Source organism: Paenibacillus sp. sg306046 (genome assembly GCF_059821225.1).
Genome location: NZ_JCAMRT010000004.1, coordinates 57,672 through 113,508, shown reverse-complemented (window position 1 = coordinate 113,508; position 55,837 = coordinate 57,672). Strand labels below are relative to the sequence as shown.

The following is a 55,837-nucleotide window of genomic DNA, read 5'->3' as shown; positions in this document are numbered from 1 at the left end:
CCTCGCCGCCCGCAATGCCGCTAGGATACGGGTATTCATCATACAGCCAGGCGTGCAGGCCGTATTCCGCTGCGGCCTCTACGGCCACACGCACCTTGGCAAACCAGCTGTCGGACAAGTAAGGAACCTTCAGCCCTTGGCGGGCGCATATAAAAAAACCACCGACGCCCTGCTCGGCCATTTCACGAAGTTGCAGACGAATTTGTTCGTCCTCCATCTCACCATTCCAAAACCAGAACGGATGCACGCGGTAAGCGGCTCCGGGTTGCTTGAAAGCTTGCAGCTCAAACAAGGCAGTTCCTCCTCATCATATCGGGTATGATCTTATTGAACCCCGAATAACCGGATCGGGCAATGCTACTTTTTTGTAAGGCCGGTTTGCAGCCGTTGCTTTCTTTTGCGGACTTGGACATTTTTGCACAGCGCGGCGGAATACCTCCTTTTCATACGATTTCATACGATGCAACCCGCCCTCTTGCCAATCCGGCAGACGGCGTTTACAATAAAACCAACGAACAGGCGAATGAGGAAGCACCTTGAGCCATGAACATTTCATGGGGAAGGTGTTTTTTATGTTATATGGAAAGGCCATCAGCGCTTGCCTGCATGGCGTGGAAGGCCGGTTGATCGAAGTTGAGGTGGATTTAAGCAATGGGCTGCCCCAGGTCAACATCGTTGGACTGCCGGACAATGCGGTCAAGGAATCCATCGAACGGGTGCGGGCCGCGATTAAAAATTGCGGGTTCACCTTCCCGCTGCAGCGAATTACGATTAATATGGCGCCTGCCGATATTCGCAAGGAAGGCTCGGCGTTTGACCTGGCTATTGCGCTTGGCATCTTGGCGACCAGCGGGCAGCTGGAGCCAGGGTCATTGGACGGCACGCTGGTCATCGGGGAGCTGTCGCTCGACGGCTCCATCCGTCCGGTGCCGGGTGTATTGTCCATGATGGAAGCGGCGAGGACAGGCAGCTTGACACGGGTCATCGTGCCTGCCGACAATGCCGAGGAAGCCGGCTGGATGAGCGGGTGCGCGGTGCAGCCGGCCCGGCATTTGGCGGAGTGGAGCCGGAGCGCTTCATTTGCTGCGGGCAGCGCGGCCTCTGGCGGAGTCGCTGGTGATGGAGTAACGGGGGGTGCAGGCAGCGTAGAGGATTACGCGGATGTACGCGGGCAGCAGCATGTGAAGCGGGCGCTGATGATCAGCGCGGCCGGGATGCATAACCTGATGCTTGTGGGGCCGCCGGGTACGGGCAAAACGATGCTGGCGAAGCGGCTGCCCACCATTATGCCGCCGATGGACGAGCAGGAGGCGCTGGAAGTAACCAAAATTTACAGCGTATCCGGCAAGCTGCCCGACCGCCGCCAGCTCGTGCGCAACCGACCGTTCCGCATGCCGCATCATACGATTTCAGCGGCCGGACTTGTCGGCGGCGGCGGCATTCCGAAGCCGGGCGAAATCAGCCTCGCTCACCGGGGCGTGCTGTTTCTCGACGAGCTGCCCGAATTTTCACGCGCTGCGCTGGAGGTGCTTCGCCAGCCGATGGAGGATCACTCGGTCACGATTAGCCGGGCCAAAGCCGTGTACCGCTTTCCCGCTCACTTTTTGCTGGTCGGTTCGATGAATCCATGTCCTTGCGGCTTGTTCGGGGACGCCGCCGACTACACGTCGTCAGGCTGCATCTGCTCGCCGCTTAAAGTGAGGCAGTACCGTTCCCGGATTTCCGGTCCGCTGCTGGATCGGATGGATTTGCATGTCGAGGTGCCCCGTGTGCCTTACGCCCAGCTCGCGCTCCCCGACAGCCCGCTTTCCTCGGACGCGATGAGAGAAACGGTCGAGCGCACGCACCGGATTCAGCTAAAGCGTTACCGCCAGAACGGCGTGCTGTTTAACGGCGAGTTGACCGGCAGACTGCTGCGCACGTACTGTCAGCTTGACGCGACCGCCTCCAGCCTGCTGGAGCAAGCCTTTCATGCGCTGGGCATGAGCGTTCGTTCCCATGACCGTATTTTAAAAATCGCCCGGACGATCGCCGATCTGGAGGACTGCGCGGACATCGCCAGCTCGCATGTTGCAGAAGCGCTGCAATACCGCTGCCTTGACAAAAAAACTTCCATCGAGGCCTTTCGAGGATGAGCGACCACGCTCATCGGCATACATTCATTCTTACGGGTTCTTGCGAGGATAAAAGCTTTCAGCTCACACCAAAAAATCCGCAGCGCGCCCTAGCCAAGCACGTTGCGGATATGGGTTAGCCCGGTTACTTCGCCGCCCGGATGCATACGCACGGACACGACATCAAACCGAATTTGCAGCGCATGCTTGCCTTTGAGATGAACGTACACCTTGGCCGTCTCCAGCATCTTGTGCTGCTTGCGCGCATTAACGGATTCCTCGGGTGTGCCAAATGCCGCGCCATGGCTGCGCGTACGCACCTCGACAAAAACAAGCACCCCGTTCTCCTCCGCAACCAGATCAATTTCCCCTGTCCGGCATCTCCAGTTGCGGTCGATGATGAGAAGTCCTTGCTGCTGCAAATAACCGGCTGCTTCCGCTTCACCTTGCTCACCGAGCCGCTTGCGTCCCGCCAATCGCTCCTTCAAGTCGGCTCACGCCTCCATTCCTTCGCTCTGGAGTCGGAACGGTAAATATACGAAAGCACCTCGGCCACCAGCTTGTACAGCTCCGGAGGTATTTCCTGATCAATATCCAGCTTGGACAACACCTCAACCAGGGAAGGGTCCTCTTGGATCGGCACGCCGCTTTCCTTTGCGCGCTCCATAATTTTATCGGCGATGCGGCCCGAGCCTTTCGCAATAATTTTCGGCGCGGCCGAAGCCTCCGGGGCGTACTTGAGCGCAACGGCTTTTTTTAGCGTTGACGGCTGTTCGCTCATAAGCGAATATCCACCCCTTTATACGGCTTCTGTGCATACCCGCCCGCATTGACGCCAAGCAATTGCTCCTTGCTCCCGCCTTGCCCCGCAGGCTCGTTCAGCTCACTCAGCTTATCCGGATAAGGACTGACCTTCATCGAAATAAATTGATAGCCAATCGACGCAAGTCCCCCGGCAATCTCCTCCCGGTACGCCTCCAGCAGCGCCTGGGTGTGCGGCAAATCGTTGTGCACATGCAGGCTGACAATCCGGTTCACGACCTGCACATCCACCAATGTATGTCCGAGCGCCTTCATCTGCAAATCAAACACAAGGCGGCAATTGCTCGCGTCAAGCGCGCCGTTTTTCCCTTTGCGGGATTGAATATGAATCGCGGCTGTCTGCGTGCCGTCCGCCTGCACAATCGGGACAAACATCGTCAGATGCGAAAACATGGCCGTCCGGTCATTCGTTAATAACAGCTGCTGCCCCGTAATTTGATGAACGGCCTGCTGGGCGACCTGCTTGATCTCATCTGGCGCATCGGCGGACTGGGCGAGCTGCAGCAGCACGCTTTTTAACGAATCGGCCGTTTTGTCCGGCATACCGGCCGGTTTCCCGTCCTCTGCTCCAAGTAATCTGACCGCTTGCTGCTCATGCTCAATGCCAAGCGTCTTCATCAACCGCCCCAGCATATGCTCCTGTGGCTCGGCCGGTGCGGCGCCGGCTTGCGCCTGCGGCGCTGGCGCTCCTGCGCCTGCCGCCGCGCTGTTCGCCTGCGGCGCTGGCGCTCCTGCGCCTGCCGCCGCACTGCCTGCCTGCGGTGCTGGCGCTCCCGCGCCTGCTGCCGCATTGCCTGCCTGCGGCGCTGGCGCCCCTGCGCCTGCCGCCGCACTGCCTGCCTGCGGCGCTGGCGCTCCTGCGCCTGCCGCCGCACTGCCTGCCTGCGGCGCTGGCGCTCCTGCGCCTGCCGCCGCACTTTTCGCCTGCGGCACTGGCGCTCCTGCGCCTGCCGCCGCACTGCCTGCCTGCAGCGCTGGCGCTCCTGCGCCTGCCGCCGCACTTTTCGCCTGCGGCACTGGCGCTCCTGCGCCTGCCGCCGCACTGCCTGCCTACGGCGCTGGCGCTCCTGCGCCTGCCGCCGCACTGCCTGCCTGCGGCGCTGGCGCTCCTGCGCCTGCCGCCGCACTGTTCGCCTGCGGCGCTGGCGCTCCTGCGCCTGCCGCCGCACTGCCTGCCTGCGGCGCTGGCGCTCCTGCGCCTGCTGCCGCATTGCCTGCATGCGGCGCTGGCGCTCCTGCGCCTGCCGCCGCACTGCCTGCCTGCGGCGCTGGCGCTCCTGCGCTTGCCGCCGCACTGTTCGCCTGCGGCGCTGGCGCTCCTGCGCTTGCCGCCGCACTGTTCGCCTGCGGCGCTGGCGCTCCTGCGCCTGCCGCCGCACTGCCCGTCAGCTGACTGCCCTCGTTGCGAACTTGCAGCAGCAAAGCCTTCGCCGTGTCCAGCAGCGCACGCGTTTGCGGCGTCAGCTCCTTGCCGCCTGCTTTCTCGGCTTGGTCAAGCACCGCTGACAGCTGCTCCAGCGTATCATGAAGAGGCGGGCCTTGCACCGCCTGACGCAGCGAAAGCACCGTTTCGGTCGTCAGCGGCAGCCCTTTTTGAAAGGCAAGCACGGCAGTCGGCAGCCATTCCGCTTGCGGCAGCGGTTTGCTCAGACCCGACATCGCGGTCTGCAGCTCGACAAAAGCTTTCACATTCTCCTTCGTCAACGCCACTCCGTTCTGATGCAGCTGCTGCACCAGCTGACGATTTTCCGGCGTGTCCTCCAACCCTAACGTTTTGATCACTTCGCCGAGCGATGTATCCGCAATCTGAACCTGCGAGGCTTGCAGCGGCTTCAAGACCACTTGGCCGTTAGCCGATTCGGGCTGCACCTGCAGCATCGTCAGCTCCCCCTGCTTCAACGGCGTTTCCAGTTGGGCGCGAACCTGCACACCGCCTATATTCACAATCGCCTCCTGATTCGGAAGCTGCTGCTGCACGACGCCTTTTACAACTTGTCCGACCTTCAGCTCCAGCTTTTTCGGCTCCTGAATATGCGCATCCCCGACCAGCCCGCGGATGATTCCTCCAATATTCAACGTGGCTTCCTCCTTTTGCCCGCGTGACGCATCTGCCTCGGGTCCGTTTCCTGTGCAGGAAAGCCGACGCGGGCGGACAACTCGCTGCCATCCTCCCGTGCCGGCTTTCTGCAAATTATAGCATGTACAGGCAGAGCTTTTCGTAAGATAAAATTTGTAATCTTCAGTCCAATAGTAGCGGGAGCCATTCAAGTCAGCAGCTTGTCCGCCCTCAGTAGACATCTGTCTTTTAAAAGGTGGACATTACCCCACTTTCTCTCCCACCGTCCACTTATCCAGATCTTGATCCTCACGAGCCTCAACCAACTAAATCTGGGTTTAGGCTCGCTCACGTGTCTCCAACGACATCCTATTTACATGTCCACCCTACGAAAGACAATGGCTTACAAAAGTCCTCTCCCCATGGACACTACCCGCCCCGCCGAAACGGAAGCCTTTGCTGCTGTTCGCCTTTTTCCGCTTCATACTCATGCTATAGGCTGAACGAGCTGCATTAGTTATATCGGCATCTCCAGCCCTTATTTTCACCGATTCAGATTCCGATTCTGATTCTGTTCACGTTCCTCCACAATAGCCTGCACTTCAATTTCCACCAGCAGCTCCGGATCAATCAACGCTTTCACCTCAACCATCGTAGCGACCGGCCGGATGTGTTGGAAAAACTGTCCGTGCGCCTTGCCGATGTCTTCCCATTGACTGATATCAGTGACGAACATCCGGGTTCTGACGACATCCGCCATGCTGGCTCCCACCTGAACCAACGCCGCTTCAATCTGCTCTAAAATATGTATCGTCTGCGTATAAGCGCTGCCCTTTCCGACAACTTCGCCATCCTTCATGGCTGTTGTGCCGGCCACCTCTACGACATTTCCGATGCGAATAGCCCGACTGTAGCCGACAATCGGCTCCCATGGCGAACCTGTTGAAACTTTAATCCGTTCTGACATCGCCTTCAGCTCCTTTTCGGTCGTTAGAACAGCACCTGCTGCTCCAGCTCCGCCACAATATTGCGTAAAAATAAACGCCGATGCAGCGGCGTCGGCCCAAGCTCGACGATCCGCTCCCGGTGGACGCGGGTTGCATATCCCTTATGTGCCGCGATCTCATAACCAGGATATAACCGTTCCCAATCTAGACACATTCGGTCACGCGTCACCTTCGCGATAATGGAAGCGGCAGCAATCGACTGGCTCAGCGCATCCCCTTGAATAATTGCCAGCTGCTCCACGTCCGAGTCGATTTTCTCTGCATCGACCAGCAGCATGTCCGGACGGACGGACAGCGTGTCCACGGCCTGCTTCATCGCCATGCGCGCCGCCTGCTTGATGTTAATCTGCTCGATCGTCGCTACATCAGCAATGCCGACACTAACCGCCAGCGCCTGCTCCGTAATGTGATCGTACAGCGCCTCCCGTTTTTTCACGCTCAGCTGCTTCGAATCATGGACGCCTTCCAGCACAAGCCCCGGCGGCAGGATGACGGCGGCGGCAACCACATCCCCGAACAAACAGCCCCGGCCAACCTCATCGACACCGGCGATCCTGCTTTTCCCCTGCTCCCAATAGCTGCGTTCATAGCTTAAATTATCACGCATTGACATTCGCTCCCGGTTTTAGCCTTTCTTCCATTATAGCGCACAGCCGCCTGAACTGACCACTCCTCTCCCGGCAGATTCAGGCGTTCTTTACCTCTTTCCTTTGCATAGTCACAGGGGCAGGCACACATACTAGGGAAATCTGTCCAGCCTATCACAAGGATCGGAGGTACATTCCTGTGAACGTGGATAATCCGCAGGCAACCGAACAATGGAACGAGCTGATTCAACTGCTCGGCTCGCCAGCCGACCTCGTCCATAACGAGATGCACAGCAACGGCTTCTCCGTACAGCTGCTTTATTTCAGCTCGATCTGTGATGAACAGAAAATTCATGATCTGCTGTTTGCCCATTTTTTCCAGGCTGCGGACTCCGGGCAATTTACCGACTATTTACGGGCTATGGCTGGCCCTGTATTTCCGCAGATGCAAGGCACAGTGGCCCAGCAAGTGCTGAATGGAGCCGTTGCGGTTCAGTTCGGAGCCTTGTATGTTATCGACTGCCGGAAGCCTAACTACGCCGAGCCGTTGGAAGCAAGCATCGAAAAGGTGATCCAGGGGCCGCAGCATGCATTCAGCGAAAATTTGCTGACCAATATCAGTCTGCTGCGCAATCGGTACCCGCAAGCCTCCTTGAGCATCGAGCTGCACCAGATCGGGCGGCTCACCCAAACGCCGATTACACTCGTATACGACCGTGAGCAAACCCCGCCGGAAACGCTGCGGCAAACCCGGCAAGCGCTCAGTTCGGTGCAGATTGACTCCTTGCAAGGGCTTGGGCAGCTGCAAACCCATATGACACGCGCCAAGCGCTCCTTGTTTCCAACCGTGATGATTACCGAACGACCTGATCGGGCGGCTTACAATCTGGCCCAGGGCAAAATCGCCCTGCTGGACCAGGGCTCTCCGTTTGCACTGCTTGTGCCTGCTGTTTTTTATGATTTTATGTCCTCGATGGAGGACTTGTACCATTCGTATTGGATCAGCCGGTTTTTACTGGGACTCCGGTATATCGGATTGATGATCAGCTTGACGCTCCCGGCTCTGTATGTCGGAGTGACCGCCTTTAATCCCGAGCTATTCCGTGTTCAGCTTGCTTTGTCGATCGCAGGCAGCCGTGTCAGCGTGCCGTATCCCGCTTTTCTGGAAGTGCTGTTTATGCTGCTGATGATGGAGCTGTTAACCGAAGCCAGCGTACGGCTGCCCAAAACGATCGGGTCCACCGCTACGACGGTAGGCGGGCTGATTTTGGGGCAAGCTGCGACCGAAGCCGGACTTGTTTCAAATATTATGATCATCATCGTAGCGGCAGTGGCGATTTCCAACTTTGTTATTCCGGTTAACGGAATGAGCTTCGCCATGCGTGTCGTCAAATACATCATATTGGGACTGACGATTTTTTTCGGCTTGATCGGACTGATGTTAGGCATGCTGGGGCTGCTCGCCTATCTCGTTCATCTGGATAGCTTCGGCCAGCCTTACTTTCGCGTGTTTTCCAAACCGCCCAAAGCGCGTTAAGAGGGGAGGGACCGCCGCATGAGCGTGTTTTACAGCTTGTTTTTTATCAACATGCTTGTACAGGTCATCGTATTTGTTCCGACAATGCTGATTGACGAACGCTTTGAGGGCGCTATGATGGCCATAGGGATCGGGATCGGAATCGGAACCGCGCTGCTTGTTTTATTTGTGCGGTCCATGAACGCTTTCCCTGGACAGACGCTGCCCGACCTGCTCTCACGGGCTCCCCGCTGGGTTCAGCTGCCGCTGCTTTTGCTCCCAAGCCTGACTTGGTTTACCGCCGGGTTGATTTCCTTGCTGGCGATCAACAATCTGACAATCCGCTTCATCAATACCAGCTTTCAAGGAACGGCCATGATGCTTGTGCTGGCTATCTTTATCGTGTGGGTGATGCTGTTTCTGGAGACGGCGCAAATTTTGGCGCTGGCTGTTTTTGTGCTGGTACTTAACGTGCCATTGATCAGCCTTATCTTCTACCAGGCGATCCGTAATGAATATTTAATGTGGTCATCCGTCCTGGAGGTTGGCACCTACTGGGCCGTATGGCCGTCGTACAAGGCGATTGCCGCTGCGACATTTATTTTTACAGGGTATTCCAACCTCGTTATCTTTAATAAACTGATCAAGAAACCGATTCCTTTAAAAAAGCTGTGGCCTGTTCCGCTGCTCGCTCTGCTTAATCTGCTGACCTCGGTGATGATTCCAATCGGGCTGCACGGAGCGGACGGCGTTCAGGACTACACGTTCCCTTGGATTGTGACGGCCGATTCCCTGCAAATCCAATATGGTCCGGTCGAACGGCTGATTTCAATTTTTTTGTTGCTGTATGTGACCATTTCGATGGTCAGCATTATGATTCATTGGCATGTCGCACACCAGCTGTTTATGGCCGTATGTAAGGACATGATCCGCAAGCCGCGCAGCAAAGCCTTCTTCAAGTACGGCACGCTGCTTGCTTTTGTAGCGGTCAGCTATGTGGCGGAAGACCTGACCCGGGAACGGGATATCTTTCACCTCGCCGAGGGCTGGATGATGCTGCGGCTCCCGGCCGAGATTTCTCTAGTGATGACCCTTGTCTTCATGGCCCGAAGAAGGAGGAGAAGAACGTGATGCGTGCCCGTGCGCTGCCCGGCGTGATGTTGCTCTGCTGCCTGCTTTTGCTTGCAGCCGGCTGCGGCTACAAAGATATCGACAAGCGTTTTTTTGTCGTCGCCATCGGGCTGGACAAAGCCGAGACGCCCGGCAACCGGATTCGGGTGCTGCTCAAGCTGGCTGTGCCCTCGGCCAATTCACGTGTCGGCAACTCGTCCTTCACGATCGTGCAGGAGGAAGGCGATTCGATCGCCGAGGCTGTCCGGCTCATGAAATCGCATGTGGACAAGGAGCTGGATTTCAGCCATGCTAAGCTGATCGTGATCGGAGATGCGATGTCGACCTCCAACGTGCGTGAATGGATTGACTGGTTCATCCGGCGGCGGGACATTCAGATGATCGCCTGGATGGGCGTCGGCAAGCCCGATGCCGCAGCGATTCTGAATACAAGCCCGGCATCGGAGCGGCTGCCCGCCAATTCTCTATTCGTCACCTTCGGTGAAACAGGCACTGAAACGTCCTATATCGTCTCCGAGCATTTATTCGACTTTCGCAAACGGCTGTATGAACGCGGACTTGATCCGATTTTGCCGATTATTCAGCGCTCTCCTGATAAAAAGCTGTTTTATATTAATCAAGCCGCTGTATTTAATAAAAACAAACGACAGTTGGAGCTTTCTCCGGAAAATACGCTGCTGTTCAACATGATGTCCAACCGCGCGGAGCGCTCTCAGGTTCAGGTCCTTACCCGCAAAAACCGGTTTTATGTCGATATCGACGTCGCACGCACGCACTATGAGTTCAGCCAAACGAGCTCCGTCAAGCCGCGTATTGGCGTCAAAATGAAGCTGGAGGGCGCGATTGAGGAAGCCGAAACTCCGGTAAACCTTGAGCAGCTTGATGTGTACAAGCAGGAAACCGCGGCAGCTGTGCAAAAGAAGGCGCTCCATCTGCTTAAGCTGCTGCAGCAAGCCGAGCTTGACCCGCTTGGACTGGGACTGATGTACCGGGCTCGCAGCTTTAACCGGGAGGATTGGAGCGAGTGGCAGGCTCTCTACGCGACAGCCGAATTTGACATCCACGTCGATGTGACGATCCAGGGAACCGGCAACCTGCGTTAAAACACAAAAAAGCCGTCAAAGGACGGCTCTCTTCTCAGGGAGAACCGTTCCTTGAAGGCTTTTACAGGTGGTTTAACGCGTTGCATCCGGCGCTTGCCCGATAGCTGCTTCCTCCGGCTGCTCGATGCTGATTCGCCCGAGCTTGCCTGCGCGCAGCTCTCGCAAGATGGCCAACGATGCCTTGTCCAGATCGACGCGGCCTCCGCTGACCAGCGCCCCCCGCTTGCGTCCGATCTCTTCCATCAGCGCGACAACTTGCTCCGTATCCGCCGGATCTCTCGGCAGCTCCTGAATGCCAAAACGCTCAACCAGCGCCTGCGGGTAATGGCCGACCAAATACCGCATGGCAAACAAAGCAATTTCGGCGGTATTTAAAATTTCTTCCTTAATGGCTCCCGTAGCCGCCAGCCGGAAGCCGACCGTCTGATCCTCAAACTTAGGCCACAAAATACCCGGTGTATCCAGCAGCTCCATTTCACTGCCGATTTTGATCCACTGCTGTCCTTTCGTTACCCCCGGCTTGTCGCCGGTTGCGGCTATTTTACGGCCAGCCATTTTGTTAATTAGCGTGGACTTGCCGACATTCGGAATGCCGACGATCAGCCCGCGCAGCGAGCGCGGCTTCATGCCTTTGCGCACCTGAGCTTCGATTTTGGCTGTCAGCAGCTGCTTGCTGCGCTGAATGATCTCACGCGTCGGGTTGCCCCCGGCAGCGTCAATAGGCAGCGCCTGCAAGCCGCGATCCGCAAAATAAGCGATCCAGCGCTTTGTCGCCTCCGGATCGGCAAGATCGCTTTTGTTCAGCAGCACGAGCCGGGGCTTCTGCTGCAAAATCTCGTCAATCATCGGATTGCGGCTCGACAACGGAATACGTGCGTCCAGCAGCTCAATCGCCAAATCAATCAGCTTCAGCTTGTCTTGAATTTGCCTGCGGGCCCTTGTCATATGGCCCGGAAACCATTGAATGGTCATGTGAAGGGGTCACCTCGCCTCTATAGACTTTCAGCCTGAATCCACGGCAAATCAGTGGATCAGGCTGATTTTATCGAGCGGCCAATAAATGACGTCCGCCCTTCCTACAATTTTTCCAAACGGTACAAAGCCTACGCGGCTGTCCCGGCTATCCATACTGTTCGAGCGATTATCGCCCATCGCAAACAAATTGCCCTCCGGCACCGTCTGCTCGGCAAAATTGCTCATCCGGTTGTAAGGAACGCCTTTTTTCGCGGCCTCCTCCAGCACCGATTGCAAATAGGTTTCATTTATTTGCGTGCCATTGACGAATACTTTATCGCCTTCGACCCGCACTTTATCACCCGGCAGCGCAATCACGCGTTTAATGTAATCCCGCCCGTCCGGGGCATGGAACACCACAACGTCGCCGGCCTTCGGCGGTGCAAACTTATATAAAAACTTGTTGACGATCATTTTTTCACCGGTATAAAAATTCGGCTCCATGGACGGCCCCTCCACGACAAACGGGGAAGCAACCAGCCAGCGGACCAGGACCACAAGCACGGCGGCAATCAGCAGCGCCTTCGCCCATTCCCAAACCTCATTTTTAACCTTATTGGCTTGTTTTACGGATTGCTGCTGCTCTTGCTCCTGCTCCATCAGCTTCCTACCCTTCCGCCAAGGTTACTAGAAGAAAACGAACAGGGGCTTGTTAACCAAGCCCCCGGTGTTCATCTTATCGGATTTCTTGAATTCTTGCTGCTTTACCGCGAAGACCGCGCAGATAGTAGAGCTTCGCGCGACGAACTTTACCGCGGCGAGCTACTTCAATCTTGTCGATTTTCGGAGTATTCAGCGGGAATGTTCTCTCAACGCCAACACCGTAAGAAATTTTTCTTACTGTGAACGTTTCGCTGATTCCACCGCCGCGACGTTTAATTACAACGCCTTCAAACAGCTGAATACGCTCGCGCGTTCCCTCGATAACCTTAACGTACACCTTCAGCGTGTCGCCAGGACGAAAGCTAGGAATATCGCTGCGAAGCTGTTCCTTCGTAATTTCTTGAATCAAACTCATGAATGTTTCCTCCTTCCACACAGGTGTTCATGCCGTTCTCGGATGACTGATACATGGCGTATACGCGCAGAGGACCACCGTATTCGTGGCAATTGCCACAACAGGATTCATCATAGCATATCTCGCATCGAAATACAACTTGTAATTTTGGGCCCCTGCCCCTAATTTGGCTGCTCGCGCTTGAACTCATCCAGCCACTTGCGGTCCTGCTTGGTCAGCTCCATATGCTCCAGCAGGTCCGGGCGCTTCGTCCATGTCCGGTACAGCGATTGCCGCCGCCGCCATTGATCAATATGCGCATGATTGCCGGAAATGAGCACCTCAGGCACGTCCCACTCACGGAATTTCGCCGGGCGCGTGTAATGCGGATACTCCAGCAGCCCCGTGCTGAAGGAATCCGTTACCGCCGACGTTTCATTGCCCAGCACGCCCGGCAGCAGCCGGACAACGCTGTCGATCACAACCATCGCCGGCAGCTCGCCGCCCGTCAGCACATAATCGCCAATCGACAGCTCGTCCGTGACCAGATGCTCGCGAATACGCTCATCGTAGCCCTCATAGTGGCCGCAAATAAAGACTAGATGCTGCTCGCGGGACAACTCCTCCGCTTTGCGCTGGGAAAACGGCTCGCCCTGCGGACACATCAGAATTACCCGCGGCTTAGGCTGCTGCGCAGATTGCGACGCCTCTCCGACCGCGGCAGCTTCGACCGTCGCCTCCACCGCCGCGAAAATCGGCTCCGCCTTCAGCACCATGCCTCCGCCTCCGCCATACGGGTAGTCATCCACCGTATTATGCTTGTTGTTCGCATAGTCGCGAAAGTTGACGGTGTTCAGCTCCACGAGCCCTTTATCACGCGCCTTGCCCAAAATACTCGCCTGGAACACGCCGTCAAACATCGCCGGGAATAACGTAAGCACATCAACTTTCATAGATCTAGCAGGCCTTCCATCAGCCTGACGGTGACCTTCTTCTCCGGGATGCTGACCCCCAGCACCACTTCGTCGATATACGGAAGGAGCAGCTCCTTGCCCTTCGGACGCTTCACGACCCAGACATCGTTAGCGCCAGGCGACAAAATTTCCTTGATCTCGCCCAGCTCCTCGCCTTCCTCCGTCCATACCGTACAGCCGATAATTTCATGGTAATAAAATTCATCCGGCTCCAGCTCGGACAAATATTGCTCCTCCACCTTGAGCAGCCAGCCCTTGTATTTCTCCACTTCATTAATGTTTCCGAAGCCCTGGAACCGGATAATAAACATCTGTTTATGCTCACGCGCCGATTCGATGGTCACCGGAAGCTTCGTCCCCGACACCGGATCAACAAATACCAGCTTGCTGTTTTTGGCGAAGCGCTCCTCCGGGAAATCCGTCTCGGAGACGATTTTCAGCTCGCCCCGAATGCCATGGGTATTGACGATTTTGCCGACCGTATACAGCTTGTCGCTCATTTTGCCTGCATGCCCCCTTTGACAAATAGAAAAGAGTTAGGAAGCATCTCCTAACCCTCATCTTTTCCATTATGATACGATCTCAACCGAAACCCGTTTCGATTCTTTCACTGCAGCCGACGTGACGACCGTGCGAAGCGCTTTGGCAATCCGTCCCTGCTTGCCGATCACCTTGCCCACGTCGGACGGGTGAACGGACAGCTCGAACGTCAGGCTGCGGTCATCCTCCACAATCTTCACGCGTACTTCTTCTGGATGATCAACGAGCGCCCTGGCAATTACAGATACAAGATCTTTCACCTGAGTTGGACCCTCCTCAATCTCACAGCTTACTTCTGCAGTTTGGATTCGTGGAATTTCTTCAGAATGCCAGCTTTGCTGAACAGACTGCGAACCGTATCGGAAGCTTGCGCGCCAGTTTGCAGCCATTTCAGAGCTTTCTCTTCATCAATCGCTACAATGGCTGGTTGCGCAACCGGATTGTAAGTACCGATTTCTTCGATGAAGCGGCCATCACGCGGGGAACGGGAGTCCGAAACCACAACGCGGTAGAAAGGAGCTTTGTGAGCGCCCATACGCTTAAGACGAATGCGAGTTGCCATGTTAAAAATTCACCTCCCTAGTAAGATAAACAGCCTAATTGCCTAGCCTGATCTAGAATGGAAACTTCATGCCGCGGCCCATCTTTTTGAGCTGCTTCATCTGTTTGGAACCCTTCGGCCCCATCATGCCGGAAAATTGCTTCATCATCTTGCGCATATCGTCGAACTGCTTGATGAAACGGTTCACGTCCTGCACCGAGTTGCCGCTGCCGGCAGCCAGACGCTTGCGGCGGCTTGGCGTCAGCAGATCGGGATTTTGCCGCTCTTCCTTAGTCATCGACTTCACAATCGCCGCCACACGCGACATTTGCTTGTCGTCTACCTTGACATCCTTCATGCCCTTGATCTTGCCTGCGCCGGGCAGCATATCGAGAATCTGGTCCAACGGCCCAAGCTTCTTCACCTGCTCCATCTGATCAAGGAAGTCATCGAACGTGAACTCCGCCTGGCGCAGCTTGCGTTCCATTTCCTTCGCCTTATCGGCATCAATCCCGGCCTGCGCCTTCTCAATCAGCGTCAGCATGTCGCCCATGCCGAGAATCCGCGATGCCATCCGCTCCGGATGGAACGGCTCCAGCGCATCCATCTTCTCGCCCATCGCCGCAAACTTGATCGGGCAGCCGGTAACGGCCTTGACCGACAACGCAGCGCCGCCGCGCGTATCGCCGTCGAGCTTCGTCAGCACGACGCCCGTCAGCTCCAGCTGCTTGTGGAAGCTTTCCGCAACATTTACCGCATCCTGACCGGTCATCGCATCTACGACGAGCAAAATTTCATCCGGTGAAACTGCCGCAACGATCTGCTTCAGCTCTTCCATCAGGTTTTCGTCAATATGTAAGCGGCCCGCCGTGTCAATGATCAAGTAATCATGATGCTGATCCTTCGCCTGCTGCAGCGCCTGCTTGGCAATTTCGACCGGGCTGACCTTGTCGCCCAAGGAAAATACCGGAATTTTGAGCTGCTCGCCAAGCACCTGCAGCTGCTTGATCGCAGCCGGCCGGTAAATATCGGCGGCAGCCAGCAGCGGACGATGATTTTGCTGCTGCAGCATCTTCGCCAGCTTTCCGGTCGTCGTCGTTTTACCTGCGCCCTGCAAGCCGGCCATCATAATGACCGTCGGCGGCTTGTTCGCTTTTGCCAGCTTGCTGTTCGTGCCGCCCATCAACGCGGTCAGCTCTTTATTTACAATATCGACCACGATCATGCCTGGCGTAAAGCTTTGCAGCACTTCCTGGCCGATCGCGCGTTCCTTGACCTTTGCTACAAATTCCTTGACGACCTTGAAGTTAACATCCGCTTCGAGCAAGGCCAGACGCACCTCGCGAAGCGCCTCATTCACATCGTCTTCCGTCAGCTTCCCTTTGCCTCTCAGCTTGCTGAACACGCTCTGAAGCCGGCTCGATAATCCTTCGAATGCCATCCGTCGTCACCACCTTCAAGGGAATGTTTTTATTCAATAGCCTGCAGCCCGTCCGACAGCTTGAGCAGCGCTTCGCGTTGCCCGTCCGGCAGCCGGGAGGCCAGCTCGCTCAGGTCGAGCAGCAGCCGCTGCCGCTGTTCATGCTTCTCAAACAGCCTGAGCTTGGCTTCGTATTCCTCAAGCACCGCCTCGGCCCGCTTGATATGCTCGTACACCGCCTGGCGGCTAATATGAAATTCCGCTGCAATTTCACCCAGCGAATAATCGTCATGAAAGTAATGCTTCATAAATACTTGCTGCTTCTCCGTCAACAGCCGCTCGTAGAAGTCAAACAGCAGGTTAATCCGGGTCGTTTTGTGGAGGACGCTCTCTTCAGCCAATCGCGTGGCCCCCTTTGTTAAGGTTATTCCCTTGACACCTAAGCAACATGACCTATCATACTGAAAGACAGACCCGTTGTCAAGTATTTCTCCTTGTCAACAGTCCATCGGTTATCAGCCCCGCCAGCCGCGGCTCCTCCACCCCTCACTCGCGCGATCCCCGGTTACTCCTAGCCTGCTAGCCTGCGCTCAGTCCTGCTCCTGCCTGTCGGCATCCGCGACCCATTTGTTGAACAGCGCATGCACGAATTGGTCCGAGTCAAACTTCTGCAGGTCGTCCATCTTCTCGCCCAGCCCGACAAATTTGACCGGCAGCTTCAGCTCCTGACGGATCGCAACAACGATGCCGCCCTTGGCCGTGCCGTCGAGCTTGGTCAGCACCAGCCCGGTCAAGCCGGACTTCTCGTCGAACAGCTTCGCCTGCATCAGCGCATTTTGACCGGTTGTCGCGTCAAGCACCAGCAGCACCTCATGCGGAGCCTCCGGCACTTCCCGGCGAATGACGCGGAAAATTTTGTTCAGCTCCTCCATCAGATTGACCTTGTTCTGCAGCCGGCCGGCCGTGTCGCACAGCAGCACATCGGCTCCGCGCGCCTTGGCCGCCTGCAGGGCGTCAAACATGACGGCCGCCGGATCGGAGCCGGCCTGCTGCTTGATCACGTCAACCCCGACGCGGCGTCCCCATTCCTCCAGCTGCTCAATGGCACCGGCTCGGAACGTATCGCCTGCCGCCATCAGCACCTTTTTTCCCTCCGACTTGAGCTGGTGCGCCAGCTTGCCGATCGTCGTCGTCTTGCCGACGCCGTTCACGCCGACGAACAAAATGACCGTCAAGCCGCTATCCGCCATATGCAGACCCGTCTGTTCGTCGCCCTTGAGCAGCGCAATAATTTTCTCCGATAAAATCGGCTGCAGCTCGCTCGGGCTTTCGATTTTGCGCTTGCGCACCTCGGCCCGCAGCTCCTCGATCAGCTTGAGTACGGTGTTAACGCCAACATCGGCCCCGATCAAAATTTCTTCAAGCTCCTCGTAAAATTCCTCATCAATTTTTTTCCGCCGGGAAAATAAATCGTCTACGCGTTCGATAAACACGTCTCTTGTTTTCGCAAGCCCTTCCTTGAACTTGCTCGTCACCGCTTCCGCTTTAGAAGCGATACTTTCCTTCAGCCGTTTGAAAAAACTCACTCGGTATCCTCCGCTTTCTGCTTGAAATTCACTTGACCTTCCATTCCGCTATCCTGCTTCCATCACAGCCTCATCCTCAGCCAGACGGACCGACACCAACTTGGAGACGCCGCCTTCCTCCATCGTTACGCCGTACAGCACATCGGCTTCCTCCATCGTGCCTTTACGATGCGTCACCACGATAAATTGCGTCTCCCCGGCGAATTCACGCAAATATTCGGCAAACCGCGTCACATTCGCCTCATCCAGCGCCGCCTCGACCTCATCCAGCACGCAAAACGGCACCGGCTTGACGCGAAGAATTGAAAACAGCAGCGCAATCGCCGTCAACGCCCGCTCGCCGCCCGACAGCAGCTGCAAATTTTGCAGCTTTTTGCCCGGTGGCTGCGCGACGATCTCAATTCCCGTGTCCAGCAGGCTGTCCGGCTCCGACAAAATGAGATCCGCCCGGCCGCCGCCGAACAGCTTGCCGAATACGACGGCGAAGTGCGAACGGATCGCGTCAAACGTCGTGCGGAACCGTTTCGACATCTCCTCGTCCATATCGCGGATCACCCCATACAGCGCCGACTTCGCCTCAACAAGATCGTTTTTCTGCTCTGACAAAAACTGAAAACGCTCATTGACCCGCTGGTATTCCTCGATCGCACCTACGTTGACATCGCCGAGAATCGAAATTTCCCGCTTCAGATCACGGACCAGATTTTGCGTGCCCAGCACGTCGTCCGGCACCGGATAACGGTCCTTCGCCCGCTCGTAGGTCAGCTCATAATCCTCCAGCAGCTTCCGCAGCAGGTTTTCCAGCTCGACATCGAGCCGGTTCACCTTCACCTCGGTTTGCCTTAGCTGCTCCTCCAGGCTGCGCAGCTGGTTGCGCTGGTCGCGGGTTTTATTTTCCTCCGCCTCCAGCTTGGCCTGCCAAGCCGCGCGCTCCGCACGCTTCACATCCAGCTCTTCAGCCGCCTGCTGCTTTTTCGCCTTCAGCTCATTCAGCTGCTCCAGCTGGCGGATCGTCTCCTGATCATGATGCTCCATATCGTATTCCAGCTGGCGCAGCGCGCCCCGGCTGCTTTCCAGCTCCCGCCGGCTCGCCGCCAGCTCGCCGACCAGCCGCCGCTCCATCTCCTGCAGCGACTGCTTCACCTGCGATTGCGAGGCGACCTGCACCTTCAGGTCGGTCAGCTGCGACTGCAGCTCCTCCTTGGCGGACTCGCTCGCCTTGCGGCGCAGCTCGGCTTCGCGGATCGCCTGCTGCAAGGCCGCTTCCTCGCCCGCCAGCCGCTCCAGCGCGGCCAGCGCAGCAGTTCGGCGACGCTGCAGGTCGCCGCGCTCGGCGCTCATCGACTCATCGTCCGCGCCGTACAGCGCGAGCTGCTCCGCGACCTGGCGCGATTCATGCGCCAGCGGCTCCAGCGAGGCGCGAATTTGCTGCTCCTCGATGCGCCGGGCTTCGCCCAGCTCACGCAGCTCGTCAAGCTGCCTGCCCGCGTCGCCAATCTCGCGGCGCATCGTGTCCGCCTGCGTCCGGCATGCGGCGAGCTGCTGCTGCGAGACGGCGATTTCCTTCTCCATCTCCTCGATCTGCCGTTGACGGCTGAGCAGGCTCGTCGTTTTCCGCTGCTGGCTGCCCCCGGTCATCGAGCCGCCCGGATTGACGACATCGCCCTCCAGCGTGACGACGCGGTAGCGGTACTGGATGCGGGCGGCGATTTTATTCGCCACCTCCAGCGACTCGGCGATGACGACATTACCGAGCAGACTGCCGATAATTTGCCGATAACGGTCGTCAAACTGTACCAGATCGACGGCGATGCCGACGAACCCGTCCATGCTTTCGATGCCCCGCTGCTCGCTTTCGGGAATCGAACGCGCGCGGATGACATCCAGCGGCAGAAACGTCGCACGGCCGAGCTGACGGCGCTTGAGGAAGCCGATCGCTTCGCGCCCGTGCGACTCGCTCTGGACGACGACATGCTGCAGCGCGCCGCCAAGCGCCGTTTCCACCGCCGTTTCCACATGCGCGGGCACCTTGACCAGCTCGGCCACCGCGCCGTGAATGCCGCGCAAATCGGCGCGATCCTTCGCCTTCAGCACCTCCTTGACGCCATGCATGAAGCCGTCGTAGTCATTCGCCATTTCATGCATCGTATCCCGCCGGGAAACAAGCGCATCCAGCTTTTGTTCCCATTTGCGGACAGCCGCCTGCGCCTCCTCAGACAACGTCTGCTTGTCGCGGACGCCCTGGCTCAGCTCCGTGTAGCGATCACGCGCCTCCTGGATACCGATAACCGCCTTCTCAAGCCGTTTCTCCAGCGCCGCCTTGCGGGCCGCAATGCTTTCCTGCTGGTCGCGCCACTTGCGGTTTTCGTCGCTCAGCCGATCCAGCCTGCGGCCCAGCGCTTCCAATTGCTGCTCCGCATACCGGGCTTCGTTGCGCGCATTGGCAGTCTGATTCAGCACCTCCAGCAGCTCGCCCTTGAGGTTGTCCTCCTCGGCGCTGCTGATGCCGCCCGTCACGCCAAGCAGCCGGTCTTCCTCCGCCTGCAGCTGATCTTGCACGACAGCAAGACCTTCCGCAACCACGTTCAGCTTGGCCCGCGCCTCCTCCAGCTCGCTCTGCTTGTCCGCCTTGCGCGCCTCCAGCTGATGCTGGCTGCTTTCAAGCTGTGCGCGATTGGCCGCGTAATTACGCTTGCGTTCCTTCAGCACCTCGCCTTGGCCTTCGCATTTCTCGAATTCCTCACTGATCTGCAGCAGCCTGGCCTGCAGCCCTTCGAGCGCTTCCTCCTTGCGGCGCAGCTCCAGCCGGTCTGACTCCAGCTGAGCGTCATGAGCGCTGACAAATTCGGACAGCTCCTCCTGAGACGCATGAAGCCGGTCCAGCTGCTTGTTCGTTTCCTGCCAGGTCGCATGCAGCTGCTCGATCTGGTACACGTACATCGCGATTTCGCTGGACTTCAGCTCTTCCTTCAATTGCTTGAAGCGGATCGCCTTCTCCGCCTGCATACGCAGCGGATCAAGCTGGTCCTCCAGCTCGGAAACGAGATCGTAAATGCGCAGCAGGTTTTGCTCGGTGTCCTGCAGCTTTTTCTCCGTTTCCTTCTTGCGGGATTTATATTTCACGATACCCGAAGCTTCCTCGAAAATGCCCCGGCGCTCCTCGGATTTCGTACTCAAAATTTCCTCAATCCGGCCTTGCCCGATAATCGAGTAAGCTTCCTTCCCGATACCGGTATCCATAAACAGCTCGGTAATATCTTTCAGCCGGCAGGACTGCTTATTGATCAAATATTCGCTTTCACCGCTGCGATGCACCCGTCTTGTGACGGTAACCTCCTGGTACTCCAGCGGCAGCGACTGGCTCGCATTGTCCAGCGTCAGGGAAACCTCTCCATAGTTGACTGCCTTTCGCGCGTCACTTCCGGCGAAAATAACATCCTGCATATTGCCGCCGCGCAAGCTGCGTGCGCTCTGCTCCCCCAGCACCCAGCGGATGCCGTCGGAGATGTTGCTTTTCCCGCTGCCGTTCGGACCGACAACCGCCGTAATGCCTTGAACAAACTCCAGCTCGGTACGGTCGGCGAACGACTTGAAACCCGACAGCTCTATGCGCTTCAAAAACAAGTTGACTCACCTCTTACCGCTATTGTATCATATCCGCCTGTCCGCGAGTTCACAAAGAAGCGGCGGCCAATGGCCACCGCCTGCTGCGTTTGCTTCACTTGATCCGTCCATGCCGGTTGCTTCCTCCGCGCGCATGCTCAATCAGATCGCGTCAGCGCCTGATTTAAGACTTCGCGGTCCGTACCTTGAGCGTTTCCAAAGCACGCGCTGCCGCATGCTGCTCCGCCTCTTTTTTCGAGCGCCCCGCCCCTTGGCCAAGCCGCTGCTCGTACAAGTACACCTCGGCGATAAACTCGCGCTCATGCGCCGGGCCGCGCTCATCTACAATTTTATACTCCAGCGGCCCCATATTATGCTGCTGCGTATGCTCCTGCAGCAGCGTCTTGAAGTCAGCGGTCAGCAGCCGTCCCTGCTTCGGCAGCAGCGGGAACATATGCTTGCCGAGAAACGTCCGGACGACCTCCAGCCCCTGATCCAGATACAAGGCGCCGATAAACGATTCAAATACGTCAGCCAACAACGCCGGTCGTGTCCGGCCGCCGGTCAGCTCCTCGCCTTTGCCTAGCAGCACGTACAAGCCGAATTGGAGCTGCTCGGCAAAACCGACAAGCGACGGTTCGCATACGATGGAGGCTCTCAGCTTGGTAAGCTCGCCTTCCGAGCGATCCGGGTATTGATTGTACAAAAACTCGGACACCGTCAGCTCCAGGACAGCATCGCCTAGAAATTCCAGCCGCTCGTTGTCCTTGTGATGGCCCATCCGGTGCTCATTGACATAAGAGGAATGGGTAAACGCTTGTCTGAGCAGCTCCGGATTACGGAACGGCAGCGACAAGTCGGCTTGCAGTTGCTTGAGATTGCGATGCATGACAATCACCTTCATCTGGACGCATACATTCAGGGGAGACAGCGCTCCCCCGAACCGTTGCGTAGGGTAGTCTGGGCTTGCAGGCGGCTCGCCGCCTGCACTAAGCCTCGTATTTCTTCAAAATAATCGTCGCATTATGTCCGCCGAAGCCGAACGAGTTCGACATCGCCACGTTCAAATTCGCTTCACGCGGCGTATTCGGCACATAATCGAGATCGCATTCCGGGTCCTGGTTTACCAGGTTGATCGTTGGCGGGATGATCCCGTTTTTTAGCGCCAGCGCACAAATCAGCGCCTCCACGCCGCCGGCGGCGCCGAGCAAATGGCCGGTCATCGACTTCGTCGAGCTGACTGCCAGCTTGTACGCATGCTCGCCGAACGCCTTCTTGATCGCCGTCGTCTCGGAGCGGTCGCCGACTGGGGTCGAGGTGCCATGCGCATTGATATAATCAATCGCCTCGAACGGAATACCGGCATCCTTGACCGCCTTCACCATACAGCGCGCTGCGCCGTCCGGGTCCGGGTCTGTCATATGATGCGCGTCGCCGCTCATGCCGTAGCCGATAATTTCGCCGTAAATGCGGGCTCCGCGCTGCTGCGCGTGCTCCAGCGACTCGATGATCAAAATGCCTGCGCCTTCGCCCATCACAAAGCCGTCGCGATCCGTATCAAACGGCCGGCTCGCCTGCTCCGGCTCGTCGTTGCGCGTAGACATCGCACGCAGCGCGCAAAAGCCGGCTACGCCCGTCGGGCTGATCGTGGCCTCCGCGCCGCCGCAGATCATCACATCCGCGTCGCCGCGCAAAATCGTTTTGTAAGCGTCGCCGATCGAATGCGTCCCGGTCGCGCACGCCGTGACCGCCGTGCTGTTTGGCCCCTTCGCTCCGGTAATCATCGAAATCTGGCCGGCGCCCATATTGGCGATCATCATCGGGATGAAAAACGGACTGACGCGCTTGGGGCCTTTCTCCAGCAAAATCTTGTGCTGCTCCTCCCAGGTTGACAGTCCGCCGATGCCGGAGCCGACATAGACGCCGACACGTTCGGGGTCCGTTTGCTCCCGGATATCCAGGTTCGCATCCTTGAGCGCGTTAAGCGTAGCTGCGACGGCGAACTGGACGAACCGGTCCATCCGGCGCGCTTCCTTCTTGTCCACAAAATTTTCGATGACGAAGTCCTTCACCTCAGCGGCAATCCGCGTCGGGTACTCGCTAACGTCAAAGGATTCAATCAGACTGACGCCTGACTTGCCTGCAAGCAAATTCGACCAGAACGTTTCCACTTCTTGGCCGATGGCGGACATCACGCCAAGACCGGTAATTACAACTCTTTGCTTCACTTGATACCCACCTCTATACGTTACGGCTTGCGCAGCCTTGTCTCGGCGCTGGGCGCCGCCCGCTGCTTCCGCCAGAATATACTGCTCAACTTGACCGGACATGGAGATAAGTCCCGTCACATAACAGCATAACGGGACTTATACGGCTTACGTATGAGATTTTTTTATGTACTCAACTACTTGACCTACAGTAGCGATTTTCTCTGCGTCTTCATCAGAGATTTCCATATCAAACTCATCTTCAAGTTCCATAACCAATTCGACAACATCGAGAGAATCGGCTCCCAAATCATCTTTAAACGATGCTTCCAGGGTCACTTCCGCCTCATCGACGCCAAGACGGTCTACTACGATCCGCTTTACGCGATCTACAACGTCGGACATCCGGTTCACCTCCTCTAGGGTATTATACTGAACTTATAGACAAAATGCCAGAGCAAGGTTGCCGGGCGAAAAAAAAGTTGTCCGCAGCGCTCAGGGCGGGTTCCGAACAAGCTCCGGACACGCTCTCAGACTGCTTCCATGCGGGGCCTTGCGCCCAAGAGACCCCCGCTAATTTGCCCGGCGCGCCCGCTACATATACATCCCGCCGTCGATATGAATCGTCTGGCCGGTCATGTAGGCGGCGTCCTCGCTTGCAAGGAACCGTACCGCCTTGGCAATATCGCCGGGCTGTCCGAGCCGCGCCAGCGGAATTTGCTTGAGCAGCCCGTCGCGCAATTCCTCCGACAGCTTGTCGGTCATATCCGTCTCGATAAAGCCCGGCGCAACGCAATTGACCGTAATGCCGCGCGAAGCCAGCTCCTTGGCCGCTGCCTTGGTCATGCCGATGACGCCGGCCTTCGCCGCCACGTAGTTGACCTGCCCCGGATTGCCGAGCGCTCCGACGACCGACGAGATGTTGATGATCCGCCCCGAGCGCTGCTTCATCATCGGACGGGTGGCCGCCTTCACGCAGTTGAACACACCCTTGAGATTGGTCTCGATCACCTGGTCAAACTCGTCTTCCTTCATCCGCATAATCAGGTTATCGCGGGTAATGCCTGCATTGTTGACCAAAATGTCAATACGGCCAAACGCTTCCAGCACCTGCTTGAACATATCCTCGACTTCCTGCACCGAGCCAACATTGGCCTGCACCTTGAAGGAACGGCGTCCTTCCGCCTCAACGAGACTGACCGTTTCCGCCGCGGCGGCCTCGCTGCCTGCATAGTTCACAACGACGTCGGCTCCCGCCTCGGCCAGCGCAACCGCAATCGCCCGGCCGATGCCGCGCGACGCGCCCGTCACAAGCGCTACTTTCCCCGTAAGCATCGTGTTTATAGTCCTCCTTCAGCGGGCTGAGCCCGCTAGTTTTCGTTCGTTTCGGTAAGACGGCTTACGCGCTCGGGAGCTGGAACTGCTCCAGCGCCTCCAGACTGTTGATGGAATACACCTTGACGCCGCGGTCGATTTTCTTAATCAGACCGGCCAGTACGGCGCCGCTGCCGAACTCGATAAACGTATCGACGCCTTCAGCGATCAGCCACGCGACGCTATCCTCCCACAGCACGGACGCGTGTACCTGCTCCACGAGCTGGCTGCGGATGTCCTCCGGCTCCTGCACAGGCCGAGCGCTCACATTCGCCACAACCGGCACGCCGGCGCGGCTCATCGCGACCTCCTGCAGCACGGCCGCCAGCCGCTCGGAAGCAGGGCGCATCAGCGAGGAGTGAAACGGTCCGCTAACCTCCAGCGGGATGACTCGTTTCGCGCCGGCGGCCTCCTTGCCCTGCCGGACGATCGCCTGCACACCCTCCACGCTGCCGGAGACGACAATTTGCCCCGGACAGTTCAGGTTAGCCAGCTCGACCGGATGGCCGCCCGCGCTGATCGCCGCGCACAGCGCCCGCAAAGGCTCGCGGTCCGCCCCAAGCACCGCCGCCATCGCGCCTTGACCGCTCGGCACCGCCGCTTCCATAAATTCGCCCCGCGCCCGGACCGTCCGGACCGCGTCGGCAAAGCTGAGCACGCCAGCCGCTACCAGCGCGCTGTATTCGCCCAGGCTGTGCCCGGCGACATAATCCGGCTGCAAGCCGTGCTTCGCCTGAAACCGCTCCAAATAAGCGATGCTCGTCGTCAGCAGCGCAGGCTGCGTGTTCGCGGTCGCCTTCAGCTCCTCCTCCGGCCCCTCCAAAATAATGCGGCTGAGCGCAAAGCCAAGCGCTTCGTCCGCCTCGTCATAACGGCGCTTGGCCGCCGGGTCCGCTTCTACCAGCTCGCGGCCCATGCCGACGGCCTGAGCGCCTTGTCCCGGAAATACAAATGCCAATTTCCCCATCTTCCCTGTCAACCTCCTGCAAGCTGTAACTGCCCGTGCTGTGTTTTCTGCGGCCCTTGCCGCGTTTACCAGACGAGCGCCGAAGCGCCCCACGTCAAGCCGCCGCCGAAGCCGACGAGAACCACCTTGTCGCCTGCCTGGACGCGCCCTTGCTCAACGGCCTCGGCCAGCGCCACGGGAATGGATGCGGCAGACATATTTCCGTATTTATCCAAGTTAATCATGCATTTATCGGCCGACAAATCCAGCCGCTGCAGCGAGGACTGAATGATCCGGATGTTGGCCTGATGCGGCACAAGCAGATCGATTTCGCCTTTCTCCATGCCGGCCTTGCGCAGCGCTTCCTCCGCCGCGTTGCCCATGATCCGGACCGCAAATTTGAACACTTCCGAGCCCGCCATGTAAATGTAATGGCCTTTGCCCGAAAGCGATTCCGGCGTTGCCGGACAACGCGAGCCCCCGGCCGCCACCTGCAGCAGCGGACCGCCCGATCCGTCGGCGCCCAGCTCAAACGACTTGAAGCCGCGGCCCTCTTCCACCTGGCCTAACACAACCGCGCCAGCGCCATCTCCGAACAGGATGCAGGTATTGCGATCGGTATAATCCGTAATTCGCGACAAGCATTCCGCGCCGACAACCAGCACATGCTTGTACACGCCCGTTGCGATAAAGTTCGAGCCTGTCGCCATGCCGTAAATAAAGCCGGAGCAGGCTGCGGACAAATCAAAGGCCGCCGCTTTTTTCGCGCCCAGCTTATGCTGCAAAATACACGACACAGACGGGAACGCCATATCCGGCGTGATGGTGGCTACGATGATCAAATCGAGCTCCTCCGGGCTGACGCCGGCCGCCTCCAGCGCGCGCAGCGAAGCTTCATAAGCAAGATCGGACGTCGCTTGCTCGGCCGCCGCCAGACGCCGTTCGCGAATCCCGGTCCGGGTCACGATCCATTCGTCATTGGTCTCGACCATGCCTTCCAGTTCTTGATTCGTGAGCACCCGCTCAGGCACGTATTTACCGGTGCCGATAATGCCTACAGGCAGTAAGTTCATAGTCAGGACCTCTCGTTTCCATTGCTGATTTCTGCGCGAATGCTGCCGATCAAATCGCTTTGCACGGCGACGCGCGCTTGCCGCACGGCATTTTTGACAGCCCATGCGCTGGACGAGCCGTGGCTCTTGAGCACCAGCCCGTCCACCCCGAGAAGCGGCGCGGCGCCATGCTCGTTGTAATCCATTTTCTTGCGGAACTGGCCCAGCCCCTTCTTCACGACGGCAGCGGCCAGCTTCGTATACCAGGTGCGGGTAAACTCCGTCTTCAGCGCGGAGAAGATAACCGACGCCGCTCCCTCCAGCGACTTGAGCATAATATTACCCGCGAAGCCGTCGCAGACAATAACATCGCACGGCTTTTTGAGCACATCGCGCGATTCCACGTTGCCGACGAAGCGGATCGGAGCCTGCTCCAGCAGCGGGTACGCGGCTTTCGTCAGCTCATTGCCCTTCATCGCTTCGGTGCCGACATTCAGCAAGCCGACCTTCGGCTCGGGAATGCCATGCACCTTCGCCCGGTACGTGCTGCCCATAATCGCATACTGGACGAGCTGCTCGGGCGTGGCGTCCATATTGGCGCCCAAATCAAGCGCAAGCACGCCGGAGCCGTCCATCGACGGCAGCATCGGAGCCAGCGCAGGACGTTCGATGCCCTTCATCCGGCCGACGATCAGCAAGCCGGTCGTCATCAGCGCACCTGTGTTGCCTGCCGAAATCATCGCGTCAACGGCGCGTTCCTTCACCAGCCGTCCGGCGACCACCATAGACGCGTCTTTTTTGCGGCGGACGGCCTTGACCGGCTCGTCCTCCGCCTCGATCACTTCCGACGTGTGGACCACCTCCACATTCGACGGCTTCTTGCCTTGCAGCAGCGGTTCAATCCGGGCGCTGTCCCCCACGAGCACAACCGTCGTGTCAGGCCACTCGGCTGCAGCAAGCAGCGCACCTTCCACGGTGGCCTGCGGCGCGTGGTCTCCCCCCATCGCGTCAATCGCGATCCGCATGCAGGTCCCCTCCTTCGGAGCGGTCTTTGCTCGCATGATAAATGATAAAATTGCCCTGAAACACCATCTCGTCGCCAACGTACGTAAAAACCTCCACCTTCGCCTTGCCTTTGGAAATGGAGCGGACGTACGCCTTCGCGATGCATTTCTCCGCCAGCCGGACCGACCGGACAAACCGGATGTCCGCCGCCGCCGTCAGCGCAACCGCGTCATTGATCAGCGCGACCGCCAGCGAATTCGCTTGGGCGAAAATATGATGGCCGCGGGCAATTTTCGTGCGGGAAAATACATGCTCCTCCCGGATTTCAAACATGGAGATACCGCTTTTGTCCAGCTGCAGATCAATGACATCCCCGATCACCTCGTGAAGCGCAAGCGAGCGAACCTGATCATAGGACTGCTCGGCCATCAGCTTCATCCGCTCGCGCAGCTCCGGGATGCCCAGCTCCAGCCGGTCCAGACGTATGGTCTGTATACTGACCCGGAAATGCCGGGTCAGCTCCTCATCCGTAATAAACGGATTGTCTTCAATTGCTTTGGCCAGCTGCTGCTGGCGCTGACGTTTGGGAAGGCGTTCGATCGCGAGCACCACCTTTTCAATTCAAGCCTCTGGCTGTCTGTTCGTCCATTCGCATAAATGAATCCACATTCGTCAATCTATGAACTTACACTATATCTTATGACCAAGTCATAACGAAAAGTATACTGGATTCCGGAGGAAAAGGGAAGCGGAGCGCAGGCAAAAAAAATAGCACTCAAGCCGTCAGGCGAGCACTATCTCTTCCATGCTGTATGCAATTACTGGTTGATGATCTCTCTGTTTTTGTACGTGCCGCAAGATTTGCACACGCGGTGAGCCAATTTCAATTCGCCGCAATGGCTGCATTTCACCATACCCGGTACTTCCAACTTAAAGTGAGTCCGACGCTTGTCACGGCGTGTTTTGGACGTTCTTCTTTGAGGTACTGCCATATTTCCCACCTCCTTCAACGAATTCATGCATGCGTACGGCGCCCCGTCTTATTCCTGCTTGAACAAATCGGCCAGACCAGCGAGACGCGGGTCGATCTTGTCCGTTTTGCAGCCGCAGTCCCGCTCGTTGCGGTCGACGCCGCACGACGGGCACAAGCCTTTGCAATCTGCTTTGCACAGTGGAATGTACGGAAGCGAGAACATCACGCTCTCGGCCAAAAACGGCGCAAGCTCAATGCGGTCTCCCGTCACGTAAAGAACGTCGTCTTCTTCCTCGTCCTCATCGTCGGAGTCTTCGGCCGCAAGCGCTTCGCCCTTCGCGAACGTTTCATGAAAAGGAATTTCCACATGCTCCTGAATTCCCGCCAGACAGCGCGAACAGGAAAGCTCCACGTCAATGTCAAGGTTGCCGTAGACGACAGCCATCCCTTCTACATCGCGCGCTTCAAGCTTTACGCGAAGCGGGCCGTAGCCGGTCAGACTTCCATCCGTAGGCAGGATGCCGCTCAGGTCTTCTTGACCCTCCAGCTGCAGCATGCCTTTGTTTGACAATTCTTTCCAATGGATAAACATGATTATCACCCCAAACAAACAAAAATTATTATATCGAGTAGTGTTACCTTTTGTCAACATTTTCACTTCATGATATAGTGATGAATCATAGAACGTTCAGTCTTAATTGTCAAGATTTCGGAGGAATGCGCCATGCGGACCGTCGGTCTCATCGTTGAATACAACCCGCTGCACAATGGACATGTGTATCATTTCGAGCAATCCCGGCTCGCCGCCTCGGCCGAGGCCGTCGTCTGTGTGATGAGCGGCCATTTCCTGCAGCGCGGCGAGCCTGCGCTCGTCGGCAAATGGGCGCGGGCCGAAATGGCGCTGGCGATGGGCGCAGACCTTGTGCTGGAGCTGCCTGTCGCCTACGCGGCCCAGCCTGCCGAATGGTTCGCCTACGGCGCCGTCGCCACGCTGGAGGCGACCGGCGTCGTGGACAGCCTTTGCTTCGGCAGCGAAAGCGGCGGACTGGCGCTGCTCACTGCCGCCGCCGATCTGCTGCACCGCGAGCCGCCGGCCTTCCAGGCCGCACTCGCGGAGGAGCTGGCCTGCGGCCGGCCGTATCCGGCGGCATACAGCGCAGCCGTCGCGCGGCTGCTGCCGGAGGCCGATCCGGCGGAGCTCGCCAAGCCGAACAATACGCTCGGCTTGCATTACTTGATCGCGCTGCGACGCCTGCACAGCCGGATCCGGCCGCTGACGATTCAGCGCACGAAGGCCGACTACAGCCAGGCCGACGTCACCGACGCGCGAATCGCCAGCGCGACCGCGCTGCGCAAGCTGCTGCTGGAGCATGGCTCGCTGGACAGCATCCGTCCGTATGTACCGGACGCAACCGCCCGCATCCTGGAGCGGGAATGGCGCGCCGGCCGCGCGCCCGTCCACTGGGAGCAGCTCGCCCAGCCCCTGCTCCAGCGGCTGCTTACGCAATCGCCGGAGCAGCTCGCTGCGCTGGCCGAGGTGAGCGAAGGGCTGGAGCACCGGATCAGAGCCGCATTGACCGGCTGTACGCAGGCAGGCGTACCCGTTGTCGAGACGCTGCTCGCCGGGCTGAAAACTCGGCGTTACACGCGCACCAAGCTGCAGCGGATGCTGCTGCGCATTTTGCTCAGCCATACGAAGGAGGAGCTGAGCGCCCCCCGGCTGGCCGAAGGCGTTTCCTATATCCGTGTGCTGGGCTTCAGCCCGCGCGGCCGCGAGCTGCTGAAGCAGATGAAAACGAAGGCGAAGACGCCTGTCGTTACCAACGTAACGGCGTCGCCTCCGCCTTACCTGGAGCTGGATATTCGCGCGACCGCCGTCCACGCGCTCGCCTACCGCGAGTCGTCGTCCCGCGACTGGCTGCGCGACTACTACGAGCCGCCTGTACGCGCGGAAGAGGCGCCTTTGTCAGCTCCGCCGAATACAGATCCCGGCCGCGACTACGAGCCGCCGGAACGCGCTGAAGCGGCGCAGCCTGAGCAGCCGGCCGGTCAGGTTGCTTTCGGCGACAGCTCCGTCAAGTAACGGAGCGCGTCCTCCAGCGTGCTGACCGGCACGATTTTCATCTTCGTGCCCAGCTGCCTGGCGCGTTCAACGGCCACCGAATAGTTCGGAATGGTCGCTCCGTTCGCTGCGGTAACATCCTGCGGAGCAAAGAAAATTTCAGCGCCCGCCCGGTCAGCCGCCACCACCTTATGCATAATGCCGCCAATGACGCCGACCTTGCCCTCCGGATCAATTTCCCCGGTGCCTGCGATCCGGTGTCCCTTCGTCAAATCCTCCGGGCTGAGCCGGTTTATAATTTCCAGCGAAAACATCAGCCCGGCGGAAGGACCGCCAATCTCGCCGGCCTGAATAGCCACTTGCTGCTCCGGCCGGTCGGCCTGCACGCTATGTACTTCGGCCGGTACGATGCCCAGCCCGGCGCGCCGCGCCGAAGCCTCGACCTTCTCCTGATCCGGCAGCTCCGCCAGCGCAACGTCCCGAGTTCTGATCACGTCGCCGCGCTTGAAGCCAACCTTGGCCGTATCGCCTGCCTTCTTCCCCTGCAGCGCGGCCCGCATCTCATCAAACGTCCGGATCGGCTTGCCCTCCAGCTCCACAATAAAATCCCCTGCCTGCAGCACGTCCACTGCCGGAAAGTTCGGGTATACTTGCTGGACGACAACGCCGTCCTGGCGGATATGGTATGGAATCTTCAATTGATTGTAGGCCGCCTGAATCGCATCCGCCTGTGAGGTATGCATAATAATTTCCTGGCGCTGGGAATATTCGGCGCGCGTCTCGTTGTTACGCAGCAGCTCGCTTTTCAGCCGCAGCTCCTCGTACGGCGACAGAAACGACATCAGCAGGGCAGCGATATTGACCTCGCTTAACCGCACGGTTGTCAGCATAAATTGTCCCTTGTCCTCGCCAATCTCCTGCTTGACCTGCACCATCGGCGCGAGCACATCGGCTGTGCCCGGCTTGAAAATGTAATAAGGCAGCGGCACCATATAAATGACAAATACGAGCACAATGGCCGCAAACACCGAAAAAACAATCCGTGACGCTTTTTTCAGATGACTTGTATCCTCCAAGATTCTCCCACCCCGATCTGCACAACTGTGTTGTCTATCGTACGCGCATCTGGTCTATTCCATGCAGGGAACGCGTACACTTGTACCAATCTGACAAGCCGGAGGGATTCGGATGCCCCGCCTATCCACCCTGATGTCCCCCAGGCTGACCACGTTCCTGCTCGGCGCCGGCGCGCTTGCGCTCGTGGTCAGTATTATTGCTTTTCCCAATCAGGCGTTCCAATCGTCGCTGCAAGGGCTGCATCTGTGGTGGAAGCTGGTGTTTCCCGCCCTGCTGCCGTTTCTGATTTTAACCGAGCTGCTCCGCGGCCTCGGCCTGCTGCACGGCCTCGGCGTCCTGCTGGAGCCGCTGTTCCGGGCGCTGCTGCGCGTCCCCGGCATCGGGGGCTTCGTGCTGGCGGTCGGCTTCACCGCCGGCATGCCCGCCGGAGCTGCGGCCGTCGGCACGCTGCGTCAGCAAAACCAGCTGACGCAGGACGAAGGCGAGCGGCTGTTGGCAGCCTCTCACCTGCTGAGCCCGGTTATGTTCATTAGCGTCATAGGCGCGGGCTTTCTACACAGCGCTGCGGCCGGTCTGACGCTTGCCGTTATTCATTATGCGTCCGCGCTGCTGCTGGCGGTGCTCCATCGGCTGCAGCGGCGGCCGACCGGCAGCACGGCTGGCGGCGCTTCATCGGCTCCATCGGTTCCGCGAGCTTTATCGACCCCATCGGCTGCCGGATCACCGTCCGCCCTCCTGCGGTCCGGCGCTCGGCAGCGCAAACGCGAAGGGATCGCGCAGCGCTTTTTTTCCGCGCTGGAACACGCCCGCCGCCTGGACGGGCGCACCTTCGGCAAGCTGCTGGGCGATGCCGTATCCGCAGGCGTGCAGCAGCTGTTTGTGATCGGCGGATGCATGATGATGTTTTCCGTGCTGCTGCAGGCCGTCGAGCTGACGGGCTTCGTGAAAGCAGCCGCTGCCGTTCTGCTTGCGCTCGGCCCCGGCTGGCTGCCGCAGCAGCTCGGCTCGTTCCTGGACGCCGCCGTCGCCGGCGTGCTGGAGCCGCATCTGGGCGCCTTTGCACTCGCCCAGCAGCTGAACAGCGCCGGCTATGCGGGCGTGCTCCCTTGGGGCTATGCGGCGCTCAGCGCGCTGCTCGCCTGGGGCGGCTTGTCCACGCACGCGCAGGTTCGCAGCCTGACGGCCGCAACCGACCTTCGGTTTTCACGGTTCGTGCTGGCCCGGCTGCAGCACGGCGCCCTCGCGTGGCTGGGCACGCTGCTCGCCTGGCATCCGCTGTTCGCGTATTTGGGCGGCCATGCGGCCGCCGTCACCGCCTGGGCCCCGGCCTGGACGCGCAGCAGCGGCTGGCTCGACGAGCAGCATCAATGGTGGCCGTTCATCAGTCCGATGATGCTGCAGTTCGGCAGCACGCTGCTTGTCATGCTTGTTTTATCCGTGTTCGCCGCATTCCTGTTTTACCGGGGCCGGGAGCGCAGATTGCCGAAGTAATCGCCCTCGCCTACAGCTTGCGTTCCTCGCCGCATTTCTCGCGCAGCGCCCGCTCCACAACCGGAGGCACGAGATCGACTACCGGCCCGTGGAAGCGGGCGATTTCTTTGACAATGCTGGAGCTGAGATACGAATATTGCGGCGCGGACGTCATAAAGAACGTCTCGATCTCGTCGCACAGCTTGCGGTTGGTTGAAGCCATCTGCAGCTCATATTCGAAATCCGAGACGGCCCGCAGCCCCCGAATAATGAGATGGGCGTCCTTTTGCTTCATATATTGAATAAGCAAATCCTGAAAGCTGTCGATTTCCACATTCGGCACGTCTGCCGTCGCCTGCCTTAGCAGCTCCGTCCGCTCCTCGACCGAAAACAGCGGCTTTTTGCTGGAATTGTTCAGCACCGCTACGATTAGCTTGTCGCAGACAGCGGCGGCACGGTGAATAATGTCCAGATGCCCGTTGGTTACCGGATCAAAGCTGCCCGGGTACACCGCTACCGTATAACGCCGTTCCAGTTGCTTCGTCGTTGTCATCATCGCTAGTATCCTCCTTGCTATAGTCAGCCGCCCATACGGAATACGGTAATCGCCGTCGCTCCATATTCGGACCGCCGCACCGGCTCCAGCGCTCCGACCGGCTCGTCGTAGCGGTCGCCGGCATCATGCTCCGCGATAACCCGCGCGCCTTCCGTCAACAGCCCTTCGGCGCACAGCCCCTCCAGCAGCTCCTCAATAATTTTTAACTTATAAGGCGGGTCTATAAACACCAGATCAAATTGCAGCTCGCGCTTCGCCAGCGCCTTCAACGCCCGCCGCGCGTCCGTGCGGTACACCTCCGCCTGCCCGGCCAAGCCGGTTGCCTGCAGGTTCAGCCGAATCGTGTCGATTGCCTGCTTGTCCTGATCGGTCAGCACCGCCCGCTCCATCCCGCGGCTGAGCGCCTCAATGCTGAGTCCCCCTGTGCCTGCAAACAGGTCAAGCGCCAGCCCTCCGTCGAAATACGGGCCGATCATGCTGAATATCGCTTCCTTCACTTTATCTGTCGTCGGTCTTGTCCCCATGCCCGGCACCGCTTTAAGCGTCCTGCCTTTGGCGCTGCCCGATATGACCCTCATCTGCTGCATCCTTCCTTCTCTCTCGCTGAATATCGTTATCGTACCATAAAGCAGAAACTTTGCACAAAAATGCACAGCAAAAATAACCGGGATATGTATAAATTCCCGGCCTCTTGGCCATCCTTACATTATCGGCATCCGAAAATGCCGTAGATAACCGCGGAGAAGACTTACGTTCCCCATAAGCTCTTCGTCCGGTTTCTCCTCTCCCATGACTTTTGGGCCCCGTCGCAGGACGGGGCCCGTTTTTCGCTTCTAAGCGGATGATGCGGTTCGAAGTTCAGACGGTCTAAGGTCACGCGAATAAACACCTAGCCGGTCCAGACGGCGACGCTACCCTTTCAGCGCCCCGGCCAACGCTCCGGAAATAAAAAACCGCTGCAAGCTTATATAAAGCACAATCATCGGCAGCGATGTCACCAGCACCCCCGTCATCAGCGTCCATTCCCCTGCGCCGTCGATGGACCCGGCTTCCATCATTTCCCGGGGCAGCGTACGCATAAAGCCACCCAGCATAAACACTGCCAGCGGCATCAGCACCGATACCGTAACGATGACCAGTCCCTGTCAGACTGTTGGTCCAGCCGAGCTTGTGAACGAAGGAATAAATCGGCAGCATGCTGACCTGCGACGGAATCATCAGCCCGACTTCAAACAGGGCGTACATCCAGCGGCCTGCCACTTTCCCCATACGCATCAGCCCAAAGGCGACAAAGCTCGACAGCAGCAGCATCCGGTAACTGCGCATCGGTTATTTTTTGGCAAGCTGCTGGTCCACGATCGCTTGCGCTTCCTTGGCCGCCTGTTCCGTTCGTCGGAATAAACCAACCCAATTCAACTTGTCGTTCTGTGCCCATCTTGCATGCTCCTTTATGCGGTATGGTCCTGCATTCCCGTTCGCTTTGTCTGCGGCTGCAGCAAGCAGGCAGTGCGGCTGATCAATTCCGCCCAGCCAAATGTCGAGGAATCACAAGGTTCATCAGCATCTCCGGAAGTCCGGTCGAATTACCAATTAAGTCAATAGGAATAATAAATACATGCATTAAAGCAAGACAGCCGCCCGCGGGTCAATGTCAGGAAGCTTGTATGTAAATTTGTCATTTTGTGCACAAAGTGCGTAAAGTCACAGTTGCTGAACTCGGCATGAAGCGTTACACTGGCGATAAATGCCGCCGAGCCAAGCCAAAGAAACGGCTGCTTTTATGCAAAGCGTGAACCCGCAGGACCATCATCACGAGCAGATCGAAATGTATTTGTTCACCCCGTCGGACTTCGAGAAGGCAAGCCCCGTCTGGCTGCTCCACACCGGAATTTCGCAGGCCAAGCCCAATTACCATATCGGGCCGGTCATTTCGGCGTACTATTACTTGATTTTTGTGCTGGAGGGAGAAAGCCGCTTTATCCAGGAGCAGCGCACCTACAGCCTGGAGACGGGCGATTTGTTTGACCTGTTCCCGAATGTGCCGCATGAATATTACACCAACCCGGACTGCCTGCTGCGGACGGTTTGGGTTGCCTTGGACGGCAAATTTGGCGCTCAGCTGCTTGGACGGCTTGGCCTGCTGCTCGGCTTGTTCGACAAGTTGACCGAAACCGACTACAAGCTTGCGGAAATCGCCCAATCTGTCGGTTACCCGGACTTGTTTTCATTTTCCAAGGCATTCAAAAAACGTACGGCTTGTCGCCCAGCCAACAGCGCCCCCGCCCCGTCGCCAAGCTCCGGCCGTCCGAAGCATTCATCGCTGCAGCTGTTAGAGCCGCACGCGCCTCAGGCCGAGTACGTGGTTGTCCCGGTTCTGCGGCTTGACGGCACACCTGCCGTTTTGCAGCTCGGCGTGCCCTGCCGGAAAAGCCGCGCGCAGACCGAAGCGCTGCAATCCGCAAGCGCAGACGGTCAAGGGACCGTCCGGCTGATCGACGCGGACCCGGACCCGGGCATTGCGCTGCTGGAGCAACGATAGCCCCGGCTTGACTCTGTAGGAGTCTTGCCGGGGCTGCATCGCCTCGCATGGTTAGCTTTCGCAGCGGATCGTCATTTATGTGGGCATCCCGCAGCCGTTTATTCGCGCGGCAAGCCCGCTGCGTCTCTGAGCGCGTTGGCCAGCTGATTGTAGTAACGCTGCTGCTCGGCCAATGCCTGAACCGCCTCCGCCGAGGCTCCTTGCTTGGCGGCCTGCGCATCCGCCCACGAAGGCTTGATCCAGGTGTTAATCACGGTTTGCGCTACGCCGGGGTCCAGCACCGGCTGCGGTTGAATCGCCATCCCCACCTTCCACCCCCCTGCATTCCCGTTCGACTCATTGTAGTCAATCCCGATGCCGTTCACCGTCACATCGTTCAGGTACTGATAAATGCTGATCGGATCATATTTCAGGCCGCGGCTCCAGGCGTACGTCTGCATCAGCTTGACCGCAACGCCACGCTCATGCATCGACTTGACGACCCGGTAAGAGCCGTACACCCCCAGCTCATAGCTGGTAATCTCGGCATCAAACGCGCGCATGTACGCCTCAATCGCATCATCGTCGCTGACCGGGGCGTCATAATCTACCGCCGCATAAATGACGCTGCCAACCGGCTGACCGACCTCGCGGGCATATTGCAGCGCCAGCTTGCCATCGACAGCGCCTGCCCCCGCTCCTTCGCGCACGCGGTTCGCCCAGCGTTCGAAAAACGACACGATATACAGACCGGCCGCCGTAATCCGCTGGGCCTCCGCCGGCGATAGCCGCTTCCATGACCCGGCTTCCGCCAAATACCGGCCGACAAACGTAAAGCCTTGCTCGGCAAACAGCTTGATCGGCGCAGCCTGCAGCGGCGTTGCGCAATCAAATCCTTTCGCCATTCGAATCCACCCCTTTCCGGCGCAGCCGATCCAGCTCGAAGCTGCCCGTCCGTGAATGTCTTGCTACTGACAAGGTATGCTCCGCAATGGCTGTCCGTGTGGGCCAGGCTCCCGGGGGAGGGACATGACGGCACCGCGCAGCGGAGAGAAGCAGGGGGCGTCTGTTTTTTGCGAATCGAATCTTAACAAAAAAACCGCCGCACAAGGCGCGGGCCTTGACTGACGGTTTCGTGCGCAAGTTTATGTAAAATATGCAGGTCAAGCCCGAGGGACTGCATCTCCCGGCTGCGGCTTGGAAGCTCCGGCGCTCCAGGCCGCCTAGTCCCGCGGATAATCAACCTTCATAATATCCATAAAGGGAACCTTCCTGATCCCTTCGCTGCCTTCCAGATGCACCAGCCTCGTGCGCGCATCCATCAGCGTAATGGTTCCCCGCACCTGTTCTTCCCATCCCCACACCGTCAGTACAATTTCTGAGCCTTCATCCTTGGCCTCGACCAGCTGATTGCCCAGCTCCTCCAGCTCAAATTCATCCCGCGTCGGACGTTTCGCGACCTTTGCCTTTGCCATTGTCCATACTCCCTCCCCTTTAACACTGTCCGCTCATTATAGCCTGATCTGGAACCGATATCCACTCCGGGCAAGCCGAATAGGGCTGCAGTTGCTGCAGCCCCTTGCCATTTGCTATGCGATTACAGAACAAATGCACGAGTGATAATGACCAACAGGATAAAGAGCACCAAAATTGCTGCTGTGGACGTGTAGCCGCCGCAGCTAGCTCCAACACCGCCAACATAACCCATTGAGGAAAACCTCCCTTATCTGAAGATAGTTCATCATATTGCATAAGGGCAGAGGCTGACTGTGCGTTTGACCAGTTCCAGCTTATTCTTTGCGCGTGTTTCCACCGAGGACGGCTGCTTTGCTCATCCGGTAAATCGGCTTGTTTTCCAGCACCCGGACCGGCGCAGTCCATTCATCCGTATCGTTCATCATATCCAGCGCATCCTCGACAGCCTGCAGCTTCGCGTCCAGTTGGTCAATATGATGAAGCGCTACCGCTTCCGGCAGCTGCGGCTGAACCGGACTGCCCCATTCGCCGAGATTATGGTGCGACAGCACAAGATGCTGGAGGGCGACCACCTCGTCGCTCGATGTGTCCAGTCCATGGCTCAGCGCCGCTTCCGTAATCCAGTTGACCGCAATCGGAATGTGGCCGAGCAGCCGGCCGGTCAGGCTGTATTCCTTCACGACGCCCAGCTCGGCGGTCAGCTCCTCGGTTTTGGCGATATCATGCACGATAATGCCTGCCTTCAATAAATCGGCATTCAGGAACGGCCGCCGGCCGGCGATAAATTCACCCAGCTCCAGCATCCGCGCCGTATGGTAAGCCAGCCCCGCATAATAAGCGTGATGCATGCTTTTGGCAGCTGGATGCTGCAGCAGTCTGTCGCCTGCCTTGGCGATGCAGAAGTCGACGATCGTGCGCAGCGCCGGCTGCTCGATGCTGGACGCTGCGGCGGCAATTGCCGCGACCAGTGTTTCCGCCTCCACGGGCGCGGTGCGGATGAAGTCTTTGATCGAGCATTCATCCTCAGGCGTCACCTTGCGTATGCGCGCAATTTTCAGCTGCAGCCGGTCGCGGTACAGCTGCACGACCCCCTGCACCTTAACCAGCATCATGGAAAAAAAGGTTTCCCGGTCGGTCGTGGAAATATCCCATAGCTTCGCGGAAATTTCGCCGCTCCGATCCGCCAGAATAAGATCGAAATACGCCTTGGGCGGCGTAGCGTTTGTTTGCTTGACCTCCGCCAGCTTGAGTAAAAAATAACCGGTAACCTCTTCGCCGTCGGTGAAGGTCTTGATTGCTTTCGTCATCGTTTTTCCCCTCTCGTACGCAGATCCTCTCCTGCTGACGCAGACAGACCTGTTCCCCATTTTCCGCTATTTAACTGTACGCGATGCGTGGAAGGAGATCAAGATGTCACGCGAACATTTACCCCGGCCTGCCGTGCCCTGCAACGTCCGCAGACGCCCCGGAAGATGGCATGTTCCCCGATACGGCGCATAGTGTTATACAAATGCAAAGCTTGGACAAGGAGGAATCGCTATCGAACCCGAACTGATCGCAATCGGAGCGTTTGTCGGATTTCTGATCGGCTTGACCGGCGTCGGCGGCGCGTCGCTGCTGACTCCGCTGCTTGTCACCGCCGGTGTGCAGCCGATGGCGGCCGTGGCCACCGACTTGATCTATAATTCGGTGACCAAGCTGTTTGGCAGCGTGCAGCATTTGCGCCAGCGGACCGTCAACCTGGCGCTGGCCCGGCAATTTGCGCTGGGCAGCCTGCCCGGAGCCGCCGTCTCCATCGTGCTGCTGAAGGAAGTTCCCGCCCTGCACGTCTACCAGGATCTGATCATCCGCGAGGCGCTCGGCGTGATGCTGGTTGTCGTCGCCCTGTTGAATTTGCTGCAAGCGGGCGGCAAGCGAGGCGGATTCACGTCCTTGCAAAATCGGCCGCTGGAGCACAAGCTGCCGTTGACCATCGGAATCGGCTTTGTGCTTGGCTTTCTGGTCGGCTTCACCTCGATTGGCTCCGGCTCGCTATTTGCGCTGGCGATGATGTTTTTTTACCGGCTGTCCTCGGCCGAGCTGGTCGGCACAGACATCGCGCATGCGTTTCTGCTGGTGACAGCCGCCGGGCTGCTGCATCTTGGCCTCGGGCACGTCCAGCTTGGCCTTGCGGCACAGCTGCTGATCGGCTCCATACCCGGCGTTCTGCTCGGCAGCAAGTGGTCGGCGCGCGTGCCGGCCAAGCCGCTTCGCGTGACGATCGCGCTGCTTATCTTGTTTAGCGGCGTCAAGCTGCTGCTGCATTGAAGCGAAAAGTATGAAGCTAGTGCACTCTGAAAGCTACCGCTTGACATGATACAATTTGTAACATATATTTACTTATATACATATTTTGTAATGACAACTTTGAAATTTAGATTTCCTCCAAGAAGAAAGCGGTACCTTCCGATCACCAAGATACGATATGTATCTATCCTATCATCCTGAGAGGAGCTTTCTATGTCCTATGTATTGGAGCTTACGATTGCCGAGCACCGATTAGCCGTTGAGCTGCCGACCGACGAGTTGTACGCCTGGACGATGCGCACGTTCAGCGCTGTGCCGGCTACCAGCTATACGTTCGCTTCGCCGCCGGATATGCTGATTAATGTGCAGCTTGGATACGGCGCACGCTGGGATTCCCAATCGCCGCAAACGACGCTGACCGCCGACCGCATTCGGTATTCGCGCTCGGATCTGCTCGTGCTCGCCGCGCCGGATTACAGCGAAGCGACGATTGACGCTTATGATGAGCACGCGCTGGCCCATGGCCTGCTTGTGCTGTATAACGCGCTGATTACCCACCGGGAGTGGGGCCTGCTGGTGAAAGCCTCCTCTATTGTCGAGGAGCATAAAGCGTATGTGTTTTTGCTGCCGGCCGAGCTGCCGGAACGCGCTCTTCCTCAGCCGTCAGATGACCTGCCGGGAGAGCTGCTGGCCGATCAGGCAACCATTCTGAAAATCACCCGCGGGCCGATGCGGGCATTTAATTCGCCGTTCCGGACAGGCGCCTGCCGCAGTCCGCAAAGCATTCATTTGACCTATGAGGTCGGAGCCTGCTATTCCCAGCAGCCGGCCTCGACGGTCCATCATATGCCGTTGAGCCGACTCGACGCCGTGAAGCAGCTGCAAAGCTCCCTGTACGCGAGTCCGCTGCATCCGGGCGATGCGGCCAGGACTGCCCTGCTATGCCGCCGGGCAGTCGAATATACGTTATTTTACGAGCTGTACGCGCCAGCCGGCGACTTTTTCTGGCGGGAGTGGGCGACAGAGCCGTCGTCGCAAAACGGACAGCTGCGCCATGGCTAACACCAGAGCGTATTTCTCCTGCCATGGCTCTGCGGGTAACGCTGGAATTTTTGACACCGGGTCTTATCGCCGCCTATAATCGGGGTATTCCCTTCCCGATGAGACTGAAAGGATGTGCAGTCCGGTGAGAACCGACCAGCAGGTGCAACGCAAGCTGAACGAGCTGCTGCTGCAGCGCAAACGGCTGGAGGACGCAGCGGCTCAAGCTGACAGCGACGCGTCCCGCTCCTCCGCCAGCCAGCAGCTGGAGCGGCTGGACGAGCAGATTATACTGCTCGAATGGGTGCTGAACGAGCCGAGCGGCCGCTATCATGCCTGAATGCTCCGCTCAGCGCCAGAACAAGCTCATGCCAAAGGAACGGCGCCCCCTGGGACCCCGTTCCTTTGGCCGTTTTATGGCAGCTGCCCTCGATCTGTCCGGGCAACACGTTACACCGTAGCCGCCCGCTCCCGGCGTTCGGCCCGGTCCTCTTCCTTCATCCGCGGACAGGTGTAGCAATAATGCGCGCCCTCCGTGCGGTAATACATACAGCAGGCATTTTTCATCCGCACCTGCTTGTCAGGGTCCTTCATATCCTCGATCAGCCGAACCTTCACATCCAACGGATTTTTGCTGCGGCCGAATACCTCGGCGGGAAGCTGCTGGCACAAATACCGGTAATCCTCACGCACCCGCTCCTGCACGTCAGCCGCCGCCTGATCGCCCAGCCAGTAATCCATATAGTAGTTCAGCTTCGTTGGAAACTGCCCCCACAGCTGGCCGACATCGACGCCGCCTGCCGCCGCTCCCGCCTCCAGCAATGGACGCAATGTAGCGCCGTACAACGTCTCCAGCGATGCATGCAGCCATGCTGCGCGCTCACAGGCTGACTCCGGGGCTGCTGTCTCTGAGCCTGCCCCCAGCTTGAAGGAAAACACCGTGCGCCCCTCAAGCTCCATCAGCTGAATAGTCAAGTTGTCCAGCGACAAATCCAGCGCCTGGTTATGGACAGACAGCACATGCTGCTGCGCCAAAGCGAGGAACCCCATCCAGTTGCCGAAGTAAACAGCAGCAGCAGTGGGCTCCAGCGCCTTAATGCGCTGACCGTACAGCTCCATAAAACGCTGCATCGTCTCCGCCCGCAGCAGCTCGGCTGCGGGACTGGACCAGAGCAGCGGCGCAGCCGGATCTGCTTTGCGCACAAAAAACTTATCTTGCAATAGTTGAGTATCCACCATCAGTTCGCCTCTTTTCAACCTTGAACTCGGATCAGACCGTATCGAATTATCATGATAACGATTTTCATTTTCAAGTATAGTCGAAATCCCATCACTTTTCCATGCTCAAAACCAAAAACAGGGATTCACAGACCAAAAAAGGGGGCAGAGTCTCTGCTCCGCCCCCTTTCGTCCTGCCAACCCGCTTACCGCAGCATGCAGCCGGCCGCTCCATCCATGAGCCGATTATACCTCGTACAGCTCCAGCGGCAAGCCGTCCGGGTCTGCGAAAAAGGTAAACCGCTTGCCCGTTCCTTCATCGGTGCGAATCGCCTCCACCTCGACGCCGCTGGCAGTCAGGCTGGCTGCGGCCGCAGCAACATCGTCCACTTCAAAAGCCAGATGGCGCAGCCCGCGCGCCTCCGGATAATTCGGACGCTCCGGAGCGCCGGGAAAGGAAAACAGCTCAAGCTGGTCGCCGCTCCCGATCCGCAAATCCAGCTTATACGACTGGCGCTCCGCCCGGTACGTTTCACTTAATACCGTCAGGCCGAGCACCTCGACATAAAACCGTTTGGATCGCTCATAATCGCGGCAAATAATCGCAGCATGGTGAATACGCTTCAGCTCAAGCATACGCTTCCTCCTTCTCTCCCGTTCATCACAGGCCGTTGTTTAGTAGCTGATCAAGGAAGCCATCAGCAAACCTGAAGCAAGGCTCAGACAAAATGAAAAAATGCCGACCGATACGTTGCCGCGCGGAATTTCCGCGGTCACCCTGAACGGCGTCAACAGCTCAAACACATAAAATACGACGATCTGAAACGCGATGCCGAGCAAGCCCCAGATGACCAGATCCAATAAGCCAAGCGAGTGGTACACTGCCGAAGCCAGCACAAGCACCTGACCGATCAGCTTGCCGCCTAAGTCGTAAGCAGCCGCTTTACCGGCAGCCGCCTTGACCGGGTCTGTAACGTCGCTGGCATCGCGGATCAGCCTGAATTCATTGTACGGGGTAACCAGATTAAAAAAGAAAATGCCCAGCCCCATCAAGGGGACCGTAATTGCCAAATACGTCAAAAAGCTGACGATATTACTCCATTGACTCATTGCTATTGCCTCCCGTTTCACGTTCGCACCATTCTTCCATAATTGCACACGGCACGTAATACGACATATTGCTGGTAATATTTCCGCCAACCCGCGCCACCACTGCCGAGCCAACGCCGTCGATCAGAAAGCAGCCCCAGAGCAGGCGGCCGGCAAACGGACCTGTCAGCGTTTCCACCTGCACGTGCGGCAGCTCGACAAACGGCTGGTAGACCATCAGCTGTTCGGCGTACTCCAGCTCCTCGCTTACCTCGCGGGCTGCGCCGCCGCTCTCATAAATCGTCACGCTGCTGCCCTCGCGGCCCAAAATCGGCTTCCCTACATAAGCCGCGTCCGCCACCGGACCCGGCTCCAGATAGGTCGGCAGCATATACCGCTCGATGTCTGCATGCTCTTCGTCCGTATAAAACTGCCCGGTCTCATGCAAGCTCCAGATCAGCGCCTGCAGCGCCTTCGTCTGCGCGGCAAAGGCGGAAGGCGGATTTATAATCGCCAGCCGCCGATCCGCGATCAGCGCCAGCGCATGAGCGCCGGTCGGGTACCCGTCCGTATCGCGGTCCTCCGCCAGCTTCTCCAGCGCATGCAGCCGGTACAGCACATCGACCGGCTCAAGCTCCGGCTCGCGGCCCTCTGCTGCGGGCAACGGGGCGAGCAGCCGGTCATCCCGCACGCGCAGCTCCTCCAGCGGCGTAAATTCCGCCTGCGGCAGCCCGGACTTCGCCAGCAAATAGCGGGTTGTACCCGCGTCCTCCTCATGCCAGCCGAGCGCGCTGAACACGATGCGCTCCGTTGCGTAGCCGGCAGCCCGATACAGCTCCAGCAGACGGGCGAAGGCGGCGGGCAGCTGCTCATCGCAGCCTTCATTCGGGTTGTCTGCGCCATACGCGGCGCAAATGCGCCCGTTTGCATGGAATGCTTCCACAATGCCGGTCGGCGTATCGCTGTTGAACTCCAGCATCTTCCAGCCGTCCGCCGTCCGCGCAAAGTCAAACCGGCCGATCAGCGTGGCCAACGATTCGTCGACAAGCAGCCTGAGCGTACCAAACGCCGCCTCCGGCAAGCCCAGCTCGGCCCATAACTCCGGCCCGCCCTGCTGCACAATATGTACCGTCCGCGCATAGACGCGGCCGAGCGCTTCCGCAGCGGCCCGCACCCCCGCCAGCTCAGCGCGGCTGATCGGCTGCAGACCGGCCAGCGCATATTCTTCGCCGTACATGTAATCCCACGTAAACACGCCCTCCTGGCGCAGCGGCTCATACAACGCCTGCCGCCGGCCGGCATAATCCGCTGCAGCCGCCGGCATCCCGCCGGCAGCCGCGATCCGCTCCGTTTGCACGCTACCCTCTCCTGCCTTCCCGTCGTTCAACCGCCCTCCGGCACACGCTCACGAGCTTGAACTGCCGCTGCTGCCGATCCCGCCCTTGCTGATGCCGGACGAAGTACCGGATGGAGCGCCGCTGTTCAGCTTGCTGCCGCTGCTTGAGCTGCTTCCTCCATAATAATAGCTCGAATGTCCGCCGCCCCCATCGTCGCAATAGCCGTCTTTGTTCCGGTCTGTGCACGAATTGTTCCCGCATCCCGCCGTTCCTGCGGCTACCAGTACCGTTGCGACGAACATGGACAACATGCGATGTGTGCGCGAGCCGCCTTTCGATTGACCCATTGGAATCTCCTTTCCCTGGCTGTACAGCTCCGATGTGCCGAATGTGCGCCCGCGCGGAGCTATGTCAGTCGTACTCGCCTGTGCTCGCGCCTGATTCCCGCGTTAGACGGGCGCCGCATACACGACATACGTTTCGCGATCCTCATCAACTTCCGTGCTTGTTTTCTCCCATTCGCGGTTTTCCGCATACGTATAATTCGCCTGCATGTACAGCATCAGGTCGAGCGTATCGGCCAGCCGCAGCGTCTCGATCAGCCTGTAATCCGCGATGCCGTCCCGGTACTCCCGCAGCTCCAGATAAATGCCGCGCGGACCCTGTGCATCCGGCCTCGGCCAAGCCATCGTCCGCTCCTCCTCCGACTGCCGAACGTAAACCACATACGACTGCTCCTCGATCGCGCAGGACGTTTTCTCATAAACCTTGCCGTCCTTGACGAAGTAGTCGCAGGCGAAGCGGAGCGCCGCCTCATCCCGGCCGATCTGCTCATAATGGTACAGCACGGGAAAGGTGTCGTTCCCTTCCATATACAATCGGTATTCCAAGTATGCCACCGGTTTTCCTCCTTTTGCAGCCGCCGGCGCAGGCACATGGGTCCCCGCCGAACGCCGAGACCGCCCGATGCGGCCTGCGGCCCCGTATTCTTCGCTGCCTCCCTCCGCTTATACGCAGTCGAACGGCAGAAAGTTTCGCCGACGCCCGATTCCGGCTTCATTCGGCTCCAGGCGATTGCGGACAACCCGCAGCCGCATAAAAACTGGTTATTTAGGAACCCTAATCCGTGAACAGCCCGTATGAAGCAGAAGGCTACGCCTACACCGATTTCGCAAAGCCTGTCAGCCAATACGGAGCTGATCCGGCAAGCATTTACCGACTGTCAGGACCTCGTGCTGCTTCCCTGGCGCTATGGTCCCGGGCTGCAGCAGTCCGCGGCATCCATTTATCTGAATACCCTGGCGCCCGATAAACAAATCAATGATATGCGCCAGATGCTGCAAAACCTCGTTCCCCACGAAGCCGGTCCAGCTGCCGCCATGACGGTTGACGATGTGAAGCGTTTCTTTTCCAACACCTTTTTTCAAAAGCACGATGATGAAAAGCACCCCCACGCCGGTTATCAACATGCTTTTTTTCTTGTGATCGGGTTGACCGCCCGTGCCGGAATCGAAGTGATGGCCCGTATGTTCGGGGTGCTGCTGCTGATTATGTTCGGGTTTATTATGCTGGTATGGCTGCTCGTTTCGCCGTATTACCAGCTTGAATATGTGCTGCCGCTTATGCCAGACGGCTTCAAGCCGATTATGCACGGCGCTTACATCGCCCTGGGATTCCCTTATCTGAAGATCGTCATCTACAGTCTGCCGTTCCCCTTTGTCCGGCCGCAGGCAAGCCGGAAGCTTGGCAAGTATATGCTCGGCGCGCTGGCGCTAAACGGCGTCACGTTATCGGTCTCCATTCTCGTCTGCATCGTGGTGCTCGGACCGCTGTCCGGCGACTTGAAATATTCGCTTTACCAGCTGACGCGGTTGATTTTTGTTGAAGAAATTATCGAACGGATTGAGTCGGTCATCGATATCTCGCTGATCGCAGGCTCCTTCATGAAAGCATCCATCGTCCTGTTTATTCTCGCGCAGAGCATCGCCCAGGTATGCAGGCTCACCCAGTACCGGCTGCTCGTATTGCCGCTGGCGCTGCTCTGTCTGCTGCTGTCGGTGACGATGTATGCCAACGGCGCTGCCTTTAATGAAGACGGCTTCACCGCATGGACGCTGCTCGACGCTCTCGCCTACGGACTTCCGCCGCTTGTGATCCTGATCGTGAGCCTTTGGAAAAAATCGGTGCAAACCGGTCCGCAGCCAAGCCCGCGTTGATAACCAGCGCTCAGCGCATCCGGCCCCGAATCGAAAGCTGTGTCGCTGCCGCTGCGCGGCTTCTCCCCGATCAGGGCCGCCAGCCGTAACGAAGCCGATCAGGCTTCAGCTGCCACGCGGCCGATCATGTCCTGAATATACGCCTTCAACCGGACACTTATTTCCGAACGCATCACATCCCGCGTCATCCCGAAGCGTTCCTCATAGCCTCGGCATAGAAACCGGTGGTACACGACGAAATCCGCATGCTCGTCACTGATGATTTTTATGTTGCGTTTCGTCAGCTCACGCCGCAGCTCGTACATATCTTTGCTGATTTTGTTCATCACCACCTGGCCCGCAGCCAAATAAAGCTGCTTGAGCAGGTTAGGACTGCGCTCCAGATCATCCACGCTTTTTTGTACCATCGTCAGCATATGCGGCAATAAAATATAGTCGCGGATCATCGTAAGCTCCCCCGAGGTAGGCCGAGACGTCTTTGGCGGGTCGTTTCGATGTTCGTATTGCTCTTGATGTTCGGTGAGCAGCATTTTTGATTTCCACCGCTCGTTGCCGTCCAGCTTGCTCATCTGTAATGACCTCCGATCTGTTCCGCTCGTTCTCGCGCTACTCCGGCTTTTAACACAGAGGAAGCCCGCATAATCGCCGTACTGCCAAACTTGTCCTTGATGTCATCCGTCACTTTTTCCAAGCTATACGCTTTCTCCCGGTCCTCGAACAAGGTAAGCTGATAGACGCGGTCATCCACCAGCCGTGTGAGCGAAAGCTGCAAATGACTGACAGGCTTGCCGCTCCAATAGGTCCGGAAAATCCGGAGCACTGCTGCAGCTATTTCATGCGAAAGTGAGGTAGGCTGCTCCAGCGTTACCTGCCGGCTAAATCCGGCAGACCTGCCTCCATCGTTCTCCGCTGCGCCAACGGTCACCACCTGGCCCATATAACCGTACCTTCTGCTGCGGCGGCATACCTCCACGACCAACTCCAGCAGGACCACCTCAATATCCTCCTGCTTCCCGTACAAGCTGCTGCGCAGCACCTTCCCGTGGCTAATTGATTTCAACGGGCTGCGAATGCTCGGCACAACCGGGCTCGGATCAATGCCCCTTGCCGTCTGCCAATAGTACTCGGCTTGAATATCGCTTTGCTTGCCCATCTCCCGGCGCATGCGCCGTTTGAAGTCGGCCAATTCCAAGCGTGCAATGTCCCCAATCGTCGTTAATCCCATATGCATAAAATGACGGGTCATTCGCGACGCGACCATAAACATGCGGTGGACCGGCAGCGGCCACAGCTCCGATTCGATATTGTCAACGCCGAGCCGGAAAATGCCCTCAGGCGTTTTTTTCGCGAAATTGTCCGTCGCCATCTTGGCTAATATTTTGGTTGGCCCGATGCCGCAGCGCGTCCAAACGCCGGTTGACAGCAGCACGCGGGCCTGGATTTGCCGGGCCATTTCTTCTGGAGAAGCAAACCACGCTCTGGAGCCGGTAACATCGAGAAATTGCTCGTCAATGCTGTACGGCTCCACCTGATCGCTAAACGATTCCAGAATCTCCGTAATCAACAAAGATACGGTGATGTAGGTTTGCATCCGCGGCCGAATGATGTGTAAGCCCGGACACTTGGCAAGCGCCTCGCCTATTCGTTCAGCCGTCGTGACGCCGTGAGCCTTGGCGACTGGACAAGCCGCGAGAATGATGCCGGAGCGGCGTGCCGGATCGCCGACAGCTACCGGCTTGTCTTTTAACGCAGGATGAGCCGCTTTTTCAATGGACGCGTAGAACGATTGGCCGTCGGCCAGCAAAATTGTGCGGGCGGCTTCTCCGACGCCGCGAATCATCGCTGCTGTACCTGCAGGCGAGCCAGCAGAGCGGTCAGCTCGGCTTTGATCAGACTGCGGAGCAGCTTGAAGTGGTGAATGTATCCGCGTACCTTGTACTCCGCTTCGATGCCTTGGGCGTTCATCGTGGTGGTCAGCACCTGCAGCTGCTGTCTTCTCATCTTTGCCTTGCTCGCCTGCAATTCCAGATGAATCCGGGCTTCCAGCTGCTCCAGATAAGCCAGCACATGCGCATACACCAGCTTATCTCGGTGCCGGCTCAGCTCATCCATGTCCCGGAGCAGCATATCCCGCAGCACCGGCAGCAGCACGCATGCTTTAATGACCTGCAAATCTTCCTCTTGCTCGATTGTTGGATTCATCCCGCTCATCCCGCCTTTCACGAACGTATATTCTTATTTATTATATACCGAACAAACGTTCCTTATGCAACGGTATTTTGTGGAAGCAGGCCGGGAAATGAAAAAAAACCAACGAAAACATTCGTTGGCTGTTGGCTGGCAAACATTATTCGATGGTTTGGCTGCTCCTCATCCCGCTAAAAGCCGCTGCGGACCGTCTCCTTGCCGTCATCGAGGAGATCAGCTCCATGGCCTGTTCCGCCATTGGCGAACACCGCATTAGCCTGGCAGCGCGGCGAGCTGAGCCGTATAGCAGCTTCCGAACAGCGGAACAGCGTATTGCCGGTGATCACGTTAGCGCGGCAAACGGCGCCTGCCTTCTCGCCCAGCACCGACAGCTGGATGCCTGTCTTCGCCCGGCGTACCTCATTGCCCGTCACCGTGTTCTCGTCGCTGTTCAGCAGCGCGATGCCTGCCGGGCAATCGACCAGCTGATTGCCGATCAGCTGATTGCCTGTCGGACGCTCCGTTTCAGCCGCCGCATCCCCCTCCAGCGCAATGCCTGCTTCCGCAGCGCGCACGATCGTATTGCCGGCGATTCGATTATCCACACAATAACCGCGCAGCACAATCCCCTGCTTGCAGCTCGTGTCTCCTTTGTCAAGACCGGCCGCAGTCACCTGATTGCCCTCGATCCGCAGACCGATGCAGGGCTGCAGCGGCGAGGATACCGTAATCAGGGAAGCTTTGCAGGCTGCCGCCACATTGCCGGTCACAACGGAATACGAGCAGCCGGCCGTCACGTAAATACACGGCTTGTCCATCTGGCTGAACCGGTTGTCCGCCACCAGATTGCCCTCTCCCGCCTCCAGGTAAACCCCATGCCCTTGTCCCGCGCTGTCGCTGGAAATAAGCGTATCGAAATCACACTCGCGGATGGTCGTCTGCTTGCTGTTTCTTGCGCCGATGCCGTTCACAATCCAGTAGAAGGCGCAGTTCTGCACCGTCACCTGCTCGCAATCCTTGAGGTCAATTCCCCGCTCGACCAGCTCGGTCTGCGTGCTGGCGGAAATGGAGCCTTGACCCTGGAAGGACAGATGCTCGATCAGGGCCTTCTTCACCTTGTTGCCGAGCAGCAGCGGTATGCCGAGCCGGCTGGACTTGATTGTCGTCGCGCCAACGCCGTCCCCGACCAGCCTTACTCCGGACAACAAAACGAGGCTGGAGTTGATGTAATACGTCCCCGCAGGCAGGTAAACCGTGCCGCCAAACCGCCCGGTTCCGGCGGCCTGAATCGCCGCCTGAATGGCCGAGGCGTCATTTTCATGGGAAAAGCCGTTGCCCTTCGCACCGTAGTCCTTCACATTCAGCCAGCCGGCTGCTGCGCCCGGCAGCTGAGCAAGCGGAGCCGCCGCAGCCGGCTGCAGGCCTCCTCCGCCGAGCATCAGTCCCGCCGCCGTCGTGCCCATCGCCGCGATCAGCTTGCGCCGTGACCATTTCTTGTCCTGCTGTGAATCCGCATCCATGGACATCCCGCTCCCCTCAGCCAAATTGTATATAAGTTAAATAAATGCTGTATACGCTACCTATAAAAATTATAACTTTGCGCAAGCGCTTTGACAATTCATAGTTTCCAGCAGGGCCGTCACGCAATAAGGCGCCCCGGCCACTTGACAGTGTGGCTGCGGAGCGCCCTGGCTTGCCTCATCACGGAGACACCGGACTACCGGAACATCGTCCATAGCTTGATCAGATGAAACGTATTGTTCGGGTCAATCTTCTGTGAAATCACAAAGTTTACGAGATGCTCGGCCTGCTGGTCCGTCACCTTTTCCCCCAGCGCCTTGGTCAGCACGCTGACGAAACGCCGAACCTTCATCCGATCCTGCAAATCAGCCTTCGTGACGCCGTGCAAAATCATTTTTACCCGTTCCTTCGTTTCCGGATGCTTCATCTTCTGCTTGATCCGCTCAATCTGGACGGGATCGAAGCCGTGCTTCAAATAACTCACGAACGCGCACCTCCGCCTGTCTCTGACTTTGTCGCCTAGCCTACAAACTAAGTCTATGACGGAGAGCTTGTCTATGTGTACCGATTTGTTGATCAAATTCACTACGCCGTCGCAGCGCCCGGTTCGTGAGGCTTCCTCAAGCTAGTCCAGCAGCTCGCTGTCGAAAATATGTTCGCGCTGCAGGAACGCCCGCAGCGGCAAGTACGGCGCGCCCGTCCAAAATTCGGGCTGCTTGACCAGCTCCGCCGCATCGTCGCGCGCCTGCTCCATCGTTTCGAAATCCGCCGCCATATCGGCGAGCCGGAAGTCGGGCACCCCGCTTTGCTTCGTGCCGAAAAAGTCGCCCGGTCCGCGCAATTCCAGATCACGCCGGGCAATTTCGAAGCCGTCGTTCGTATCGGTCATCGCCTTCATTCGCTCTTTGCCGATTTCATTTTTCGGATCGGCGATCAGCACGCAATACGATTGATGCTCGCCGCGTCCGACACGCCCGCGCAGCTGGTGCAGCTGCGACAAGCCGAAGCGGTCAGCGTCGTAGACAACCATCAGCGTCGAATTCGGCACGTCCACGCCGACCTCGATGACCGTTGTCGATACGAGCACCTGGATGCTCCCTTCACTGAACTCCCGCATGATGGCATCCTTCTCGGCCGCAGGCATCCGCCCATGCAGCAGCCCTACCCGGTACGCAGGGAAAGCAAACTGCAGCTGGGCATGAATATCAATGGCGTTCTGCACGTCCAGCTTCTCCGACTCCTCGATCAGCGGGCAGATGACATAAGCCTGTCTGCCTGCCTCCACCTCCCGGCTGATAAAGCCAAGCACCCGCTCCAGCAGCGTATGCGGCACCGCATACGTCAGGATCGGCTTGCGCCCCTTCGGCAGCTCGCGCAGCGTCGACACATCAAGATCGCCGAACGCCGTAATCGCCAGCGTACGGGGGATCGGCGTCGCGGTCATCGACAGCACGTCCGGATTCATCCCCTTGCGCCGCAGCACGCTGCGCTGGTTCACCCCGAAGCGATGCTGCTCGTCGGTAACAACAAGTCCCAGCGACCGAAAAAAAACGTCCTCCTGGATCAGCGCATGCGTGCCTACCACGACGTCCACCAGCCCCAGCTGCAGCGAGCCGAGCACCTCGCGCCGCTGGCGGGCGGTCAAGCTGCCGGTCAGCAGCGCCGTCTGAATGCCGTACGGCTCGAACAGCCGGTCAAGCGACCGCTTGTGCTGCTCCGCCAATATTTCCGTCGGCACCATCAGCGCTCCCTGGTAGCCGGCCTTCACCACGGCAAACAATGAAATAGCCGCCACGACGGTTTTCCCTGCTCCGACATCGCCCTGCAGCAGCCTGTTCATACAAAACGGCTGCTGCAAATCGTCGAGAATTTCCGCAGTCACCTTTTTCTGCGAATCGGTCAGCGTAAAGGGCAGCGCGCGCACAAAAGCGCGGACGGCAGGCAAATCAACCGGATGGGCGACACCGTCCGCCCGCTTGTGATTCAGCGCCCGGTACGCCTGCAGCTTGAGCTGGAACAAAAACAGCTCCTCGTATACCATCCGCCGCCGCGCCCGCTGACCGCGCGCCAGCTCGCCCGGCATATGCAGCAGGCTGATTGCCGTCTTGCGCGGAAGCAGTTCATATTTGCGCAGCAGCTCGGCGGGCAGCACCTCCGGGATGAGCTCGGCGAACTGGAGCAGCGCCTGCTTCGTGATTTGCCGGAACCATTTCTGCGTCAGCGCCGCGGTGAGCGAATAAACCGGCTGCAGCGTACCTGTCTGGGAGCTGCTTTGCCCTGGAAATTCGGCCTCCGTCACCGTCAGCTGCGAGCGCTTCTGATCCCACTTGCCTGTCAGTACGAGCTCGGCTCCATTCACCAGCTTGTCCTTCATAAAATGCCGGTTGAACCAGACGGTCGTCACAAACCACGTATCGACCATTACCTTGCACGTCATCCGCGACTTGGTCCGGCCGGACATCTGCAGCAGCGGAATGCCGACGACCCGGGCCTGCACCGTAATTTTGTCTCCATCCTTCACCTCGGTCAAGTCGCGCAGCGTGTAGTCCTCGTAGCGAAAAGGATAATAATCAAGAAGCTGCCCCACACTTGAAACGCCAAGTGTGTGCAGCTCCTCCAGCTTTTTGCCCTTCACGCCGACGACCTGGCTGACCGGAAGGTCATACAAATCTATCGACATTTATTCTCCACTCCTAATAGTCGGGAAAGACGAATGCGGCAATCGCGCCCGGTCCGGTATGTGTGCCGATCACCGAGCCAATCTGGGTGTAGCTGATCCGCTCAATCCGCAGCAGCGGCTTGAGCTGCGCCTCCAGCCCGTTGACATCGTCCCGATCCTTCGAATAAGCAAGCACCAGTTGGACGGGAAGATCGCCGCAATCCTTTTGCAGCAGCTCGCCGATCCGGGCAATCGCCTTTTTCGTACCGCGCATCTTATCGACCGAATACACCTGACCTTCATCGCTGACCGACAAAATCGGCTTGATATTCAGCAGCGAGCCAACCAGCGCCGCCGCCCGGCCGATGCGCCCGCCCCGCTGCAAGTACTCCAGCGTATCGACGAGAAAATAGAGCTGCATCCCGCTGCGCAGCTTGTCAATCAACGCGATAATTTCTTCCTTGCTCTTCCCTTGCCGGGCCGCCTGCGCGGCGGCAACCGCCAGCATCCCGAAGCCGTACGATGCCGTCCTGGAGTCATACACCGTCACATCCGCCTTGTCCTCCAGCATCGACTTGGCGATCTCCGCCGACTGGTACGTGCCGCTCATCGCCGAAGACAAGTGCAGCGAAATAATCGGACCGTCGCCTGCCGACGCCAGCTTTTCATACAGCTCCAGAAACTGCGCGGGCGACGGCTGCGACGTCGTCGGCGAAACCTTGGACTCAGCCAGTCGGTCATAAAATTCAGCAGGGCTAATATCGACCGCATCGCGGAACGATTCCGAGCCAAACATCACCTGCAGCGGCACCATTTCAATCCCCAGCTCGCGGCGCAGCGCCTCCGGAATGTCTGACGTGCTGTCCGTCACGATACGTACTTGACTCATGAGCCTCCCCCTGTCCGATCAACGTTGATCCAGCTTGCGGCGCTACTCCGCCGAAATAATATAATAATACAACGGCTGTCCGCCGTCATGTATTTCCACGTCAACGCCGTCATGCGCGGCCTGCACATAATCAGCCAATTGGCGGGTAACGTCCTCGGACGCCTCCGCTCCCGCATACAGCGTCAAGATGTCCGCTCCATCCGCCAGCAGGCTGTCAATCAGACGGCTGCAGGATGTCGTCAGATCGGGGTCCGACACCACAATCCGGCCGCTGTGAATGCCGATGTAATCGCCCTGCTTGATGTCGATGCCGTCCATCTGCGTATCGCGGACCGCATACGTCACCTGTCCGGCCTGAATGTCGCCGATTGCCCGGCCCATCGCATCCGCATTGTCTTCCGGCGATGCCTCCTCCTGGAAGGCGATCACGGCGGCAATCCCTTGCGGGATCGACTTGCTCGGAATAACGATCAGCGTCTTGTCCTCCACAAGCCCCGCAGCCTGCTGCGCGGCCATAATAATATTTGAATTATTAGGTAAAATAAAGACCGTCTCGGCCAGCACCTCCGACACCGCCTTCACGATGTCTTCCGTGCTCGGATTCATGGTCTGGCCGCCCCGCAGCACCTGATCGACGCCCAGACTGGTGAAAATGGTACTGAGTCCGTCGCCGGCGGAAACCGCTACAAATCCGTAAGGCTTCGGCTGCCCGCCGGAAACGGCTTCGCCCTGGAGCTCTTCAGCGCCAGCGGAATCCAGCTCGGGGACGCCCGCTGCTGCCTCAACCGCCGCCTGCTGCCCGGCATCCGGGGCATCCGCCTCTGCCGCACGGGAAGCATCATCCGGCGACGCCGCCTGACCGTCCGCCGCCGTTACCGGCGCTTCGCCCGCCGCAGGGGCAGCTCCCCCATGCATAGCGGCGCTCCCATGACGGCCGGAAGCCGACTCCGCCTCCAGAATATGCGTATGCTGATCCCGCATGTTTTCGATCTTGATCCGGCTCAGCTGGCCGTACTGCTGCGCGTGGGTCATCACCGTGCCCGGGTATTCGGCATGAATATGCACCTTGACGATGTCGTCGTCCGCCACAACGAGCAGCGAATCGCCGAACGCAGACAACTCGTCGCGGAACTTGCCTTCGTTAAAAACAGGCGAGCCCGCTTGCGACCGATCCAGACGAACCATAAATTCCGTACAGTAGCCGAATTCGATATCTTCCGTGGCCAGATGCGCTTGGGCGCTTCGCGGCTCCAGATGTGCCGCAGCGGCCGCGGACAGCTCCACCGACTCGGCAAAATCCTCCAGCGGCTGAACCGCGCCGAAGGCGATATAAGGCATGTCCGCCGGTTCGGCAACCTCGCGCTCCGCCTCCAGCACATCCATGAAACCTTCATAAATCAACATCAGACCCTGGCCGCCCGAATCGACAACCCCTACCTGCTTGAGCACAGGCAGCAGCTCCGGGGTGCGATTCAGCGCCTCCTGCCCGCTGCGCACCAGCTCAGCCAGCACAGCCGCAACATCCGCTTGCCGCTTGGCGGCCGCAGTAACTGCATGCTTGGCCGCCTCCTTGGCCACGGTCAAAATCGTTCCCTCGACCGGCTTCACCACCGCCTTGTAGGCCATGTCAACGCCGTTTTGAAACGCCGCCGCCAACGCAGGCGCCT

The 55,837-nt window shown here is 58.4% G+C and carries 61 protein-coding genes (2 of these 61 only partly in view); 11 read left to right on the top strand and 50 right to left on the bottom strand.

The features are described 5' to 3' along the window. Positions 1–292 carry the 5' portion of a glycosyl hydrolase gene (locus tag AC6ROY_RS05415; protein ID WP_500099049.1) on the bottom strand. Its footprint begins 3,071 nt before the window's first position, so the window shows 292 of its 3,363 coding nt (coding positions 1–292); the start codon lies at positions 290–292; the stop codon falls past the left edge of the window. Between the two features lie 280 nt (positions 293–572). On the opposite strand from AC6ROY_RS05415, the gene AC6ROY_RS05410 reads away from it, so the two are divergent. Next, positions 573–2,135, top strand: a complete 1,563-nt coding sequence (locus AC6ROY_RS05410) for a YifB family Mg chelatase-like AAA ATPase (protein WP_500099048.1) — start codon at positions 573–575, stop codon at positions 2,133–2,135. A gap of 89 nt (positions 2,136–2,224) precedes the next feature. On the opposite strand, the gene AC6ROY_RS05405 is transcribed toward AC6ROY_RS05410, so the two are convergent. From AC6ROY_RS05405 to rnhB, 6 genes are all read right to left on the bottom strand, one after another. Beyond that, entirely contained in the window at positions 2,225–2,602 is a 378-nt protein-coding gene (locus AC6ROY_RS05405; protein WP_500099047.1) for a YraN family protein, read from the bottom strand. Then, positions 2,599–2,895, bottom strand: coding sequence for an EscU/YscU/HrcU family type III secretion system export apparatus switch protein (locus AC6ROY_RS05400; RefSeq protein WP_500099046.1), 297 nt, complete (start codon positions 2,893–2,895; stop codon positions 2,599–2,601). Before AC6ROY_RS05400 ends, AC6ROY_RS05405 begins: the two co-directional genes overlap by 4 nt. Then, a complete protein-coding gene (locus tag AC6ROY_RS05395; RefSeq protein ID WP_500099045.1) occupies positions 2,892–3,953 on the bottom strand; it encodes a hypothetical protein in 1,062 nt (353 codons plus the stop codon). Before AC6ROY_RS05395 ends, AC6ROY_RS05400 begins: the two co-directional genes overlap by 4 nt. A gap of 33 nt (positions 3,954–3,986) precedes the next feature. Continuing rightward, positions 3,987–5,012, bottom strand: coding sequence for a TP0910 N-terminal domain-containing protein (locus AC6ROY_RS05390; protein WP_500099044.1), 1,026 nt, complete (start codon positions 5,010–5,012; stop codon positions 3,987–3,989). A gap of 524 nt (positions 5,013–5,536) precedes the next feature. After that, positions 5,537–5,959: a RidA family protein gene (locus tag AC6ROY_RS05385; protein WP_500099043.1), complete on the bottom strand. Its 423-nt coding sequence runs from the start codon at positions 5,957–5,959 to the stop codon at positions 5,537–5,539. A gap of 23 nt (positions 5,960–5,982) precedes the next feature. Continuing rightward, a complete protein-coding gene (rnhB, locus tag AC6ROY_RS05380) occupies positions 5,983–6,606 on the bottom strand; it encodes a ribonuclease HII (RefSeq protein WP_500099041.1) in 624 nt (207 codons plus the stop codon). Between the two features lie 179 nt (positions 6,607–6,785). On the opposite strand from rnhB, the gene AC6ROY_RS05375 reads away from it, so the two are divergent. Genes AC6ROY_RS05375 through AC6ROY_RS05365 form a run of 3 tightly spaced genes read left to right on the top strand, consistent with a single transcriptional unit; the run spans position 6,786 to position 10,336 of the window. Further along, complete coding sequence (locus tag AC6ROY_RS05375; protein ID WP_500099040.1) at positions 6,786–8,123, top strand: spore germination protein; 1,338 nt, start codon at positions 6,786–6,788, stop codon at positions 8,121–8,123. Positions 8,124–8,141: 18 nt separating this feature from the next. Further along, positions 8,142–9,233, top strand: a complete 1,092-nt coding sequence (locus tag AC6ROY_RS05370; protein ID WP_500099038.1) for a GerAB/ArcD/ProY family transporter — start codon at positions 8,142–8,144, stop codon at positions 9,231–9,233. Further along, positions 9,233–10,336 carry a Ger(x)C family spore germination protein gene (locus tag AC6ROY_RS05365; RefSeq protein ID WP_500099275.1) on the top strand — a complete coding sequence of 368 codons (1,104 nt, stop codon included), beginning with the start codon at positions 9,233–9,235 and terminating at the stop codon, positions 10,334–10,336. The genes AC6ROY_RS05370 and AC6ROY_RS05365 overlap by 1 nt, the downstream gene beginning before the upstream one ends. 72 nt (positions 10,337–10,408) lie before the next feature. On the opposite strand, the gene ylqF is transcribed toward AC6ROY_RS05365, so the two are convergent. The 21 genes from ylqF to AC6ROY_RS05260 all read right to left on the bottom strand — a co-directional run bounded on the left by ylqF (position 10,409) and on the right by AC6ROY_RS05260 (position 29,160). Next, complete coding sequence (ylqF, locus tag AC6ROY_RS05360; protein ID WP_500099036.1) at positions 10,409–11,308, bottom strand: ribosome biogenesis GTPase YlqF; 900 nt, start codon at positions 11,306–11,308, stop codon at positions 10,409–10,411. Between the two features lie 51 nt (positions 11,309–11,359). Next, on the bottom strand, positions 11,360–11,950 hold the full coding sequence (gene lepB / locus AC6ROY_RS05355) for a signal peptidase I (RefSeq protein ID WP_500099034.1): 591 nt from the start codon (positions 11,948–11,950) through the stop codon (positions 11,360–11,362). Positions 11,951–12,026: 76 nt separating this feature from the next. Beyond that, on the bottom strand, positions 12,027–12,368 hold the full coding sequence (gene rplS, locus AC6ROY_RS05350) for a 50S ribosomal protein L19 (protein WP_500099033.1): 342 nt from the start codon (positions 12,366–12,368) through the stop codon (positions 12,027–12,029). Positions 12,369–12,529: 161 nt separating this feature from the next. Next, positions 12,530–13,300 carry a tRNA (guanosine(37)-N1)-methyltransferase TrmD gene (trmD, locus tag AC6ROY_RS05345; protein ID WP_500099031.1) on the bottom strand — a complete coding sequence of 257 codons (771 nt, stop codon included), beginning with the start codon at positions 13,298–13,300 and terminating at the stop codon, positions 12,530–12,532. Beyond that, positions 13,297–13,821 carry a ribosome maturation factor RimM gene (gene rimM / locus AC6ROY_RS05340; RefSeq protein WP_500099030.1) on the bottom strand — a complete coding sequence of 175 codons (525 nt, stop codon included), beginning with the start codon at positions 13,819–13,821 and terminating at the stop codon, positions 13,297–13,299. The genes trmD and rimM overlap by 4 nt, the downstream gene beginning before the upstream one ends. Positions 13,822–13,890: 69 nt before the next feature. Continuing rightward, positions 13,891–14,121 carry a KH domain-containing protein gene (locus tag AC6ROY_RS05335; protein ID WP_500099029.1) on the bottom strand — a complete coding sequence of 77 codons (231 nt, stop codon included), beginning with the start codon at positions 14,119–14,121 and terminating at the stop codon, positions 13,891–13,893. A 29-nt stretch (positions 14,122–14,150) separates the two neighbouring features. Beyond that, positions 14,151–14,423, bottom strand: a complete 273-nt coding sequence (rpsP, locus tag AC6ROY_RS05330; protein ID WP_500099027.1) for a 30S ribosomal protein S16 — start codon at positions 14,421–14,423, stop codon at positions 14,151–14,153. Positions 14,424–14,475: 52 nt separating this feature from the next. Further along, a complete protein-coding gene (ffh, locus tag AC6ROY_RS05325; RefSeq protein WP_500099026.1) occupies positions 14,476–15,843 on the bottom strand; it encodes a signal recognition particle protein in 1,368 nt (455 codons plus the stop codon). 29 nt (positions 15,844–15,872) lie between these two features. After that, positions 15,873–16,223, bottom strand: a complete 351-nt coding sequence (locus AC6ROY_RS05320) for a putative DNA-binding protein (protein ID WP_500099025.1) — start codon at positions 16,221–16,223, stop codon at positions 15,873–15,875. A 189-nt stretch (positions 16,224–16,412) separates the two neighbouring features. Continuing rightward, positions 16,413–17,408: a signal recognition particle-docking protein FtsY gene (gene ftsY, locus AC6ROY_RS05315; RefSeq protein ID WP_500099024.1), complete on the bottom strand. Its 996-nt coding sequence runs from the start codon at positions 17,406–17,408 to the stop codon at positions 16,413–16,415. Between the two features lie 48 nt (positions 17,409–17,456). After that, positions 17,457–21,032: a chromosome segregation protein SMC gene (gene smc / locus AC6ROY_RS05310; protein ID WP_500099023.1), complete on the bottom strand. Its 3,576-nt coding sequence runs from the start codon at positions 21,030–21,032 to the stop codon at positions 17,457–17,459. A 163-nt stretch (positions 21,033–21,195) separates the two neighbouring features. Then, on the bottom strand, positions 21,196–21,900 hold the full coding sequence (gene rnc / locus AC6ROY_RS05305; RefSeq protein WP_500099021.1) for a ribonuclease III: 705 nt from the start codon (positions 21,898–21,900) through the stop codon (positions 21,196–21,198). Positions 21,901–22,000: 100 nt separating this feature from the next. Beyond that, positions 22,001–23,239, bottom strand: coding sequence for a beta-ketoacyl-ACP synthase II (gene fabF, locus AC6ROY_RS05300; protein ID WP_500099274.1), 1,239 nt, complete (start codon positions 23,237–23,239; stop codon positions 22,001–22,003). 147 nt (positions 23,240–23,386) lie between these two features. After that, positions 23,387–23,623: an acyl carrier protein gene (locus tag AC6ROY_RS05295; protein ID WP_500099020.1), complete on the bottom strand. Its 237-nt coding sequence runs from the start codon at positions 23,621–23,623 to the stop codon at positions 23,387–23,389. A 189-nt stretch (positions 23,624–23,812) separates the two neighbouring features. Continuing rightward, a complete protein-coding gene (gene fabG / locus AC6ROY_RS05290) occupies positions 23,813–24,553 on the bottom strand; it encodes a 3-oxoacyl-[acyl-carrier-protein] reductase (RefSeq protein ID WP_500099018.1) in 741 nt (246 codons plus the stop codon). A 64-nt stretch (positions 24,554–24,617) separates the two neighbouring features. Then, entirely contained in the window at positions 24,618–25,559 is a 942-nt protein-coding gene (gene fabD / locus AC6ROY_RS05285; protein ID WP_500099017.1) for an ACP S-malonyltransferase, read from the bottom strand. 65 nt (positions 25,560–25,624) lie between these two features. Then, positions 25,625–26,611 carry a beta-ketoacyl-ACP synthase III gene (locus AC6ROY_RS05280; protein WP_500099016.1) on the bottom strand — a complete coding sequence of 329 codons (987 nt, stop codon included), beginning with the start codon at positions 26,609–26,611 and terminating at the stop codon, positions 25,625–25,627. A 2-nt stretch (positions 26,612–26,613) separates the two neighbouring features. Further along, positions 26,614–27,615: a phosphate acyltransferase PlsX gene (plsX, locus tag AC6ROY_RS05275; RefSeq protein ID WP_500099014.1), complete on the bottom strand. Its 1,002-nt coding sequence runs from the start codon at positions 27,613–27,615 to the stop codon at positions 26,614–26,616. Then, a complete protein-coding gene (fapR, locus tag AC6ROY_RS05270; RefSeq protein WP_500099013.1) occupies positions 27,599–28,207 on the bottom strand; it encodes a transcription factor FapR in 609 nt (202 codons plus the stop codon). Before fapR ends, plsX begins: the two co-directional genes overlap by 17 nt. A gap of 206 nt (positions 28,208–28,413) precedes the next feature. Next, positions 28,414–28,587, bottom strand: a complete 174-nt coding sequence (gene rpmF, locus AC6ROY_RS05265; protein ID WP_341419134.1) for a 50S ribosomal protein L32 — start codon at positions 28,585–28,587, stop codon at positions 28,414–28,416. Positions 28,588–28,635: 48 nt separating this feature from the next. Next, positions 28,636–29,160, bottom strand: coding sequence for a YceD family protein (locus tag AC6ROY_RS05260; RefSeq protein ID WP_500099011.1), 525 nt, complete (start codon positions 29,158–29,160; stop codon positions 28,636–28,638). Between the two features lie 132 nt (positions 29,161–29,292). On the opposite strand from AC6ROY_RS05260, the gene AC6ROY_RS05255 reads away from it, so the two are divergent. Further along, positions 29,293–30,651, top strand: a complete 1,359-nt coding sequence (locus tag AC6ROY_RS05255) for a nucleotidyltransferase (protein WP_500099010.1) — start codon at positions 29,293–29,295, stop codon at positions 30,649–30,651. On the opposite strand, the gene AC6ROY_RS05250 is transcribed toward AC6ROY_RS05255, so the two are convergent. Next, a complete protein-coding gene (locus AC6ROY_RS05250) occupies positions 30,618–31,706 on the bottom strand; it encodes a SepM family pheromone-processing serine protease (protein ID WP_500099009.1) in 1,089 nt (362 codons plus the stop codon). The two genes, AC6ROY_RS05255 and AC6ROY_RS05250, sit on opposite strands and share 34 nt — an antisense overlap. A 112-nt stretch (positions 31,707–31,818) precedes the next feature. Here AC6ROY_RS05250 and AC6ROY_RS05245 point away from each other — a divergent pair, with 112 nt between their 5' ends. Beyond that, positions 31,819–33,198, top strand: coding sequence for a nucleoside recognition domain-containing protein (locus tag AC6ROY_RS05245; RefSeq protein ID WP_500099008.1), 1,380 nt, complete (start codon positions 31,819–31,821; stop codon positions 33,196–33,198). Positions 33,199–33,208: 10 nt separating this feature from the next. Here AC6ROY_RS05245 and coaD read toward each other — a convergent pair whose 3' ends face one another. The 3 genes from coaD to AC6ROY_RS05230 all read right to left on the bottom strand — a co-directional run bounded on the left by coaD (position 33,209) and on the right by AC6ROY_RS05230 (position 34,845). Next, positions 33,209–33,733, bottom strand: coding sequence for a pantetheine-phosphate adenylyltransferase (gene coaD / locus AC6ROY_RS05240; RefSeq protein WP_500099007.1), 525 nt, complete (start codon positions 33,731–33,733; stop codon positions 33,209–33,211). A 23-nt stretch (positions 33,734–33,756) separates the two neighbouring features. Beyond that, positions 33,757–34,311, bottom strand: a complete 555-nt coding sequence (gene rsmD, locus AC6ROY_RS05235) for a 16S rRNA (guanine(966)-N(2))-methyltransferase RsmD (RefSeq protein ID WP_500099006.1) — start codon at positions 34,309–34,311, stop codon at positions 33,757–33,759. Positions 34,312–34,644: 333 nt separating this feature from the next. Then, positions 34,645–34,845: a hypothetical protein gene (locus AC6ROY_RS05230; RefSeq protein WP_500099005.1), complete on the bottom strand. Its 201-nt coding sequence runs from the start codon at positions 34,843–34,845 to the stop codon at positions 34,645–34,647. A gap of 668 nt (positions 34,846–35,513) precedes the next feature. Between AC6ROY_RS05230 and AC6ROY_RS05225 the strand changes: the two genes are divergently transcribed. Beyond that, positions 35,514–36,272: an AraC family ligand binding domain-containing protein gene (locus AC6ROY_RS05225; protein WP_500099004.1), complete on the top strand. Its 759-nt coding sequence runs from the start codon at positions 35,514–35,516 to the stop codon at positions 36,270–36,272. A 98-nt stretch (positions 36,273–36,370) separates the two neighbouring features. Here the strand turns inward: AC6ROY_RS05225 and AC6ROY_RS05220 are convergent, their stop codons facing one another. The 4 genes from AC6ROY_RS05220 to AC6ROY_RS05205 all read right to left on the bottom strand — a co-directional run bounded on the left by AC6ROY_RS05220 (position 36,371) and on the right by AC6ROY_RS05205 (position 39,034). Continuing rightward, complete coding sequence (locus tag AC6ROY_RS05220; protein ID WP_500099003.1) at positions 36,371–37,156, bottom strand: glycoside hydrolase domain-containing protein; 786 nt, start codon at positions 37,154–37,156, stop codon at positions 36,371–36,373. A gap of 318 nt (positions 37,157–37,474) precedes the next feature. Continuing rightward, the gene (locus AC6ROY_RS05215; protein ID WP_500099002.1) at positions 37,475–37,726 is read right to left on the bottom strand and encodes a YolD-like family protein; all 252 of its coding nucleotides are present in this window, start codon (positions 37,724–37,726) and stop codon (positions 37,475–37,477) included. Positions 37,727–37,848: 122 nt separating this feature from the next. Then, a complete protein-coding gene (locus AC6ROY_RS05210) occupies positions 37,849–37,959 on the bottom strand; it encodes a YjcZ family sporulation protein (RefSeq protein WP_500099001.1) in 111 nt (36 codons plus the stop codon). Positions 37,960–38,041: 82 nt separating this feature from the next. Next, complete coding sequence (locus tag AC6ROY_RS05205; protein WP_500099000.1) at positions 38,042–39,034, bottom strand: 3'-5' exoribonuclease YhaM family protein; 993 nt, start codon at positions 39,032–39,034, stop codon at positions 38,042–38,044. 232 nt (positions 39,035–39,266) lie between these two features. Here AC6ROY_RS05205 and AC6ROY_RS05200 point away from each other — a divergent pair, with 232 nt between their 5' ends. From AC6ROY_RS05200 to AC6ROY_RS05190, 3 genes are all read left to right on the top strand, one after another. Next, positions 39,267–40,034 carry a sulfite exporter TauE/SafE family protein gene (locus AC6ROY_RS05200; protein ID WP_500099273.1) on the top strand — a complete coding sequence of 256 codons (768 nt, stop codon included), beginning with the start codon at positions 39,267–39,269 and terminating at the stop codon, positions 40,032–40,034. 192 nt (positions 40,035–40,226) lie between these two features. Beyond that, positions 40,227–41,075: a hypothetical protein gene (locus tag AC6ROY_RS05195; RefSeq protein WP_500098998.1), complete on the top strand. Its 849-nt coding sequence runs from the start codon at positions 40,227–40,229 to the stop codon at positions 41,073–41,075. Between the two features lie 124 nt (positions 41,076–41,199). Then, complete coding sequence (locus AC6ROY_RS05190) at positions 41,200–41,394, top strand: hypothetical protein (RefSeq protein WP_500098997.1); 195 nt, start codon at positions 41,200–41,202, stop codon at positions 41,392–41,394. A gap of 110 nt (positions 41,395–41,504) precedes the next feature. Here the strand turns inward: AC6ROY_RS05190 and AC6ROY_RS05185 are convergent, their stop codons facing one another. The 6 genes from AC6ROY_RS05185 to AC6ROY_RS05160 all read right to left on the bottom strand — a co-directional run bounded on the left by AC6ROY_RS05185 (position 41,505) and on the right by AC6ROY_RS05160 (position 45,597). Next, the gene (locus tag AC6ROY_RS05185; protein WP_500098996.1) at positions 41,505–42,293 is read right to left on the bottom strand and encodes a (2Fe-2S)-binding protein; all 789 of its coding nucleotides are present in this window, start codon (positions 42,291–42,293) and stop codon (positions 41,505–41,507) included. Between the two features lie 225 nt (positions 42,294–42,518). Beyond that, positions 42,519–42,908, bottom strand: a complete 390-nt coding sequence (gene gloA2, locus AC6ROY_RS05180) for an SMU1112c/YaeR family gloxylase I-like metalloprotein (protein WP_500098995.1) — start codon at positions 42,906–42,908, stop codon at positions 42,519–42,521. A 39-nt stretch (positions 42,909–42,947) separates the two neighbouring features. Beyond that, the gene (locus tag AC6ROY_RS05175; RefSeq protein ID WP_500098994.1) at positions 42,948–43,382 is read right to left on the bottom strand and encodes a DUF350 domain-containing protein; all 435 of its coding nucleotides are present in this window, start codon (positions 43,380–43,382) and stop codon (positions 42,948–42,950) included. Next, complete coding sequence (locus AC6ROY_RS05170) at positions 43,366–44,685, bottom strand: glutathionylspermidine synthase family protein (RefSeq protein WP_500099271.1); 1,320 nt, start codon at positions 44,683–44,685, stop codon at positions 43,366–43,368. Before AC6ROY_RS05170 ends, AC6ROY_RS05175 begins: the two co-directional genes overlap by 17 nt. A gap of 81 nt (positions 44,686–44,766) precedes the next feature. Continuing rightward, positions 44,767–45,045 carry a hypothetical protein gene (locus tag AC6ROY_RS05165; protein ID WP_500098992.1) on the bottom strand — a complete coding sequence of 93 codons (279 nt, stop codon included), beginning with the start codon at positions 45,043–45,045 and terminating at the stop codon, positions 44,767–44,769. A 102-nt stretch (positions 45,046–45,147) separates the two neighbouring features. Beyond that, positions 45,148–45,597, bottom strand: a complete 450-nt coding sequence (locus AC6ROY_RS05160; protein ID WP_500098991.1) for a hypothetical protein — start codon at positions 45,595–45,597, stop codon at positions 45,148–45,150. A 240-nt stretch (positions 45,598–45,837) separates the two neighbouring features. Here AC6ROY_RS05160 and AC6ROY_RS05155 point away from each other — a divergent pair, with 240 nt between their 5' ends. Further along, positions 45,838–46,914, top strand: a complete 1,077-nt coding sequence (locus AC6ROY_RS05155) for a GerAB/ArcD/ProY family transporter (RefSeq protein WP_500098990.1) — start codon at positions 45,838–45,840, stop codon at positions 46,912–46,914. 98 nt (positions 46,915–47,012) lie between these two features. Here the strand turns inward: AC6ROY_RS05155 and AC6ROY_RS05150 are convergent, their stop codons facing one another. The 8 genes from AC6ROY_RS05150 to AC6ROY_RS05115 all read right to left on the bottom strand — a co-directional run. After that, positions 47,013–47,483: a YhjD family protein gene (locus AC6ROY_RS05150; RefSeq protein WP_500098988.1), complete on the bottom strand. Its 471-nt coding sequence runs from the start codon at positions 47,481–47,483 to the stop codon at positions 47,013–47,015. Continuing rightward, positions 47,480–48,754 (bottom strand): DNA polymerase IV, encoded by a 1,275-nt coding sequence (locus tag AC6ROY_RS05145; protein ID WP_500098987.1) that lies wholly within the window; start codon positions 48,752–48,754, stop codon positions 47,480–47,482. Before AC6ROY_RS05145 ends, AC6ROY_RS05150 begins: the two co-directional genes overlap by 4 nt. Next, complete coding sequence (locus AC6ROY_RS05140; protein WP_500098986.1) at positions 48,751–49,116, bottom strand: YhjD family protein; 366 nt, start codon at positions 49,114–49,116, stop codon at positions 48,751–48,753. The genes AC6ROY_RS05145 and AC6ROY_RS05140 overlap by 4 nt, the downstream gene beginning before the upstream one ends. Positions 49,117–49,292: 176 nt before the next feature. Then, positions 49,293–50,621 carry a right-handed parallel beta-helix repeat-containing protein gene (locus AC6ROY_RS05135; RefSeq protein WP_500098985.1) on the bottom strand — a complete coding sequence of 443 codons (1,329 nt, stop codon included), beginning with the start codon at positions 50,619–50,621 and terminating at the stop codon, positions 49,293–49,295. Between the two features lie 197 nt (positions 50,622–50,818). After that, on the bottom strand, positions 50,819–51,106 hold the full coding sequence (locus AC6ROY_RS05130; protein WP_500098984.1) for a stage VI sporulation protein F: 288 nt from the start codon (positions 51,104–51,106) through the stop codon (positions 50,819–50,821). 141 nt (positions 51,107–51,247) lie between these two features. After that, a complete protein-coding gene (gene recG / locus AC6ROY_RS05125; protein ID WP_500098982.1) occupies positions 51,248–53,302 on the bottom strand; it encodes an ATP-dependent DNA helicase RecG in 2,055 nt (684 codons plus the stop codon). A 13-nt stretch (positions 53,303–53,315) separates the two neighbouring features. Beyond that, the gene (locus AC6ROY_RS05120) at positions 53,316–54,170 is read right to left on the bottom strand and encodes a DegV family protein (RefSeq protein ID WP_500098980.1); all 855 of its coding nucleotides are present in this window, start codon (positions 54,168–54,170) and stop codon (positions 53,316–53,318) included. Between the two features lie 42 nt (positions 54,171–54,212). Continuing rightward, positions 54,213–55,837 carry the 3' portion of a DAK2 domain-containing protein gene (locus tag AC6ROY_RS05115; protein WP_500098978.1) on the bottom strand. The gene runs 331 nt beyond the window's last position, so 1,625 of the gene's 1,956 nt are visible here — the last part of the coding sequence; its start codon lies off the right edge, out of view; the stop codon is at positions 54,213–54,215.

Excerpts from the sequence above, each read along its gene's own strand:
- AC6ROY_RS05295 (WP_500099020.1), bottom strand. The coding sequence starts at position 23,623 with ATGTCCGACGTTGTAGATCGCGTAAAGCGGATCGTAGTAGACCGTCTT.
- ffh (WP_500099026.1), bottom strand. The coding sequence starts at position 15,843 with ATGGCATTCGAAGGATTATCGAGCCGGCTTCAGAGCGTGTTCAGCAAG.
- AC6ROY_RS05135 (WP_500098985.1), bottom strand. The coding sequence starts at position 50,621 with ATGGATGCGGATTCACAGCAGGACAAGAAATGGTCACGGCGCAAGCTG.
- AC6ROY_RS05365 (WP_500099275.1), top strand. The coding sequence starts at position 9,233 with ATGCGTGCCCGTGCGCTGCCCGGCGTGATGTTGCTCTGCTGCCTGCTT.
- AC6ROY_RS05215 (WP_500099002.1), bottom strand. The coding sequence starts at position 37,726 with ATGGCAAAGGCAAAGGTCGCGAAACGTCCGACGCGGGATGAATTTGAG.
- rsmD (WP_500099006.1), bottom strand. The coding sequence starts at position 34,311 with ATGAGGGTCATATCGGGCAGCGCCAAAGGCAGGACGCTTAAAGCGGTG.
- ylqF (WP_500099036.1), bottom strand. The coding sequence starts at position 11,308 with ATGACCATTCAATGGTTTCCGGGCCATATGACAAGGGCCCGCAGGCAA.
- gloA2 (WP_500098995.1), bottom strand. The coding sequence starts at position 42,908 with ATGCTTGAGCTGAAGCGTATTCACCATGCTGCGATTATTTGCCGCGAT.
- AC6ROY_RS05220 (WP_500099003.1), bottom strand. The coding sequence starts at position 37,156 with ATGGCGAAAGGATTTGATTGCGCAACGCCGCTGCAGGCTGCGCCGATC.
- lepB (WP_500099034.1), bottom strand. The coding sequence starts at position 11,950 with ATGGAGCAGGAGCAAGAGCAGCAGCAATCCGTAAAACAAGCCAATAAG.
- rnhB (WP_500099041.1), bottom strand. The coding sequence starts at position 6,606 with ATGCGTGATAATTTAAGCTATGAACGCAGCTATTGGGAGCAGGGGAAA.
- AC6ROY_RS05155 (WP_500098990.1), top strand. The coding sequence starts at position 45,838 with ATGAAGCAGAAGGCTACGCCTACACCGATTTCGCAAAGCCTGTCAGCC.
- AC6ROY_RS05400 (WP_500099046.1), bottom strand. The coding sequence starts at position 2,895 with ATGAGCGAACAGCCGTCAACGCTAAAAAAAGCCGTTGCGCTCAAGTAC.
- AC6ROY_RS05150 (WP_500098988.1), bottom strand. The coding sequence starts at position 47,483 with ATGAGCAAGCTGGACGGCAACGAGCGGTGGAAATCAAAAATGCTGCTC.
- fabG (WP_500099018.1), bottom strand. The coding sequence starts at position 24,553 with ATGCTTACGGGGAAAGTAGCGCTTGTGACGGGCGCGTCGCGCGGCATC.
- fabD (WP_500099017.1), bottom strand. The coding sequence starts at position 25,559 with ATGGGGAAATTGGCATTTGTATTTCCGGGACAAGGCGCTCAGGCCGTC.
- trmD (WP_500099031.1), bottom strand. The coding sequence starts at position 13,300 with ATGAAAGTTGATGTGCTTACGTTATTCCCGGCGATGTTTGACGGCGTG.
- AC6ROY_RS05145 (WP_500098987.1), bottom strand. The coding sequence starts at position 48,754 with ATGATTCGCGGCGTCGGAGAAGCCGCCCGCACAATTTTGCTGGCCGAC.
- rpsP (WP_500099027.1), bottom strand. The coding sequence starts at position 14,423 with ATGGCAACTCGCATTCGTCTTAAGCGTATGGGCGCTCACAAAGCTCCT.
- rimM (WP_500099030.1), bottom strand. The coding sequence starts at position 13,821 with ATGAGCGACAAGCTGTATACGGTCGGCAAAATCGTCAATACCCATGGC.
- AC6ROY_RS05230 (WP_500099005.1), bottom strand. The coding sequence starts at position 34,845 with ATGCCGCTGGCAGTGTTTATGCTGGGTGGCTTTATGCGTACGCTGCCC.
- plsX (WP_500099014.1), bottom strand. The coding sequence starts at position 27,615 with ATGCGGATCGCGATTGACGCGATGGGGGGAGACCACGCGCCGCAGGCC.
- AC6ROY_RS05245 (WP_500099008.1), top strand. The coding sequence starts at position 31,819 with ATGCCCCGCCTATCCACCCTGATGTCCCCCAGGCTGACCACGTTCCTG.
- AC6ROY_RS05385 (WP_500099043.1), bottom strand. The coding sequence starts at position 5,959 with ATGTCAGAACGGATTAAAGTTTCAACAGGTTCGCCATGGGAGCCGATT.
- AC6ROY_RS05195 (WP_500098998.1), top strand. The coding sequence starts at position 40,227 with ATGTCCTATGTATTGGAGCTTACGATTGCCGAGCACCGATTAGCCGTT.
- rnc (WP_500099021.1), bottom strand. The coding sequence starts at position 21,900 with ATGCATCGCAATCTCAAGCAACTGCAAGCCGACTTGTCGCTGCCGTTC.
- AC6ROY_RS05260 (WP_500099011.1), bottom strand. The coding sequence starts at position 29,160 with ATGTTTATCCATTGGAAAGAATTGTCAAACAAAGGCATGCTGCAGCTG.
- AC6ROY_RS05370 (WP_500099038.1), top strand. The coding sequence starts at position 8,142 with ATGAGCGTGTTTTACAGCTTGTTTTTTATCAACATGCTTGTACAGGTC.
- AC6ROY_RS05185 (WP_500098996.1), bottom strand. The coding sequence starts at position 42,293 with ATGGTGGATACTCAACTATTGCAAGATAAGTTTTTTGTGCGCAAAGCA.
- AC6ROY_RS05255 (WP_500099010.1), top strand. The coding sequence starts at position 29,293 with ATGCGGACCGTCGGTCTCATCGTTGAATACAACCCGCTGCACAATGGA.
- AC6ROY_RS05175 (WP_500098994.1), bottom strand. The coding sequence starts at position 43,382 with ATGAGTCAATGGAGTAATATCGTCAGCTTTTTGACGTATTTGGCAATT.
- AC6ROY_RS05120 (WP_500098980.1), bottom strand. The coding sequence starts at position 54,170 with ATGAGTCAAGTACGTATCGTGACGGACAGCACGTCAGACATTCCGGAG.
- AC6ROY_RS05205 (WP_500099000.1), bottom strand. The coding sequence starts at position 39,034 with ATGACGAAAGCAATCAAGACCTTCACCGACGGCGAAGAGGTTACCGGT.
- AC6ROY_RS05280 (WP_500099016.1), bottom strand. The coding sequence starts at position 26,611 with ATGAACTTACTGCCTGTAGGCATTATCGGCACCGGTAAATACGTGCCT.
- recG (WP_500098982.1), bottom strand. The coding sequence starts at position 53,302 with ATGTCGATAGATTTGTATGACCTTCCGGTCAGCCAGGTCGTCGGCGTG.
- rplS (WP_500099033.1), bottom strand. The coding sequence starts at position 12,368 with ATGAGTTTGATTCAAGAAATTACGAAGGAACAGCTTCGCAGCGATATT.
- AC6ROY_RS05165 (WP_500098992.1), bottom strand. The coding sequence starts at position 45,045 with ATGGGTCAATCGAAAGGCGGCTCGCGCACACATCGCATGTTGTCCATG.
- AC6ROY_RS05170 (WP_500099271.1), bottom strand. The coding sequence starts at position 44,685 with ATGCCGGCGGCTGCAGCGGATTATGCCGGCCGGCGGCAGGCGTTGTAT.
- AC6ROY_RS05140 (WP_500098986.1), bottom strand. The coding sequence starts at position 49,116 with ATGAATCCAACAATCGAGCAAGAGGAAGATTTGCAGGTCATTAAAGCA.
- AC6ROY_RS05410 (WP_500099048.1), top strand. The coding sequence starts at position 573 with ATGTTATATGGAAAGGCCATCAGCGCTTGCCTGCATGGCGTGGAAGGC.
- AC6ROY_RS05210 (WP_500099001.1), bottom strand. The coding sequence starts at position 37,959 with ATGGGTTATGTTGGCGGTGTTGGAGCTAGCTGCGGCGGCTACACGTCC.
- AC6ROY_RS05225 (WP_500099004.1), top strand. The coding sequence starts at position 35,514 with ATGCAAAGCGTGAACCCGCAGGACCATCATCACGAGCAGATCGAAATG.
- rpmF (WP_341419134.1), bottom strand. The coding sequence starts at position 28,587 with ATGGCAGTACCTCAAAGAAGAACGTCCAAAACACGCCGTGACAAGCGT.
- coaD (WP_500099007.1), bottom strand. The coding sequence starts at position 33,733 with ATGATGACAACGACGAAGCAACTGGAACGGCGTTATACGGTAGCGGTG.